Below are 54,940 nucleotides of genomic sequence, written 5' to 3'. Positions count from 1 at the left end.
GTAGGCCGAGCGGGCCGGTGCCGGGATGGCCGGCCCGGGTGGCCGCTCCGTCATTCGGGTGGCCCGTCCCAGGTGGCGGCGGTGTCGTACGCGGTCCCAGCATGGATCATGAGCGAGACACCGAGTGGTACTTCCTGGAGCCCGGAGTACGACGACCGCGGGGCCCACGCCCGGCGTCCGCCCGGCGAGCACGAACCCGAACCGCCCTTCGAGGGCCCCCTGCACGCCCTCTCGCGCGCCGCCTGGCAGGTCGTCCTGGTCACCGGGATCGCTTCGCTGATCCTGGGCGTCCTGGTGCTGGTGTGGCCCGGCGCCTCCCTGTTCGCCGCCGGGATCCTGTTCGGTCTCTACCTCGTGATCAGCGGCGTCTTCCAGCTGGTCTCCGCCTTCGGCACGCACCGGACGACCTCGCTGCGCGTGCTGGCCTTCATCAGCGGCGCCCTGTCGATTCTGCTGGGCCTGTTCTGCTTCCGCGGCCCGATGCAGTCGATCCTGCTGCTCGCCCTGTGGATCGGCATCGGCTGGCTCATCCGCGGGATCACCCAGACCCTGGCCGCGGCCTCGGACCGGAACATGCCGGCCCGCGGCTGGCAGATCTTCCTCGGGATCCTCACCTTCGTCGCCGGAATCGTGCTGATCGACTCGCCGTTCAGGTCGGTGGCGGTACTCACCCTGGTCGGCGGTATCTGGCTGGTCGCGGTCGGCGTCGTCGAGATCATCACCGCGATCCGGATCCGGGGGCGCGCACAGCAGGTACCGCGCACGGTCTGAACCCTGCCCGCGTCAACACCGCGCCGCTCACGTACGCCGAGCGGGCGGATCTCGTGGCCCGCGTGATGAACACCGGAAGCGCACAGGGGAGATGACCTCCGTGAGCACCGTACGAAGCCTTCCGCGCAGCCATGCCTGGCTGCGGGCCCTCGTGCTGCTGCTCGCCCTGACGGTGCCGGGCGCACACGCCGTGGGGGGTGTGGTGCACGCGGCGTCCACCGTGTCGGGTGCGGGCATCGGCACAGGAGCCGGCTCCGGTCCCGGCTCCGGCTCCGGCTCCGGCGAGATCGCGGAGTACGACGTCCTCGACACGGTCCTGCAGCCACCGGCCCGCAGCGCCCACCGCCGCCCCTGCGTACCTCTGCGCCGCGCACCCGCACCCGCCGCCCTCGGCCGGGCGCCCGGCGCCCCGCAGGTACGCCCTCGCCCCGCGCCGCCGCTGCCGTACTCCCTGCGCTCGGTGGTCCTGCGCTGCTGACGGACCCGGCTTCCGGGCCATCCGTCAGCCATCGCACGACCAGTACGACGCAAGGACATCACCATGCCCGTCGATCCCCACGCCGTCCTGCGCGCCCTGCTGCGCGCCGAGGCCGTACGCAGCACACCGAAACCGCAGGCGAAGGAGGAAGAGAAGCCGCAGCAGCCCCCGCAGGAACACGGCCGCTGACCGACCGGCGGAGGCGGCCCTACCGCCTCCCCCGCGCCGTCCCGAAGAGCGACCGACTGATCTCCCGACCAATCTGCGTACCGACCGAACGCCTTCGAGGTCTGCTTCCGCGCCGCGACCTCTCCGATGTCCCCGTCAGACGCCCCCAAGCTGCGCGGCCCCGCACTCCGGCTTGGCGTCGCCGCAGGGGGCACATCCGAGAGGTGACACGCCATGGCAGGCAAGTTCGAGGTCTACAGGGACAAGTCCGAGAAGTACCGGTTCCGGCTCAAGGCGGGCAACGGCGAGATAATCGCGGTCGGCGAGGCGTACGAGAGCAAGGCGTCCTGCATGAATGGGATCGAGTCCGTCAAGGCGAACGCCGCAAGTGCTCCGGTGGTCGAGAAAGAGCCGACGCCCTGACTGTATTGACCCGCGGGGTAAGGCCTCGCCGGTTCGTGTCCGGCGGGGCCGTCCGTTCACCGGTACCAGTACTTCACCCCGTGGTGATGGGAGCACGTGCCCGAGAAGTGCGCGCTGTAGGAGTACGTGCCGTCCTTGCACTCGGCTGTGGCCCCGTTCGGGTGGGGGGAGTTGGCACGGCAGGTGCCGACAGTGTGATGCGCGCAGTGCGCCATCGCGACCGACGGCGCCGCGTACCCAGAGGTCGCCGCCGCGACTGGCACGAACATGACGCCGGCCACGGCAAGCGACGCGAGTCCGGCCCGAGTTCTCGTGAACATGACGCCTCCCGCCGATCGCTGGTATATCAAGCATCGCAGCAGGTCAGGGACGGCGCGAGCGGGCGGCGCGGCTGTTCGCTTGCGGGATGCGGTCTCGGTGACGCCATCTGCGCTTCGGGCACGCATCGAGGCCCCGGAGGCGCCGCGCCCAGATCCATGGCAGGGCCGAGAAGGTGTACCCGGAAGCGATCTGGTGGCACCCCTCGGGGAGCGCGGGGAAACTCCCGGTCGTGTCGGGAGCGACACCGGTCGTACCCGGGATGGCGGCCGGAGGACCGGAGGAACGGCCGCATTGCCCCTCACATCAGACCCATGTTTCCGTTTTCGGAGGATTTACGGCGTCTTTTCCAGCGCTGCACTCCGGCGCCATGGCTGCGCCCGGAAGGTCTTGACCGGTAGGCTTTCCGTGTGATCTTCAAGCGCATCGGAAACGGCCGGCCATACCCCGACCACGGCCGGGAAAGCACCCGGCAGTGGGCGGACGTCGCGCCGCGCCCGGTCCGCCTCGATCAGCTCGTGACGACCAAGGGCCAGCTCGACCTGGAAACACTGCTCGCCGAGGACTCCACGTTCTACGGCGACCTCTTCGCGCACGTCGTGAAGTGGCAGGGCGACCTGTACCTGGAGGACGGCCTGCACCGCGCCGTCCGCGCCGCGCTCCAGCAGCGCCAGGTACTCCACGCCCGCGTGCTCGAACTGGGCTGAGCGGCCGGACCGACACGCTCCCGCAGCCGGGAAGCGGCCGTGGATCGCCTCTTGAGTCGACCGATTCGACCCCCGGGCCGGCCGCCCGGTTGACCCGTTCGGGTTGGACTGGGCACCCGGCAATGATCATTTAGTAGGCATCGCCGCCCCGGCGCACTACGCTGCGCCCATGAGCATGCTCACTCCCCCAGGCATGGGCGGCCAGTACCGGATCAAGGGGGACAAGTACCCGAGGATGCGCCGCCCACGGGGGCGCCGCAGGCTCGTGTTCGCCGTCATCGCGTCCGTGGCCGCACTCGGACTGGCCGGCTGGGGAACCCTGCAGCTCATCGACGTCTTCACGGGCGGCGGCGACAAGGCCTCGGCCGCAGGGCCGAAGGCGGACTGCGCGGCGAAGGCGAGCCCGTCGGCCACGGCCTCCACCGGCACCGCGGCCACCGGCGCGAAGGCCCTCCTCAAACCCGGCCGGATCACCGTCAACGTCTTCAACGCCACGCCCCGCAGCGGGCTCGCGAAGGAAACCGCGGACGAGCTGAAGAAGCGCGGGTTCCGCATCGGCGACGTGGGCAACGCGGCGGACGCCTACGACAAGAAGGTCAAGGGCCCCGGGATACTGCTCGGCGCGAAGACGGCCGCGGACACGGCGCTCCCGGTGCTCAGCACCCAGCTCTCGGGCGCCGAGCTGAAGACCGACGGCCGCAAGAAGGCCACCGAGGTCGACCTCGTCATCGGCACCGGCTTCACGGCGCTGACAAAGAAAGAGGACGCCGACAAGGCCCTGACCACTCTGGCCAGGCCTCAGCCGACGTCCTCCGCCACGCAGAAGAGCTGCTGACCGGCAGCTCTACTCGGCGGCTCCGTAGAGCCGGTCCCCCGCGTCGCCCAGGCCCGGCACGATGTAGCCGTGCTCGTTGAGGCGCTCGTCGACCGCGGCGGTCACGACGGTCACCGGTGTGCCCGCCAGCTCGCGCTCCATGACCTCGACGCCCTCCGGGGCGGCGAGGAGCACCACGGCGGTCACATCGTCCGCACCGCGCTTGATCAGCTCCTGGATCGCCGCGACGAGCGTGCCGCCGGTGGCCAGCATCGGGTCCAGGACATACACCTGGCGGCCCGAGAGATCGTCCGGCATACGGGTGGCGTACGTGGAGGCCTGCAGCGTCTCCTCGTCGCGCACCATGCCCAGGAAGCCCACCTCGGCGGTCGGCAGCAGCCGCACCATGCCGTCGAGCATGCCGAGGCCGGCCCGCAGGATCGGCACGACCAGCGGGCGCGGGTAGGAGAGCTTGACGCCCGTGGTCGGGCCGACCGGGGTCACGATGTCGACCTGCTCGGTGCGCACGTCGCGAGTGGCCTCGTACGCGAGCAGGGTGACCAGCTCGTCGGCGAGCCGGCGGAAGGTCGGGGAGTCGGTGCGCCGGTCGCGCAGGGTGGTGAGCTTATGGGCGACCAGGGGGTGGTCGACGACGTGGAGACGCATGCCCATAACAGTAACCGTGCCCCAGGGACCCTCGCGCTGGCATCAAACCGCCCATCGGAGGGAAAGTGGGAGGGACGGACCTGGGGTGGTGTGTCTATGCCGGAACGGAAGGCGAAGTCTCCGCGCCGAGACGCGCGACAGGATGCGCGACAAGCCGCGCGACGAAGTACGACACGCGATACGCCACGCGAGGCGATACGCGATATGCCACGAGACGCGCGACGGGAAGCGCCGCGCCCGGCACTGGACGCGAAGTGGCCGGAGCCCCTGGAGCAGCCGGCCCGGCCGGGACAACCCGCGTGGCGGGAGCAGCCCGTACAGCGGGAACAGCCCGCACGACGGGAGCAAACCGTCCGGCGCGAAGAGCCCGCACGGCGGGAGCAACCCGCACGACGCGAACAATCCGCACGAGGCGAACAACCCGTGCGAGGCGAACAACCCGTGCGACCCGATCGGCCCGCCCGGCCGGAACAGCTCACGGGACCCGATCAGCCCGTACGCCCGGAACAACCCGTTCGCTCGCAACAGCCCGAGCACCCGGAGACCGACGCCGAGCGCAGGAGGCGGCGGGCGCAGTTCCTGCGTGATCTGACCGAGGCGCGCGAGTTGCGTGACCGGGTTCAGCCGCGGCGCGCCAAGGCGGCCCGGCTGCGCCACGCCATGCGCATGCGCACCTTCCGCTGGTAGACGCGGGCCCCTTCTTTCGGTGTACTCGCAGGCCACCGCACCATCCCCGCCCGGGTGTCGCAGGGGCCCGGGTGCGCGCGTGCGGCGCCGACAGCCGCGTACGATCCGCTGACAGCGATCAAAAGAGGCAGACACAGCAGGCCGAAGACGTCCCCTGAACGCTCTGTTTCTGCCACGATTCCGAGTGGGCGGGCTCGGAGAAGCGCTCCCCGCCCACAGCCTCCGCCGGGGGGACCCCCAACCGGCACGCCTATGACCAGTGGGAGAGTCACGGTGTACTTCGCCGCACTGCTCGCGCGCACCGAAGACGGGTGGGAAGCGAGCGACACAGAGCTCGACGATGTGGAGAGCCTGTCGGATCTGACCGACCTGGCCCGTGAAGCCTCGGAGGCTGACACGGTCCTGGTACTCATCGAGCAGGAGGACGCGTGGTTCGGCGTCGTCCGCGTGGACGGCGAGGAGGACCCTCGCATCTACGTCTCGGACGCGGCGGCCGCCGCCCGCAGCTCGTACGGCGAGATCCTGCTCACGGACGAACTACTAGGACGGGAGCCGGGCGACGACGATGCCGACCTGGACTCCCTCGACCTGGACGGCACGGAGGACGGTGAGCCCGACGACGTCGCAGAGGACGAGGAGGACGAGCCGTCCGGCGAGGCCGTGTCGCACAGCCCCGTCGGGGACCGCGACATCCTCGCCGACCTCGGGGTGAGCGAGAAGGAACTGCTCGCCCTGGTGGAAGGCGACGCGCTCAACACGATCGCGGAGGCCCTGGGAGCCGCGGAGGTCCTGGAAACCGTCCGCTAGGAACCGTCCGCCAGAAACCGCCCGGCAGGGACCTTCCGCTAGGTTCCCCGGGTGAGCACCACTGACGACACGCCACCACCGGATCCGGCAGATCCGGTGGCTTCGGCGCATCACAAGGATCCGGTACGCGACCGCTGGCGGGCCGCGATGCGGCTCGCCCTGGACGAGGCCGAACTGGCGGTCCGGGGCGGGGATGTTCCCGTCGGCGCCGTCGTGCTGTCCGCGGACGGTACGACGGTGCTCGCGACCGGGCACAACGAGCGCGAGGCCACCGGCGATCCGACGGCGCACGCCGAGGTCCTCGCGATCCGGCGCGCCGCCGAACGGGTCGGCGAGTGGCGGCTGTCCGGCTGCACGCTCGTCGTCACGCTGGAGCCCTGCGTCATGTGCGCGGGCGCGCTGGTGCAGTCCCGGGTGGACCGGGTGGTGTACGGGGCGCGCGACGAGAAGGCGGGCGCGACCGGGTCCGTCTGGGATCTCGTACGCGACCGGCGGCTCAACCACCGGCCCGAGGTGATCGAGGGCGTGCTCGCCGACGAGTGCGCGCGCATGCTCACGGACTTCTTCCGCGAGCGCTGAACCCGGCGCCTCCGCGGGGCCTCGGGCGGGCCCCGAAACGGATTTCAGAGCACGGCCCGGCTTGGGGTAAGGTCTCTCTCGGTAGCGTGTCCGAGCGGCCGAAGGAGCTCGCCTCGAAAGCGAGTGTGGCGCAAGTCACCGAGGGTTCAAATCCCTCCGCTACCGCTTCTGAAGGGCCCCGTCGAAAGACGGGGCCCTTCGTGCGTCCACCTCGCAAAACCCTGCGCACACATGTCCGGGTTAGACTCGCCGCCGGCAACACGGGGCGTCATCGGCCACAGAGGGCCCACGGGGCGCAGCAGTCACAGGGGAGGCCGCGGTGGCGGTGAATGCAAAGAAGATCGCCGTCTTTGTCGTCGTGGTCTTCGCGCTCTACGTGATCATCACGGACCCGGCCAAGGCCGCCGACTATGTCCAGATAGGGTTCGAGGGCATTTCGAGTGCCGCGTCCTCCATCGGCGACTTCATGACGTGGGTGGCCAACGGGGCCAAGAACTAGAGGGTGCTTTGAAAGCCCCGCACAGCACCCACGGCGCCCGGCACGCACCCTCGCCGCACCGGCCGAAGACCCAAGTACGTCCAGTACGAGAGCCTTCGCCCGGCACACCGAGGGCACGCACCGGACACCGCGGGCACCGCACAGGACCTTCAAAACACCCCCTAGCCCGCACGTCTGGAGCCGCCGTGATCCGCCATCTGGTCCTCTTCAAGCTCAACGAAGGCGTCGAGCGCGACGACCCGCGCGTCGTCGAGGGCGTCGCCGCGTTCCGCGCGCTCGGCGGCACGATCCCCGAACTGAGGTTCTGGGAATGCGACTGGAACATCACCGACCGGCCCATCGCGTACGACTTCGCGATCAACTCGGCGGTCGACGACATCGACGCGCTCAAGCGGTACTTGGAGCATCCCGCGCACCAGGCGGGGGTCGCACTGTGGCGCGAGTTCGCCACCTGGGTGATCGCGGACTATCCCTTCTGATCCCTTCCGATCCCTTCTGAGCGACGAGTCGCGAGAGCCCCATGGAGTCCCCTGCCGGAACCGGCGGGGGCTCTTTTGCGTCGCATACCCCAACTCACCCCTCAACACGGTGTTATGCGGTGCTTGCACACAGTGCACATGTCTTGTGATGCTATGACCGCTTTTGACGGATGAGTTGACGGATACGTTGACGGATCGTTGACGAACTAAGAGGTGGCGTTGACCGTGTCGGCCAGTACTGCGCCACCCCAAGACGAGGCCCCGGCAGCCAACGCTCCCGCCCAGGTTCAGGTCCAGACTCCGGCCCAGACCCAGACCCAGACCCCGGCTCAGACCCAGACCCCGGCTCAGACCCAATCCCAAGCCCACATCCAGGTCCAAGCCCCCCTCCAGGCCCAGACTCCCGCCCAGGCCCCCGCCCCGGCGCCCGAGAAGCGGCGCGGCGCCGAGACCAGGGCCCTCACCCAGGTGCTCTTCGGCCAGCTCAAGGAGCTGACGCCGGGCACGCCGGAGCACCACCGCGTGCGGGGGGCGCTCATCGAGGCGAACCTCCCGCTCGTGCGCTACGCGGCCGCCCGCTTCCGCTCCCGCAACGAGCCGATGGAGGACGTGGTCCAGGTCGGGACAATCGGGCTGATCAACGCGATCGACCGCTTCGACCCCGACCGGGGCGTGCAGTTCCCGACCTTCGCGATGCCGACCGTCGTCGGCGAGATCAAGCGGTACTTCCGTGACAACGTCCGCACGGTCCACGTCCCGCGCCGGCTGCACGAGCTGTGGGTGCAGGTGAACAGCGCGACGGAGGACCTGACCACGGCCTTCGGGCGCTCGCCCACGACCGCCGAGATCGCCGAGCGGCTCCGGATCCCCGAGGAGGACGTCCTGTCCTGCATCGAGGCGGGGCGCTCGTACCACGCGACCTCGCTCGAAGCGGCCCAGGAGGGCGACGGGCTGCCGGGTCTCCTCGACCGGCTCGGCTACGAGGACCCGGCCCTCGACGGGGTCGAACACCGTGACCTCGTACGGCATCTGCTCGTACAACTGCCCGAGCGCGAACAGCGGATCCTCCTGCTGCGCTACTACAGCAATCTCACCCAGTCGCAGATCAGCGCCGAACTGGGAGTCTCCCAGATGCATGTGTCAAGGCTGCTCGCCCGAAGCTTCGCGCGTCTTCGATCCGCAAACAGGATCGAGGCGTAACCGGTGGGACTGAATCGCCCGCAGGGCTTCTTTCCGACATTTCTGGGCTGAAAAACCGCCAGACCCCCCTTTTCCAGGGCCTATTCACCCCCTACATGTCGACATGTCACTACAGCGTGTTGCCGACATGTGACATTCTGCGGGAAGCGCGTTTGCCGCGGCCTCGCCTCCGGTATTCAGGTGGAGGCTGCGTTCCTCCGACGGGAGCGTCCGCCGCTACCGTCCGCGACCCAAAGGGGGTGGCATGTCCGCAGACCAGGGCAGCTCGAAGGTGCTCACGCTCACGAAGAGCGAACCGGCGCCCGACGCGCTTCACGACGTCCCGGTCCCCGAGGCGGTGGAGGCCCCGACCCTCCCGGCCGCGGAAGTACCGGCTCTGAGGACCTCGGAAGCCATCGACACCCGCACCCTGTCCCGCTCCCTGTTCCTGCGGCTTGCCGCGCTGGACGAGAACAGCCCCGAGCGCAACTACGTCCGGGACACCCTCATCGAGCTGAACCTCCCGCTCGTGCGCTACGCGGCAGCCCGCTTCCGCAGCCGCAACGAGCCGATGGAGGACATCGTCCAGGTCGGCACGATCGGCCTGATCAAGGCGATCGACCGCTTCGACTGCGAACGCGGGGTGGAGTTCCCGACGTTCGCGATGCCGACCGTCGTGGGTGAGATCAAGCGCTTCTTCCGCGACACGTCGTGGTCGGTGCGGGTGCCGCGCAGGCTCCAGGAGCTGCGGCTCGCCCTCACCAAGGCCAGCGACGAGCTCTCGCAGAAGCTCGACCGCTCCCCGACCGTCGCCGAACTCGCCGTCGTACTGGGCGTGTCCGAGGAGGACGTGGTCGACGGCCTCGCGGTCGGCAACGCGTACACGGCCTCGTCCCTGGACTCGCCCGCCCCCGAGGACGACGGCGGCGAGGGCTCCCTCGCGGACCGCCTCGGCTACGAGGACACCGCCCTTGAGGGCGTCGAGTACCGCGAGTCCCTCAAGCCCCTGCTGGCCAAACTCCCGCCCCGCGAGCGCCGGATCATCATGCTTCGCTTCTTCGCGAACATGACCCAGTCGCAGATCGGCGAGGAGGTCGGCATCTCGCAGATGCACGTCTCCCGCCTGCTGACCCGGACGCTGTCCCAGCTGCGAGAGGGCCTGATCTCCGACTGACCGTCCCGACACCGCCCCGCATCTTCATAATTGACGGATCGTCAGACACACTGGCGCGATGCGTCGAGGGTCAATACGTGGTCGCCGAGGTGCCCTTGTGGCTGCCTCGGCGACCGTGGTCTGTGCGGGTGCCCTGCTGGCCGCGTGCGGAAGCGGCGGAGGTGGCGGCGGATACGTGGCAGTGGGCGCCGCGGGCGGTCCACCTCACGTTTCGGCGGCGGCCCCGACGGGCGATGTCTCACTGGCACCGCTTGAGGGGTCCGAGAATTCGGACAGCTCCAACAGCGCCAATGGGCCGGGGGGTTCGGGCAGTCCGGGCGGGGCGGCTTCGGACTCGGCGACGTCCGAGGCGCGGTCCACTGCCGGGGCCGGCTCCGGCTCCAGCGGCAGCGGTTCCGACAAAGGGGCCACGAGCGGCCGTACGTCCACGGCCTCGCCCTCGTCGTCGACGCCGGGCGGAGGCGGTGGCTCCGGGCGGACGAGCGGGAGTTCGGGCGGCTCCGGTACGTCCACCGCGCCGCCGAGCACCACTCCCGCGAACCCTCCGGCCGGGCCCGCCGTGCTCAACGTCGGCGAACCCCGGCGGGCGGCGACCGACCGGCGGTGGTGCGAGAAGGTGACCGTCGCCTTCCGCAACACCGGTGGCGCCGCGGTGCGTTCGGGCACGGTGACCTTCGGGACGCACATCATCGGCGCGCTCGGCATCGACTGGGCGACGATCGGGTCGACTGTGAGCCTTCCCGCGCCGATCGCCGCCGGCGCGAAGAAGGAGAAGACCTGGACGGTGTGCGTCGACGACTGGCGGGTGCCGCTGGGCATGCACATCGAGACGCGGGACGTGTCCGTCCGGTGGAAGTGACGTCTTCCGGCGGGGGCGCCTCTACGAAAGGGCGAGCCAGGCCACGGCGGCAATGATCGCCACGGCGACGACCACCCCGATGATCAGGCCGACACGGGGCCCGGCGGCAGCGGGCGCGGCCTGCTGCTGTCGGCCCTGGGGGCCCTCGTCGACGAAGGCACGGAACATCTGGGTGCTGCCCGCGGGGTCGTAGTTGCCCTCAGGGCCCTGGGTGTTAGCCATGGGGCAGGACCCTAGCGAATACGTGGGGGCTGCCCTAGTGCCGGGGTTGTTGTTCGGGTCGGTTTTTTGGGCGGCCGGGGTGTCCTGGCCCCTGGGGGCGCTGCCCCCGGACCCCCGTTTCGGCCTGGACGGCCTCGTCTCAAACGCCGGACGGGCCATGCACCCCCACCTCGCTTTACCAAGTTTTTAGGACCGGAGACCCGGATTCGTTTGCCTGCAGCAACCATCATTTCTTATGGTTGCCCTAAGCAACGATGCGGGAGGCGTGATGGCGGAGCAGGCGCAGTACGAGGAGCTGGCTCGTCAGCTCAGTGCCGTCGGTGCCGTGAAGAGGGACCTGGGGCGGATCCTGCCGCACGACTGTCCCGCCGGGTCCGCCGCCGTACTGACACTGCTCGGCCAGTACGGGGACATGCGGATGAGCCGGCTCGCCGAGCTGCTCGCCGTGGACATGTCCGTGACCAGCCGCCACGTCGCACACGTCGCCGACCGCGGCTGGATCGAACGGTCCCCCGACCCGGCCGACAAGCGCTCGCGGATCCTCCACCTCACCGCGGCGGGGCGCGCGCGGCTCGACGAGCTGTCCCGGCGCACCTCGCAACTGCTCGCCGACCGTCTGAGCGACTGGTCCGACGACGAGGTCGGGCTGCTCATCCAGCTGATGACCCGGCTGCGGGAGAGCTTCGGCGACTGCCGGGTCGCCCCGCAGCGGCCCCCGCACCCGTACGCATCGGCCGCAGAAGGCGTGACAGACGCACACGGCGTAACAGAACTGACCACCCGTACACCCGCATAAGTACGAAAGTACGTAAGAGAAGGAAGTCCATGGCAACGACCACACCAGCCGGTGTGCGGGGCTCTCACGCCAAGCACGGAGGCGCCGCCGACGGCACTCCGATGACGCACCGGCAGATCATGGAGGCCCTCTCCGGCCTGCTGCTCGGCATGTTCGTCGCGATCCTGTCGTCGACGATCGTCACCAACGCCCTGCCCGAGATCATCGGCGACCTGGGCGGCGGCCAGTCCGCCTACACCTGGGTCGTCACCGCCGCACTGCTGTCCATGACGGCCACCACGCCGCTGTGGGGCAAGCTCGCCGACCTGTACAGCAAGAAGGCGCTCGTCCAGATAGCGCTCGTCATCTACGTGCTGGGATCGGCCGCCGCCGGTCTGTCCCAGAACCCCGGCATGCTCATCGCCTGCCGTGTCGTGCAGGGCATCGGCGTCGGTGGTCTGTCCGCCCTCGCCCAGATCGTGATGGCGGCGATGATCTCGCCGCGTGAGCGCGGTCGCTACTCCGGCTACCTCGGCGCCGTGTTCGCGGTCGCGACCGTCGGCGGCCCGCTGCTCGGCGGTGTCATCACCGACACGTCGTGGCTCGGCTGGCGCTGGTGCTTCTACGTCGGTGTGCCGTTCGCGATCATCGCGCTGATCGTGCTGCAGAAGACCCTGCACCTGCCCGTGGTGAAGCGGGACGTGAAGGTCGACTGGGGCGGCGCGTTCTTCATCTCCGCCGCGGTCTCGCTGCTGCTGATCTGGGTCACCTTCGCCGACGACAAGTACGACTGGATCTCGTGGCAGTCGTACGCGATGGTCGGCGGCTCGATCGTGCTCGGCCTGCTGTTCGTGCTGGTCGAGTCCAGGGCGAGTGAGCCGATCATCCCGCTGCGGCTGTTCCGCAACCGCACGATCACCCTCTCCTCCATCGCCTCCCTCTTCGTGGGCGTCGCGATGTTCACCGGCACGGTCTTCTTCAGCCAGTACTTCCAGCTGGCCCGCGACAAGTCGCCGACCATGTCCGGCGTGATGACCATCCCGATGATCGGCGGGCTGTTCGTCTCCTCGACGGTCTCCGGGCAGATCATCACCAAGACCGGCAAGTGGAAGGCCTGGCTGGTCACCGGCGGCCTGCTGGTGACCGCCGGTCTGGGCCTGCTGGGCACCATCCGCTACGACACGGACTACTGGAAGATCGCGATCTTCATGGCGGTCATGGGTCTCGGCATCGGCATGATGATGCAGAACCTGGTGCTGTCCACGCAGAACCAGGTGGCCCCCTCCGACCTCGGCGCGGCCAGCTCCACGGTGACCTTCTTCCGCTCCCTCGGCGGTGCGGTGGGTGTCTCGGTCCTCGGCTCGATCATGGCCACCCGGATCGGCCACTACGTCAAGGACGGTCTGACCGACCTCGGCCCCAAGTACGCGGCCGCGGCGTCCGGTTCGAGCTCCAGCTCCGAGATCCCGGACATGGACAAGCTGCCCGCGCCGCTGCGCATGGTCATGGAGAGCGCGTACGGCCACGGCATCGCGGACGTCTTCCTGATCGCCGCGTGCATGGCCGCGCTCGCCTTCCTCGTCACCCTCTTCATCAAGGAGGTCCCGCTGCGCACCTCGGGCGGTCTGGCGCAGGCCGCGGCGGAGAAGTCCGAGGCCACGGTCCCGGTCCCGGCCGGCACCGAGGTCCCCGCCATCGTGACGGAGACGGCTCCGAGCCCGACCACCGCCGCTTCCGCCCCCGCCACGGACGTCGGCTCCGACGGCACGCAGCGGCTCGCGGCGGTCGCCACCCTCGCGCCCGACACCGCCCCACGGTCCGGCGGCATCCCGGTCCGCGGTCATGTCCGCGGCGCCGAGAGCGCGCCCGTGCCGCAGGCCGCGGTCACGCTGATCTCGCTCGCGGGACGGCAGCTGGGCCGGTCGGTCGCGCAGGCCGACGGCGCCTACGCGGTGGACGCGCCGGGCACGGGTTCGTACGTCCTGATCGCCTCCGCCGACGGCTTCCAGCCGCAGGCCTCGACGATCGTCGTGCACGACGAGCCGGTGTCGTACGACATCCTCCTCAGCGGTACGAGCGGCCTCAGCGGTCTCGTGCGGGCCGCCGGGAGCGGGACCCCCGTCAAGGACGCCATGGTCATCGTGACCGATGTGCGCGGTGACGTGCTGGCCACCGGAACCGCCGGTGAGCAGGGCGAGTTCACCTTCGCCGAGCTGGTCCCGGGTGCCGTGACCGTCGCGGTGAACGCCGCCGGGCACCGCCCGGTCGCCCTCCCCGTCGAGGTCGGCGGCACCGGGGTCACCCGGGTCGAGGTCGAACTCAGCGCGGGCTCCCAGCTCCTGGGTGTCGTACGGGCGCCCGGCGGGCCGCTCGGTGACGCGCGGGTCACGCTGGTGGACGCGGCCGGCAACGTGGTCGGCACGGCCAGGACGGGTGAGGACGGCGCGTACGCCTTCACCGACCTGGACAGCGGCGAGTACACCGTCATCGCGACGGGCTACCCGCCGGTGGCCACGGCCCTGACCGTCAACGGCGGCGGAGTCGACGGCCACGACATCGAACTCGCCCACCCCGGCGAGTAGTTCGGACCCCGGCCCGTGGGGCGCGCACTCCGAGCGGAGGTGCGTCCCCCACGGGCCGGTTTCTTTGTGCCCTTTCACGACCAGTTTTTGATGCTTTGCAGGGAGAAAACGGGATGGGACTGACCGCACGGATTCGTACGCGGGACGGATGGGCCGTGTCGCACGCGGTCGTCACGGTGACGGACGCGACGGGCGCACAGGTGGTGCGGGCCGAGGCGGACGCCGAGGGGACAGTGCACGACACGACCGCTCTGGCCCCCGGGGCGTACACCGTGATCGTCACCGCGGTCGGCTACGCGCCCGTCGCGGCCGGCGCGATCGTCACGGCGAGCGGTCGCGCCGAGGTCGGCACCGTGACACTGGCCCGGCAGGGCGGCACCGAGCTGCCGCCGCCGGGTACCTGGACCATCGACCCGGCGCACTCCTCCGTGGGCGCGGTCGCCCAGCACCTGGGCATCTCCAGCGTGCACGGCCGGTTCACCGACTTCTCGGGGCGGATCGAGATCGCCCCGGACGAGGTCGCCAAGTCGCGGGTGGAGGCGGTGATCTCCGCGGCGTCCATCGACACGGGCAACGGGATGCGCGACGGCCACCTGAAGTCGCCGGACTTCCTGGACGTGGAGACGTACCCGGAGATCACCTATCGCGCCGGCGGCCTGACGCCGGCCGGCCCGGACCGCTGGACCGTGCACGGCGAGCTGACCATGCACGGTGTCGTACGGCCGGTCGACCTGGACCTCGCCTGCCTCGGCACCGGATCCGACCCCTGGGGCGGCACCCGCGCCGCGTTCCGGGCCACCACGGAACTGCACCGCGAGGACTTCGCGATGAACTACAACCAGGTGGTGCAGGCGGGCATCGCCGCGATCGGCACCACGCTCAAGGTGGAGCTGGACATCCAGGCGGTGCAGGGGGATTCGCTACCCGCGGTGTGAACGGCCGTCCCGCCGCGCCCCGTTGACACCGCCGGCGCTGTTGCCCGAGGGGGCGCCGGTGCCCAACGGACCCGCGCCGCTCACCCGGGTCACCAGGTCCGAGCACAGGTCGCGGAGTTTGACGTTCGAGTTCTGGGAGGCGCGGCGCAGTGTGTCGAGTGCCGCCTGCGCGGTGCACCGCTCCCGGGCCATGAGGATGCCGACCGCCTGGTCGATGGTGCTGCGCGAGAGCAGCGCCGTCCGCACGTCGGCGCTGGAGGTCCGCTCGCGCTCGATGCTCAGGGCGGTGTTGATCGCCTCGGAGGCCGTCGCCGCGAAGGCCCGGACGGCCTCGCGCCGGTCATCGAAGGCGTTCTCGGTGACGGCGTAGAGGTTGATCGCGGCATCGGTCTCGCCGTCGACGGCGAGCGGCACGGCGAGCACCGAGCGGACGCCGCCGGCCAGCGCGTAGTCGGTGTACGAGGGCCAGCGGTCCTCCTCCGTCAGATCGGGCGCGTGCTTCTCCTCGTCGTCCCCGGCCGCGTCCACGCACGGGCCGTGGCCGTTCTCGTACTGGCGCTGGTCGAGCCCGCTGAGCAGTCCGGAGCTGCCGGCCAGGGTCAGCAGCCGGTCGTCGCGGCGCACGGTGATGCTGCACGCGGCCGCACCTCGCACAGCCAGCACCGCACGCTCGGTGAGGTCGCGCAGCAGGGTGTCGAGGCCACCGGTCTGCGCGAGCGCCTGGTGCAGCGCCTCGGGTTCCCGGGCGGTGGCCTGCGGGAGCTCCGGCGAATCGGCTGAGGTATGCATGGCCGTACGGGTATCCCGTCGCCGCCCGCTCACTCCCGGGCCGCAGGACGGAGTTGCTCACACACCCACGGTTACCGCGCGTCCCGGGCGTCGACGATGCGCCGGGCGATGTCGCGGAGCTTCACGTTCTCCTGCTGGGAGGCGCGGACGAGGCTGTCGAAGGCCTCGGCCGCGTCGATGTCCAGGCGCTCCATGAGGATGCCCGTGGCCTGTCCGATCAGGTCACGGGTGCGCATGGCCTCGGTGAGCTGCTCGCGTACCGTCACCGAGTTCAGCGCGATGCTGACGTGGGCGGTGAAGAGCCTGCCGATCCGGGTGGCGGACTCGTCGAAGGCGCCGGGCTCACGCGCGTACACCGTGAGCACGGTGAGCTTTCTGCGTTCGGCGCGCAAACGCATCGAGAGCACCGAGCGCAGCCCGAGGCCGGACAGCGAGGGCTCGCGCCCCTCGTCCCCGGCGGCACTGTCCTCGATCCGGGCGACGGGCGTGGTCCACAGGTCGCTCCAGTGCTCCCGCTGATCACTGTGCGAACTCAGGGCCGCGGCGGTGCGGACGAGCTCGTCGGTCCAGGCGACGGTACGGCGGTGGGCCTCGCGCTCGAGCACGGAGACATCGGCGTGCTGGGCTCCGGGCAGGATGTGCACGGCCAGCCGGACCGCGGTGCGCAGGGTGTGGTGGGAGGTCGACGTCTCGTGCAGTTGCTGAGCCGCGACGGACAGAGCTTCGGCCAGCTCGGTATCCACCGCATAACGGGGCAATTCAGAAAAGTCGAACACAGCCACCACGAACCTCTTCGGCATGCACGGCCAAACGACCATGCGCAGGAGAGCTCCGCAGCACATTCCTGACTGCGAGCACAGGACGAACAGCACTTTAGCTGCTCCGATGGGTCGCTCGTGGCGCTCGGTCGAACAGCGGGCGGGCTCCCGCCCGGGCATGGTGGGATGGGACCACGGGTCAGGAAGCGGCCTCACCGAAATCCGGATGAATGTCTGTCAGGTGAGCCGTGTGACCTTCCTCCCGAACCCCAAAGACCTGCCGGGCTGCACCCTGCTCCCGCTGCCCGCGGAGGTCGACCTCTGCAACGCCCTCGACCTCTTCTTCCACACCATCAACGTGGTGGAGGACCGGACGCCCCGGCTGCGTGTGCTCGTCCTGGATCTCACCCGCACCGACTTCATCGACTCCCAGGGCATCCGCCTCGTGGACGACGTACGCCGTCGGCTGCGGGACCGGGCCGAGCTGCGGGTGGTCGCGGACCCGGACGGAATGGTGCACCGGCTGCTGGAACTGACCGGGCTGCGGCGGGATGTTCCGGTCTACGACAACCTGGCGGCGGCCGTGCGGTCATAGGCTGCGGGTATGGCACCGAACATCGCGACGAACACTTCCGTCTCCCTCGACGAGCTCCTGGACTTCGTCCGGCCCCGGCACCGCGCGATCCTGCTCACCCGGCGGGCGGACGGCGGGCCGCAGGGCTCGCCGCTGACCTGCGGGGTCGACGACGCGGGCCGCGTCGTCGTCTCGACGTACCCCGAGCGGGCGAAGGTCCGCAACGCCAAGCGGGACGAGCGCGTCTCCCTGATCATCCTCAGCGACGAGTGGAACGGGCCCTGGGTCCAGGTCGACGGCACCGCCGAGGTCATCGACTCTCCCGACTCCGTCGAGCCCCTCGTCGAGTACTACCGCAACATCGCGGGCGAGCATCCCGACTGGGACGAGTACCGCGAGGCCATGCTGAAGCAAGGCAAGTCGATCATCCGCGTCACCCCCGACCGCTGGGGCCCCATCGCAACCGGCGGCTTCCCGGCCCGCCTGGCCTGACCACCTTCACTGCACCTCGGTTACCCGGCGTTCACGGGGCGCCGCTGCGCCCACCCGTGCCGCCCCTGGCGGCACGATTGCCCGCAGTAACGAGGCCTGCAGTCGCCGTACGCACGGAAGGGTCCGTGCCGGTACGTCTCTGCCCGTCGCGTAGCCGGCCCCCAGCCAAGCTTCGCCGATGTGCCCCCCGGGCAGTACGCCCACGCGGCGACGGGCAAGACGTACCGGCACGGACCCGACCCACAACACACCGCACCGCACCGCACCGCGTTACCCGCGCGCAACCATCGTCTCGATCCCCACCATCAACATCTCCAGCGCGAACGAGAAGTCCCGCTCCCGCATCTCCTCCACCGTGTCGCCCCCACGCGCCTCCATGAGATCCGCCGCGTTCTCGAAGTTCGCAGCGAACTGCGGCTCCTCGCGGATCGTGCTCATCGCCTGGTGGAAGTAGTCGTCCTGGCTCATCCCCGCCGACGCGCAGCGCTGCACGAAGTGGCCCTCGATCGTGCCGAAGCCGTACACGAACTGGAAGACCGCCGACATCGCGCCCATCTGCCCGTGCGGCGGCAGCCCTGTGCTGCGGATGACCTTCTGCACGCACAGCGAGAAGGCCATGGAGTGCGGCCCGATGTTGAGGAAGGTCCCGATGAGAGGCGACACCCACGGGTGGCGCACCAGCAGCGCCCGGTAGCCGACAGCCAACGCCCGCAACTGCTCACGCCACCCCCAGCCCCCGGCCCCGTTCCCGCCCCCGGCCCCCGCACCCGCGTCGCCCCCCGCATCCGGCAGCTCCAGCTCCCCGAACACCGAGTCGAGGGCCAGTTCCAGCAGATCGTCCTTCGTGTCGACGTACCAGTACACGGACATCGCGGTGACGCTCAGCTCGGCCGCCAGCCGCCGCATGGAGAACTTGGCCAGCCCCTCCGCGTCCAGCAGCCGCACCGTGACCTCGGTGATCCGGTCCCGGTCGAGCCCCGACGGCTGCCCGCCACTCCGGCCCGAGCCGCGCCGCTGGGCCTTGCCCTCCAGCCAGACACTGGTCCGCGCCGGACGCTTGGCCCGGTCGGCTGCCCTCACCATGGCGCACCTTCCTCGAACAGGGACTGCGGCGCTGCCGGAAGTCCCCGGTCCGCCCCCCTTGATGCTAAGCGGGCGTCACGCGGAAACCGCCACCGCGGAGTCTGCCCGCTCCGCCCGCCGCAGCAACTCGGCCGCGACCAGTCCGCCGAGAAGAACCGCCACCGCCCCGACCAACTGGCTGGTCTCGAGCCCCGACGAGAACGCGTCGGTGATCCGCCCGCGTTCGCCGGCCGTGCCGGCGGAGTCGAGCGCGGCCGGCAGCGACGTCGCGGCGACCGGAACGAGCGCGGCGAAGCGGGAGTTGAGGACGGCGCCGAGCACCGCGACGCCGAGGCCGTTGCCGAACTCGGCGAGGGTGCCGTTGAGACCCGCGCCGACGCCCGCCTTGGCGGGCGGAATGGCGCTCATGATGGCGTGCGCCATGGCGGGGTTGGCCAGCGCGCAGCCGGCGCCGATGAGCAGCAGCCCCAGCAGCGTGCCGCCGTATCCACTCCCCGAGAGCGTCGCGATCGACACCAGCCCGCCCGACATCAGCACCATGCCGAGCAGGATGGACACCGGCGTCCCGAGCCGCGCCGTCCACTTCGCGGACAGGCCGGAGAAGTTGAGGGCGACGACGGCGAGGGCGAGCGGCGCGGTCCGCAGCCCGGCTTCCAACGGCCCGTATCCCAGGACGAACTGGAGGTGCTGGGTGAGCAGGAACAGTGCTCCGCCCATCCCGAACGTGATCAGGACCGCACCGGCCACGGCGCCCGTGAACCGCCGGTCCCGGAAGAAGTGCAGGTCGAGCATCGGATACGGAATCCGGCTCTCCCAGTAGGCGAATCCGGCGAGTACCGCCACCGCGACCCCGGCCGTCCCCAGCACCCGTGCCGACATCCACCCGTGCTCGGGCCCGGAGATGATCGCGTACACGAGCGAGGTCATGCCGATGGTGGAGAGCAGCGCGCCGAGGAGATCGGGCCGGTCCCCGGTCGGGCTCTTCGACTCGGGCACGAGCACCGCGACCGCGACCAGTCCCAGCGCGGCAACCGGCAGGTTGACCAGGAAGATCGCGCCCCACCAGAAGTGTCCGAGCATGAAGCCGCCGAGCAGCGGTCCGACGGCGAATCCGAGCGCGTTGACCGCGCTCCAGATACCGATCGCCCTGGGGATCTCCTCGGCCGGGAAGATCTGCATGGCCACGGCGAGGGTCGTGGTGATCAGCAGTGCGCCGCCCACCCCCATCCCGGCCCGGGCCGCGATCAACTGCCCGGTGGAGTCGGCGAGTCCGGCGACCAGCGAGCCGACGCCGAACAGCACCAGCCCGGCGATCAGCATCTTCTTGCGGCCGTAGCGGTCGGCCGCGCTGCCGGCGGTGAGCAGCAGCCCGGACTGCACGAGCGAGTACGCGTTGATCATCCACTGGATGTCGGAGGTGGCGGCGCCCAGTTCGCGGGTGAGCGAGGGGATCGCGACGTTCAGGACGGTGTTGTCGAGCAGCACGGTGAGCTGCGCGAGACAGATGACACCGAGGATCAGCCACCGCTGGGGATGGCCTTGGGAGGAGGGCATGCCATACACCGTAGAACACTCCCCATACGGTGTACAACGAAATAGCGGTGGCCCGGGACGTTGCCGCCCCGGGCCACCGCTGTCGGACGCCGTACCGTCAGCCGGTACTGCTGCCGCTCGACTTCTGCGTCAGGTCATAGAAGGTGGCCGAACCGACCGTCACCTTCTTGAAGTTGGCCTCGACCCACGAGGTGATCTGCGAGGACGTACCGGAGCTGCTGCCGCCCATTCCGCCGCCGGAGCCGCTGGAGATGAAGTAGTGGATCCGGCCGTCCGTCACGTACTCCTTGAACTGGGCCAGCGTCGGCGACGGGTCGGTGCCGTTGAAGCCGCCGATGGACATCACCGGGTCGCCGGTGGAGAGCTGGTAGCTCGCCGCGTTCTGGGCGCCGATGGCCGCCGCGGCCCAGGTGTAGTCGCCGGCGTTCTTCTCCAGCAGCGCCTTGGCCTCGGAGCTGACGGTCGCGCCGTTGAGCAGGCCGCCGGCACCGCCGCCACCGCCCATGCCGCCGTCGCCGGTGCCGCCGCGCTGGTTCTGGCCCTGGGTGCTGCCGTTGCCGTTCTGCTGGTTCTGGCCACCGCCGGGGAAGCCGCCGGTACCACCCGTGCCACCGGTCGGGGGTTGACCCATCCCGCCACCCTGCTGACCCGTGCCACCGCCCTGCTGGTTCTGACCGCCACCAGGGAAGCCCCCGCCACCGCCGCCCCGGCCGCCCATCATGCTCGCGCCGGCCGGACCTGCCGTGACGATCGACCCGGTGTGCCCGGTGTTCACCGTGCTGAGGGTGTACGCCGTCGGACCCGCGACCGAGGCCACGAAGCTCAACCCGACTGCGGCGAGGGCAAGTTGCCGCCCGAGCTTGGCCGCGAAGATCAGCCCGAGGGCGCCGACCAGACCGCCGATGAGCACCAGCCACTTCAGCCAGGGCAGATAGTCGGAGGTGCGGTTGAGGAGGACGTACCCCCAGGCCGCGGCCGCGACGACCGAGCCCGCCAGCGTCAGCGATGCCCACACCTTGGACCGCTCTTCCCACAGTACGGTCGCGCCCATGCCGACGACGGCCGCGATGTACGGGGCCAGGGCCACCGTGTAGTACTGGTGGAAGATGCCGGCCATGTAGCTGAAGACGACCATGGTCATCAGCAGCGCGCCGCCCCAGGCGAGGAACGAACCGCGGGCCAGGTCGGTGCGCTTGGCCTTCCGGGTGAGGACGAGCCCCGCGATCAGCAGGATCAGCGCGGCGGGCAGCAGCCACGAGATCTGGCTGCCGATCTCGGAGTTGAACATCCGGTTCCAGCCGGTCTCGCCCCACTGGCCGGTGCCACCGCCCCCGCCGCCACCGCCGACGCTGCCGGTCTCGTCGCCGTTGATCCGGCCGAGCCCGTTGTAGCCGAAGGTCAGTTCAAGGAAGGAGTTGTTCTGCGAGCCGCCGATGTACGGGCGGGAGCCCGCGGGCCACAGCTCGACGATCGCCACCCACCAGCCGCCTGCGGCGACCATCGCCCCGGCGGACAGGGCGAGTTGACCGAACCGCTTCCTCAGCTTCACCGGCGCGCAGACCGCGTACACCACGGCGAGCGGCGGCAGGATCAGGAAGGCCTGCAGGGTCTTCGCGAGGAACGCGAAACCGACGGCGACGCCCGCCCAGACCAGCCACTTGGTGCGGCCGTCCTCCAGGGCGCGGATCACGCAGTACACCGTGACGGTCATCAGCAGCGCGAGCATCGCGTCCGGGTTGTTGAACCGGAACATCAGCGCGGCGACGGGAGTGAGCGCGAGCACCGCACCCGCGATCAGACCTGCCACCGGGCTGAACCGGCGTCGCACCGCCGCGTACACGACGGCGACCGTGGCCACGCCCATCAGCACCTCGGGGACGAGGATCGCCCACGAGTTGAGGCCGAAGACGCGCACCGACAGTTCCATCGGCCACAGCGAGGCCGGGGGTTTGTCGACGGTGATGGCGTTGCCCGCGTCGAGCGAGCCGAAGAAGAGGGCCTTCCAGCTCTTGCTGCCGGCCTGCACGGCCGCGGAGTAGAAGGAGTTGGCGTACCCGGAGGCGCTCAGGTTGTAGAGGTACAGGGCCGCGGTCGCGAGCAGCAGCCCCAGGAACGCGGGGCGCACCCAGCGCGGGTCCTCGGGACGGCCGCGCCAGAAGCGGTGCGGGAAGGGCTGCTTGGGCTCACCCGAGTCGGGTGCCCCGGCCGGCGGCGGCGGAACCACGGGCTCCTGCACGGCCGTTGAGGCGGGCGGCCCCCAGCCGGAGGGACTCGCGCCCCCCTGATAGCTCGTATCGGACTGAGTGGTCATCGCGCGTTCCTCGACTCGTGATCGTCGTGATTGTCGTGATCGTGCGGGCGCACGGCCTGCAGTTGCATGGTCGCGTCGCCCCAGGTGCGGTCCGCGGCTTCACCGGCACGGAACCGGGCTGTGTCGTACGGGGTTCGGGGCGCGGTGGGGCGCTGGGGGAGCGGCGGCTGCGGCGATGTGGCGGCAGCCGTCGCATAGGTGGGTGAGGAAGGGGTGTGGGAGGCGATGACGGTCGAGGGGGAGTCGTCGCGCTGGTCCGGGAACACCCAGGCCCTGAAGAGCAGGAAGCGCAGCACGGTCGCCGCGAGGTTGGCGGCGATCAGCACCGCCAGTTCCGTGGAGTGCGCGGGGTCGGAGGTCGCCGCGTTCAGCGCGGCCAGCGAGCCGCTGGTGAGGGCGAGCCCGATGCCGAAGACGACCAGGCCCTGCGCCTGATGCCGCATGGCCCCGCCCTTGCCGCGTACGCCGAAGGTCAGGCGCCGGTTGGCCGCGGTGTTGGCGACGGCCGACACGAGCAGGGCGAGCGCGTTGGCGATCTGCGAGCCCGAGAACGTACGGAAGCCGCTGTAGAGCAGCAGGTAGAAGAGGGTGGACAGGGCGCCGACGACACAGAAGCCGACCAGCTGGCGGGCCAGGCCCTTGGGTACGTCGGTCAGGTCGCCCTCGCGCGGGTCGTCGCCGAAGGGCCGGGCGATCCGGTCGAGCGGCAGCGAACCGGTGGCGAGGGCACGGCCCACCCGCCACACCCCCTTGAGGTCGTCGGTCGCGGTCTTCACGATGTGCACCGTCGAGTTCGGGTCGTCGACCCAGTCGACGGGCACCTCGTGGATGCGCAGCCCCGCGCGCTCGGCGAGCACCAGCATCTCGGTGTCGAAGAACCATCCGGTGTCCTCGACCAGCGGCAGCAGTACCTGGGCGACATCACGGCGGATCGCCTTGAAGCCGCACTGCGCGTCGGAGAAGCGGGCCTGCAGCGAGCCGCGCAGGATGAGGTTGTACGTCCGGCTGATGAACTCGCGCTTGGCGCCGCGCACCACCCGCGAGGAGCGGGCCAGCCGGGAGCCGATCGCGAGGTCCGAGTGGCCGGAGATCAGCGGCGCCACCAGCGGCAGCAGCGCGTTGAGGTCGGTGGACAGGTCCACGTCCATGTAGGCGAGGACCGGGGCGTCCGAGGCCGACCACACGGTGCGCAGCGCCCGGCCGCGGCCCTTCTGCTCCAGCCGGAAGGACCTCACCTCCGGGATCTGCGACTCCAACCGCGCGGCCACCTGCGGCGTGGTGTCCGTGGACGCGTTGTCCGCGATCGTGATGCGGAAGGCGTACGGGAACGTGCGCGCGAGATGCTCGAGCAGTCTCATGACACACGGTTGGAGGTCCTTCTCCTCGTTGTAGACGGGGATCACTACGTCCAGGACAGGCGTACCGGCATTTCCGGCCGGGAGGTGCTCCCGCGCCGGCAGGTTGCCGGGAGAAGAGTCGGTTCGCATGACAACGACTCTGGTCAGGCGCCCTGTTGCACCCATGTGGTGGCGCTGTGCTGTGCCTGTGAGTGCGGTTGCCAGTTCGTTTCGGGGGCCGGGCTGGGAGTCGCCGGGGAGAGAGCCGGCAGATGCACGGTGAACACCGTGTGCCCCGGAACGCTGTCGACGGTCACCGCGCCGCCGTGCGCGGCCGCGACGGCCTGCACGATGGCGAGCCCGAGCCCGGTCGAGCCGGAGGCCCGCGAACGCGAGGAGTCGCCGCGCGCGAACCGTTCGAAGACGCGTGGGAGCAGGTCGGCCGGGATGCCCTGGCCGTCGTCCTGCACATCCACGCACAGCCACGGCCCGCGCCGCTGCACACGCGCGGTCACGGTCGTACCCCTGGGTGTGTGCGTCCGTGCGTTCGCGAAGAGATTGACCAGCACCTGCTGGAGCCGTGCGGCGTCCGCCGACACGAGGGCGGGTTCGTCCGGCAGCTCCAGCCGCCAGTTGTGCTCGCGTCCGGCCGCCCGCGCGTCGCTCACCGCGTCGATGACGAGCGGTACGAGGTCGGTCTGCTCGTGCTGCAGGGGCCGCCCGGCGTCGAGGCGGGCGAGCAGGAGGAGGTCCTCGACGAGCCCGGTCATCCGTCCGGCCTCGGACTCGATCCGGCCGAGGGCGTGTCTGGTGTCCGGCCCGGTCTCCTCCCTGCCACGTCTGGTGAGCTCGGCGTATCCGCGGATGGACGCGAGCGGCGTGCGCAGCTCATGGCTGGCGTCGGCGACGAACTGCCGTACGCGCATCTCGCTCTGCTGGCGCGCATGCAGCGCCCCGTGGACGTGGTCGAGCATCCGGTTGAGCGCCGCCCCGACCTGCCCGACCTCGGTGTGCGGGTCGGTCTCGGACTCCGGAACCCGCTCGTTGAGCGTGACCTCGCCGGTGTGCAGGGGGAGTTCGGAGACGCGGGTGGCGGTGGCGGCGACCTTGCGGAGGGGGCGGAGGGCGACGCCGACGATGACGGTGCCCGCGAGGGAGGCCGCGACGAGGCCGGCCACGGTGACGCTGAGCTCGACGATGATCAGGGTGTTGACGGTGTTGGTGACGTCGCTCGTCGGGATCGCCACGTAGAACGAGCCGTTGGCGCCGCTCTGGTATTGCACGCGGTACTCGCCCAGGCCCGGGATGTCCACGGTGTGCGGCTTGCCGTCCGTCGGGACGGAGGCCAGGGCGGCCCGCTGGCTCTCCTTGAGGTCGACCTTTTTGGGATTGGGGATCCCGTTCGCGTCCTTCTTGGCCTTGTTGATGACGCCCTCGGTGACGGACCCGTTCTCGACGACCGCAGCGATGGTGTTGTACTGCGGGCCCCTGGTGACGAAGTCGAGGGGGTCCCGATTCCCTGCAAGACCGTTGTTCTGCGGTCCCTTTCCGGGGTCCAGCGGACCGGCGGCCCGCATCGCAGCCTCGTGCACCTTGTCGTCCAGCTCGTGGTACAGGTGCGAGCGCAGCGCGATGGTGGTCACCGTGCCGATGACCGCGCACACGACGGCGATCAGCGTCACGGACGCGACGACAAGCCGCGTCCGCAGCGTGCGCGGCTGTCGTGCCCGCCTGTCCCGCTTCTGCGTACGCGCCTGTCGTCGCCCGGTCATGACGCGGCGGGCTTGATCAGATAACCGGCACCGCGCCGGGTGTGGATCATCGGCTCGCGGCCCGCGTCGATCTTCCGGCGCAGATACGAGATGTACAGCTCGACCACGTTGGCCTGGCCACCGAAGTCGTAGGACCACACACGGTCGAGGATCTGCGCCTTGCTGAGCACGCGCCGCGGGTTGCGCATCAAAAAGCGCAGCAGCTCGAACTCGGTGGCGGTGAGGTGGATGTTCTCCCCGCCCCGCGACACCTCGTGGCTGTCCTCGTCGAGGGTGAGGTCACCGACGACGAGTACGGATTCGGAGCGCCGGTCGGCGGCGCCGGAGCGGCGGATCAGCCCGCGCAGCCGGGCCACGACCTCTTCGAGGCTGAACGGCTTGGTGACGTAGTCGTCGCCACCGGCGGTGAGCCCGGCGATGCGGTCCTCGACGGCGTCCTTGGCCGTCAGGAAGAGCACGGGAACATCCGGCAGGTCGCGCCGCAGACGGCCGAGCACCGCCAGTCCGTCCATGTCGGGCAGCATCATGTCGAGCACCACGGCGTCGGGCCGGAACTCGCGCGCGGTCTGCACCGCACCGGTCCCGTCACCCGCGCTGCGGATCTGCCAGCCTTCGTAGCGAAGGGCCATGGACAGCAGCTCGGTGATCGACAGCTCGTCGTCCACCACAAGCACTCGGACGGGGCTCCCGTCCGGCCTCAGCAGTTCGGTGCGCCCCTGGGGCGAGGTCGTGGTCATGGTCGAAACCATGTCGGGGTCCCCTGAGAGCACCCTTTCCACTGTCTGTGATTTTCCTGAGAAACACACAGGTGCCTCTCAGGGAACGCCTGGGAAGATCTCACTCCCCTCAGATCACCGGCGGACTCCCCGCTGCTCGCCCGGCGTCTGCGAAGAGGCGCGCCGCGTTGTCGTGGCAGACCGCTCGCAGCCAGTCGTCGCCGAGCCCGAGCCGCTCCAGGGCGTGCAACTGGTGGAGGTAGGGATACGGGATGTTCGGGAAGTCGGAGCCCAGCAGGACGCGGTCGCCGAGGTCGGCGAGCCGGGGCAGCGCCTCGCGTGGAAACGGCGCGAGGCGCTCGCTGAAGTCGGTGAACGCCATCGTCGTGTCGAGCCGCACTTCGCCGTACCGCTCGGCGAGTTCGAGGAAGTCGGCGTACTCGGGCATTCCCATGTGCGCGACGACGAGCCGCAGCCGGGGATGCCGGGCCAGCAGCCGGGCAATGGGCTCGGGGCCGGTGTGCTTGCCGGGCGCGGGCCCCGACCCGCAGTGGATCACGATCGGGATGCCGGCCTCGGCGAGCAGTCCCCAGGCGGGGTCGAGGAGTTGGTCGCCCGGGTCGTACGCGCCCACCTGCACGTGCGCCTTGAAGACCCGCGCGCCCGCCTCGACGGCCTCCCGCACATACGCCTCGACGCCCGGCTCGGGGAAGAGGGTCGCCGTGTGCAGACAGTCGGGGGTACGGCGGGCGAAGTCGACGGCCCAGGAGTTGAGCCACTGGGCCATGCCGGCCTTGTGCGGATAGAGCATCGCGGTGAAGGCGCGCACCCCGAACTCCCGCAGCAGCGCCGCCCGTTCGGCCTCCTCGCGGCGGTACGTGATCGGCCACTCGACGCCGCCCGTGAGCGGGCCGAGCCCGTCGAAGTACTCCCACACCTTGTGCAGCACGCGCTCGGGCATGAAGTGGGTGTGGACGTCGATGAGCCCGGGAAGCCCGAGCCGCGACCAGAACCGCCGGACTTCAGCCGGCTCGGTGCTGTCGTCCACGTCAGGCATGTCATCCATGCCGGCCATGTCATCCATGGGCGTCCCGCTCGAATCCATGACTGTGCTCGACCTTGGCGATGTGCAGGGAGTACCGCTCGTACCAGTGTGCGCGCCCGTGCTTCTTGGCCGCCATGTGGTCCATGTTCGTCCGCCACTCCTCGATGGCGGCGAGGTCCCGGAAGTAGGCGACGGTGATCCCCAGCCCGCCGGGCGTGCGCGCGGCGTCCTCGCCGAGGAACCCGGGAATCTCCTTGACCAGCTCCCCCATACGGTCGGCGGTCTCGCCGTATCCGTTGTCCCCCTCGGTTCGCACGGACGTGAACACGACGGCGTAGTAAGGGGGTTCATGGGCGCCGACAGGTGCAATGGGTTGATCGCTCATGTCACCCACGATCGGCCTCGGCGTCCTGCACAGTCCAGCCCCTTTCCGAAAGGGATCCATAAGGGATCCAACTCTTGACCATCACTGCCGACGTGGCCCACGGCCATCGGCGCTGACGGTACCGGCCCCGGTCCTGGTCCCGTAGCCGCCATTGCCGCCGCGGGGATCCGCCCCTCAGAACAACCCTTCCTGCGCGGCCGCGTCCCGAGCGTCCCTCAACTCCCGTACAGGGACGGTGAGTCCACCGCCTCCGGCGGTCAGCTCCCACCCGGTCATCAGCCGCGTGTCGAGGACGACGACACCGCGCTCGGTCGCCAGATGCAGATCGGGCCCGGCAGCGGCAAGCAACTCCCCGCTGACGGCGCCGCCCGCGACCAACTCACGCACGACCCCCTCGACGGGCGCCAGCCCCTCCAGCCCGAACACCCCGAAGTGATCGACGCCCCGGAACGGCACCCGCTCCAGCGACTCGGGCCATCCTTCGAGCCGCGAGGCCCGCCCGTGCAACTCCCCCACCTCACCCACCCGTTCCCCGATGTCCGGCAGCGCGGCCCGCACCGCCCGCTTGTCAGCGTACGGAATCCTGTCGGGCACCTTGAGCGCGGCGCGCAGCAGCTCCTCCGCCCGCCGCGCGGCCATCAGCGGGCCCCGCCCCAGCCAGCTGAAGCAGACGGCTCCCTGCTCCAGCAGCCGCGCGGACCCCCGCTCGACCGCGGTGATCCCCACCTTCACCATTCCGGGCCCGAACCAGGCGAGATACACGTGGTACGGCCGCGGGTCGTCGGCGATGGTGTCGGCGGCCACGGAGTGCGCCCGGTCCAGCCGCGCACACTCCTCGCACCGGGCGCCCGTGCTCCGGCCCGGCACGGCCGTGCTCAGGGGACACATATGCCGCCGGGCGCCCACACATGTCCGTACGCCGTCCTCCACCACCCCAAAGTCCACCCGCTTCCCCCGTGGCAGGGCACTGCTGCGCCCGCCGCCCCACACCAGCACGGGGCCGTCCGCCGACCACCGCAGCCCCGAGCATCTCCACACCTGTGCCATCACTCGCGAGCGTACGCGGGGCCTCTGACATCGCCGGGTTCGCCGGTGACAGGTTCACCGGGGACGGATCCACCAGGGCCGGATTCAACCGGGACGGGTTCCGTCGCTGCGGGCGCGGCATCCGTCGTGGGCCGCCGTCCGGCCAGCCGGCACCCGACGCACCCGGGATGGCCGTGCCGAGCGGACAGGTCCCGCGTCCGCCATGCCCACTGATCAGCGGGCCGCGGCCCCGGCGGCTTGCCCCACCCGGTGAGATGGAGCGTCCATGTGACCAGCACGCTGATCGCGACCAGCACCGGTCCGCCCCACACCCACAGGGCGTTCCCGGCACACACGCCCGCTCCCGCCACGGTGACCCCGACGGTGGCGAGTACGGTCCCGGTCCACCCGGCGACGGTATGTCCTTCATCATGCTGATGTGCGCTCACGTACCTGCCTCTCTCAGTTCGGGCAGCGGAGTTCACGCGAGGGACCGGACTTTGGACTGACAAAGTCCCTCACGACGTAAGAAATTTATCGCAGAAACCTCTCATGCGCTAAGGGAATCTTCATGGAGCAGGGCAAGCCGCGCCCGCCCGCGACACCGGCCCAGGCGCTCGCGGCGATGGACCACCTCATCGCGACGAGCATGATCGGCCAGCAGACGGTGGCCCAGCAGCTGAACCTGAACGTCACCGACCTCACGTGCTTCGCGTACATCCTGGAGGCGGGCGACACCCTGCTCACGGCCGGTGACCTCGCCCAACGCGCTCACGTCACGACCGGCGCGGTCACGGGCATCCTGAACCGCCTCGAACGCGCAGGCTTCGTCGCTCGCCGCTCCGACCCCACGGACCGCCGCCGCGTCCGCGTAGCCGCAGAGCCCGCCGCCGTCGCCCGGGTCCGAGCCGTCTACGAGCCCTTCTACGCCCTTCTCAACGAACTCTTCGCCGACTACACCCCGGCCGAGACCGCCGTCCTGAACGACTTCTTCGGCCGAGCGGGCACGTTGATGGCCACGTTCCTGGAGAGTTGCGCCGAACCGGGGGACATCCAGCCGCCTCCCGCCTGAGCCCGGCGTCGAAGGGCCCCCGGCGCACTGGAGAGGACCGGCGAACGTACCGGTGGGACCATGGACACGAGAACCCTGGAGAAGGGGGCGACATGTCCGCGATCAAGGAAACCATCGACATCGACCGAAGCCCCGAGGACGTCTACGCCTACGTCACCGACCCCTCCCACCTGCCGGAATGGCAGGAGAGCGCGATATCCGCGCACCAGGTGGGCGAGATCCCGATCGGTGTGGGCTCAAGGGTCGCAGTGACCCGGCGGGTCGGCCGGCGCGAGTTCCCGATGACCATGGAGGTCACGGAGTTCGACCCACCGAGGAGTTGGTCCATGCGGGGCGTCGACGGCCCTGTCAGGGGCAAGGTCCACGGCACGATCGAAGCGCTCGGCGACGGCAGCAGCTCACGTCTGACCCTCGACCTCGACTTCGAGTCCCACGGTATGGGCAAGGTCCTCGTACCGATGGTCATCCGCCCTCACGCCCGCAAGGAAATGCCGAGGAACGAGGCGGCCCTCAAGACCCTCCTGGAGCAGGGCACCACCTGACTGCGCCCTGCCGACGGCGGCGTCAACGGCCGGCGGGGCTCTGCCGACGGTTGCGTCAACGGCCGGCGGGGCTCTGCCGCCGGTTGCGTCAACGGCCGGCGGGGCTCTGCCGCCGGATGAAGACCTCGGTGCTCGGCTGCCGTTCGGAGAACCGGCCTGTCGGCGAGACCTCCCACAGCAGGCGACGCCGAACCAACCTGCACCTTGACCTCATGGCGCGGAATCCGAGGCCGCGGGTGGGAACACGATCACGCATCCACGCCCCTCACCAGGCCTGCCAGCTGGATCTGCAGATCCTTGAGGCGTCCGTAGGACTCGATCACCTCCGCCTCGAAGGAATTCGGCCAGTTCGCCTTGGAGCGCCAGGAATACGGCACCCCCTCTTCCTTCCACCTCAGGTGGGACACCCGCCAGGAGTTGTAGTGGTCGATGAAGGCCAGGTAGGAGTCGGGCATCCGGTCACCCACGATGAGGTGGGTCTTCGCGGACAGGAGGTTCTGGATCGCCTCATTGCGCGGCATGAACGCGTGGTCCACCCAGAACAGCCAGAGCTCCTGGTCCTCCGGGCTGAGCGGCCTGCCCGCGGCGAACACATAGTGGCGCCCGAGGGTGTCGCAGAAGTCCCGGAAGGCCGACCGCCCTTCCTCGACCAGGAAGAGGAGCGGGCCGTAGAGCTGCTCCAGCTGGTTCTCCACATGGGTGAGCCTCGCCTCGGCCTGCCTTCGCCTCAGATCGGCCCGGGCGGACAGCGCGTGGTTTGCCATCCATCCGCCGACGGTGACCGTCGCAGCGATCAGTGCTGCCAGGAAGGTCGAATCCATGCCGTCAGATTCTGGGACACATCCCCACCACAGGTCCACCCGCAGGGAGAAGCATCCGAATCCGCCGCCCGAAGCACGCACGACAGTTGCTCCGGCCCCTCCTGGCAACCACCACGGCTCCCGACGCAAGGTCCGGGGCCTCTCACCTGTGTGCACTCGGCAGGATTCGAACCTGCAACCTTCTGATCCGTAGCTCTACAGAGAACGGTCAATGAAGGTCATACACGCCGCCGTGAGGTCTACGACGACTGCTGTTGGGCGCTGTCGGTTGCCGGGGTTGCTGTACTTCGCTGCTGTACCGCATCTCGGGGAGATCGAAGACCGTGTCCCTGGGCGCACAATCTCATCGACCTACGACAACACGTCCGTGGAGAGCCTTCCGACGCGGCCGGCCCGGGCGGCTGACGACGTGCCTCTTCCCGCCGACGAACGACGCCCTTGATCGATGGGTGTCCCGTGCCACTGGATCTTGACCGTTTGCCATCGGACTTTGACGGACGCGAGTCCGTGTCATCGGAGTTTGATCACCGCAGGTCAGCGACTCAGCGCATTGAAGGTGCGCTGAGTCGCTGACCTGCACTTATGTGCAGTTCCTCGTAAACGTGCAGGTCATAGCCTTGCGATCGTCATGCAGGCTGCTCGATTTGTGGGGACGGGGGGTCAGGAAGGCTTGACCGCCGAGACCTGGGTGGCGGTCACCTTGTTGTCGCACTCGGCCCACCACCCGTCGTTCAGGGCGACCTGGTGCTTCCCGGAGTGCGGCAGACCGATGACCATCGTCGGATACGCCTTCGGGGTCGCGCCCGACTCGCAGTAGCCGTCGCCCTCGCCCTGGACCTGGACGAAGGTCAGCTTCACCCACGCCTTGCCGTGCGGCCGGACCGTCACGGTGGTCGCCCTGCCGGTGGGGGTGACCTTGAGTGGGGTGTTGTGGGAGGGGGAGCCGTTGCCGGCGCCCGCGACCGTCGGGTGGCCCTTCAGGACGCACGTCCTCCCGGAGACGTTGGTGAACTTCACGACCGCTGCCCCGGTCCCGGTCCCGACAGGCGGGTGGGCGGCCTGCCAGGCGCTGACCTGGAGGGCGGAGGCCGAGCAGGCGGGCGGCGGGGTGGAGGTGGTGGTGCTCGCCGCCATGGCGGTGCCGGGCAGGATGCCGGTCACCGCCGCCGCGACGGCCGTGACCGCCGTCGTCGCCAGAGCCGCCCTGCGAATGCCGTTGCTGTGACGCATGCTGTCTTCCCCCTGAGTCGTCTCGTCCGCGGGTTTGGTCGTCGGTTGTTGCCCCGCGGTACGCGTGGTACGTGAGTGCAGAAGGGCGGGAGAGCGGCAGGGTTCCGTGCGGCGACCGCTTGTGACGGAACGGTGACGACAGGCTGCACCCGTGCAGATGGCCGTCAGGACAAACGGTCAAGATCCAGTGGCACGGGGCAATGGGCGGCACAGGCGCCCGGCGTCTTCGATGGACGAGAAAATCGAACACATGCTTGAATTTGGTCATGCGACCGTTCCCCGCCGACCTCGCCCAGGCACAGCAGGAGTGGAGCGCCACCTATCAGCAGCTCGCCCAGCGCCCCAGCCTTACCGAGCTGCGCCGACGCCTGCACCGACTGTCGACGCACGTGTACTTCCACCCCTACTGGCAGCACCAGCGGCCAAGCCCCGCAGCGTGGCAGGAGCTGCGCGACCTGGGACGGCTGGACCGGGACCGGACTTGAGAGGCTTCATCGCCAGACTCATCTGCGGCTTCACAGCGACGAGTGCTGTCCGCCGGACACTGAGGGTCCTCGAATGACGCGCTGGAGTGCGGGACCGTACACCCCGGATGATCCTGAAGGCATGTCCGGACCCATACGCGTGATCGTCCATCCACCCTCACCTACCGGTGGCCGGCGCGTGCGCGTGGACGGCGAAATCCTCGGCCTGGCCCACAACCTTGTCGACCTGGCCGAGTTCCTCCGCCGAGCCGGCCTGGAGATCGACGCAGCCGACGTCGCGGGTGCGCCGTGGATCGACTGGCGCGGAGTGGGACCGGACCACTGGGACCCTGAGACAACCAGCTGACGCCCGGCCTGCCTGGCCACTCCGAGACCGCTTCGGGCCAACACGCTTTCCAACTGTGTTGCTGACGCGCGAGGTCGCGCACAGGCCCGTTCACCTGCGTTCATGAGCGTCTAGTCCTTCACTCACCGTTGGCCCCCGTCTCCCCTTGAACGACGGTGAACCGTGCTGAACGAGACGGAAATTGAGACGGGCGTCCGGTCCGCTGCTGCACCTTGCAAGCACAGGAGCATGATCACCTTGGCGGTGCTTCACCGCAGGAAATCACTGTTTGTCCTACACCGGCTGGCTGCGGGTACCACGATGCACGCACCACCGTGCGAGGGCACCTATGACCACCACCCTTGCCAAAGGCGGCAACGCTGTTTTGCCCGCGGCGGTCTGCCGCGTCACCCTCACCTCGCTCACTACAGGCATCGAGGTATCTGCCGTCTTGCTCGCGCAGGACGGCAAGGTGCGGAGTGATGACGATCTGGTCTTCTACAACCACTCGTCGCAGGACCGGATCGTATTGAACGGGCAGACGATCGTTGCGGATCTGACCGTGGTCCCTGCGACAGAGGAGGTGCGCGCGGCGCTGGGCAAGCTGTCCGAAGCGATGGGTGGTGTCAGCTGAAGCGGGGGCGCCGCTGCCGGATGTGCTCTGCGACAGCCCGCCGCGCCATATATCTGTCGCTCCATGGGATGGAACCCAGCGCCTTACAGGCAGGAGGCCGTAACCCCCCGAGAGTCGCCTCGTTGTACATGAACGACCTCCCCTCTCCCTTTTTAGGGACCGGTAGGTCGAAGCAGCTGCTGCGGAAGGCCTCTGGTCCCACAAGAAGGGACCAGAGGCCTTCCGCATGTCGTGGCGGGCTCAGGAACGGGACCCGCCCGCAGCTTCCAGGCGTCCGGGCGGGTCCCGCGTCGAAAGGCACGTGAGTGACTACCGACCGGCTCATCATCACCCTGCTCTGCGCGGCCTTCGTGGCGTACGTCGCCAAGGAGCACCCGACCGTGGTACCGGCATTGACCCTCGCGGCCGCCGTGGCTGCCGTCATCGTGGCGGTGATGCTCACGTAGCGGGGTCGTAGGAGGGCAACACGATCCTCAGACCGACCAGCAGCGGGCTCCACCCTGGGGCCCGTTGCTGTACTTCGCTGCTGCACGCCGCGAAAACGCAAGAGGCCCCGCATCTCTGCGGGGCCTCTCACCTGTGTGCACTCGGCAGGATTCGAACCTGCAACCTTCTGATCCGTAGGATCGGGCAAGCAGTCCGAGGGAAGCTTGGTCTTCGCCGGAACTGATTGCCGACCGTTGTGATCAACAGCCCACGTGTGCCGTGGTTGCCGTCAGCGTTGGCGTCCGCAGCCACCGGTCACCGGACACTGGCCGTCCGCGGGCCGGGGGTGGATCAGCGGCGGCCGCCATGGTGGTCGCCACGGTGCTCGCCACCGCGGTGGTCGCCGCCACGGTGGTCGCCACCGCGGTGGTGGTGGTCGCCCCAGGAGAAGTCGTCGACGAAGCGGCCGTGGTCGTTGCGCAGGGTCACCGTGTCGGAGTCGTTGTCCAAGAACTCGTGGCGACGGTCCTGGAACAGGTTGCTACCCCTGTCACGGCCCTCGCCGGTACGGACGCGGACAGTGGCCCCTCCGTCCAGACGGTAGTGGTGGAAGGTGTAGGTGTGGCCGTCCTCGTCGGCCAGCGTCCACCCGTCCAGATTCACGCCGTGGCGGCTGTTGTTGGTGACCTCCGCCCACTCCTTGTTCAGGGAGCGGGCCGAGTCGTCGTAGCGGCCCGGGGCGTTGTACTGGACGCCGCTGATCTCCACGTTCGCCCGGTGCGGACGGCCGTCGGCCGCGGACGCCGGCAGCGTCACCGCCCCGGCCAGAGCGCCGGCTGCGAGCGCGACGACGGCCAGACTGCGGACGGTTACGATCTTGGAAACAGGCACAGGTTCTCCCTGCTCGGTGCGCGCACAACCCCGCCTGCGGCCAGTCGACCAACGGGATGTGCGGTGTGCGGGTGGCGGCCGGTCGGCCACACATCCACAGCGTGGCCCCGATGTGCCGGTATCGCGGATGAGACGTGAACTACGTTAAGAATCGCCCACATCACCGTTACTCTCCCCTGTATCACCCATTTATCAACCGTATGCACCAGATTGACGCCCCGGCACGACGGCAGCCCGTACGCCCATTGGCCCTGGACATTCGCCACCCCCACCACGCCACCCCACCAACGCGCGTGACGCCACCCGAAAGTGAGTAACAAGGGCCCCCGCATGCCGACGCCTCAAGACAGGCCGACACAGCGGGCCGGAGGGCGGGGGCACGGCTCAGCTCCGGGGCCCCTGTTGGTTGATCGCACGGCGTCGCGGCACACCCGCCCGCCCCTTCACGCCGCGCCGACAACGCCGAACGCATCCATGCACACCCTGCGACCCACCTCGCACACACCGGCGGCCTTCGCCCACCCCTCACCCCGGGGCACTACCGTCAGGACAAAAGCCAGAGGCCCCGCGGATTCCTCCACAGGGCCTCTGATCTGCTGTGCACTCGGCAGGATTCGAACCTGCAACCTACTGATCCGTAGGGTCGGGCAACACTCGGTGCGGAGTGCCAACCGCCTCCTGCCCCGATCGCTCAGGTTTAGCGAGCATGCGCGTCTGTGTGCCGTCGTGCCGTCAGAGCTGCCGTCAAATCCCAACGGCGAGGCCAACATGATGACCTTCGGGCCCAGCTACCGCAGAAGTCACGCGAAGGCACACGCGCTCCGCGTGACCAACTGAGTTACAACCCTCTTCACAGGTTCAAGCCGGCTGCGCTCCGCTCCGCCGGGCGCGCTTCCCGGCTCCGCGCCGGGCGCCGCTCCTGCCTTCGGCCCGCTCCGCCCGCGCTGCGCCGACGCGCGCCCACGCGACGAGAGCCGGGACGTGAGTCGATCACCGTAGAGAGCGACCACCAGTCAGAACAGCCTCCGGCGGGGGCGCTCAGGCTCCGAGATGGCGGGGGCGCCGTTCGCGAGTGCCGGCGGCCAGTGGCGTGCGTGGGGTGCTCCCATCCCGTCTGCCATCGACCCAGGCAGAGCCGAGCAGACGCGGCCCCTGGCGTCCAGGTCGTTCGTACAGTGGCGCGCTCCACCTGGACGCCAGGAACCACGCCCGCTCCACGGTGTGTGGGCCGACGGCAGACGGGATGGGAGCTGGGGTGGATGGTGGGCTGAGGAGGGACGTGGGTGCGACTTGGCACGGGCTGTACCAGTGCTTTACGGCACGACCAGGCCGCAGGTCACGCCCGTGCAGTAGCCTCCGTGCGGAGGGGTGCCATGTCTGCATGGATCATGTTGGGCTCCGGCTGCTTTGTCGTAGTCTTGGGCGTGTTGACCTTGACCGGCAGCCGAGGAATCGCAGAGTACGCGCCGTGCCTAGGGCTGGTTGGGGTCGGATAGCGATGGGTGGCGGTTTCGTCCTGGACGGCGGAGCTAAACTTCTCGGTTTCTATTCCGGAGCGGGGATGGTTGTTTCCACCATTGCCCTCGGGGTCATCGTGCTTGGTGCGGTGCTTCAGCTCCGGGCTGGAATGTTCGCCAAGGCTCGTCATGCTGGCGACGTAGATTGAGCAGTGCCCTTACTCACCGGCCAGGCGACCGTCAGGTGAGCCACTGATGTCTGACACCGGCGGCTGACACCAACATCCGCGAACACGGTCGGATTCCGGCGTACTCCAGCGGCCGGCGTCGAGCCGCTTTCCCAGCGAAGTGCAGGGTGCGGAAAGCGCCGTGACCGACCTGATAAGGATGAGGGCAGACCTCAAAGCCCTGGCCCAGTACGGACGCCGTCCTCACTGTCGGCCAGTGCCCGTCGCCTTGACTCGGCCATTGAGACTCCGCCGACCTAGTGGTGCTGAGCACTCAAATCCTGCGGCGTTCGTTCAGGTCCCGAAGAAGATCAGGTGAATCGGCTACAGCAGCTCGGGCGTCGGCCACGGCCCTTTTGAGACGTGCCCTCCAGAAAAGTCGCGAGCGCCGTGGATGCCAAAGTGCGAGATAGACGACCTCAGTCGCCGCGTCCAAGCCACGGACATACCGGGTTGCAAAACCTCCGCCATACTCCGGATCTGGGTCCTGCTCATAGCTGCGACGACTCGCCAAGTAGAAGGCCACCCGCGTCTGCGCGTACCACTCGGACACATGGTGTGGTACCCCGGCGATCATGGCGGCTGACTCAAAAGTATGAACCGCCCCGCGTAGTCGGCGCCATTCTTCCGGGCCTCCCGAGGACCAAACCGCTTCTTCTAGAGCCGTCATTGCAATGCGAGCAGCGGCACGGGCCTTACGGCGCTCCGGTGCAGCGCTGACGTACTGGGTAACGACTGCACCCACGCTGCCCGCCCCGAGGAGCTGAAGCAACCCCACAAGATCCGCCATGGAAGGACCGTACAGCGGCCCGTCACCCACCTGTGGCGCTTCGACACACCAAGCCTGACACGGAAATGCGCGAGGCCTCGTCGCGGAGCAGCCTGGTAGTGGGGACAGCCGTAAGGAGGCTCCGATGGCGTATCACGAGGAACGCCCCTGGCGCGAGACGCACCGAACCCATCGAGCACGGCCCAGAGCTGCGCTCGGTGGGGTATTGGCGTTGGGAATCGTGATCGCGTTGGCCCTGATCGAGCTTCGGGCAGCAGTGATCTTCGTAGGTCTGACCGTAGTCACGATCTTGGTCTTGCTGATCGGCAAGTGGGTCGGAAATCACGACCGAGAGGGGTGACAGGGCCTGGTCCGTGCCAGACGCGTGCCAGATCGTGCGGGGAACCACAGGGAACACCAGGGAGTCAACGAACTGCCCACCAAGCGTCGACTCGCTCCCGCCGCAGCTCAGCTGCACTGGCACGCTCAGAGAACCCAAGCTTCCCAAGCTGAGCGTTCTTCGAACCGTCCCGGCCACCACGTTCGAGACTTCTCCCATGGGCGCTCGGACGCTCCCAGAGGGTAAGTCTTCCGCAGGGTATCTCGTCAGTGTGACGCAAAAAGAGCTGAACTTACGCCATCCTCTGGGACGGTCTGAGATCCTGGAGACCGATCGAGAGGGGCCGCAGGTATGGAGTGGAAGACCCACGGTGAGCGACAGATCTACACCAACCCTTGGGTGAATCTGTGTCTGGTCGACGTCCAGCAGCCTGACGGGCGCAGGTGGGAGTACCACGTGGTGCGCCTCCGGCACCTGGCCGTGGCCGCCGTGGTGAACGACCGCCAAGAGGTCCTGATGATGTGGCGCCACCGCTTCATCACGGAGTCGTGGGCCTGGGAGTTGCCCATGGGCCTGGTCGAGGAGGGCGAGACCCCGGAAGAGGCGGCGGCCCGCGAGGTTCTGGAGGAGACGGGCTGGCGTCCTGGCCCCATCAAGCCTCTGATCTACGCCGAGCCGGCCAACGGAATCACGGACTCACAGCACCACGTCTTCCGTGCAGACGGGGCGACTTACGAAGGTCCGCCCACGGAGAAGAACGAGTCCGATCGCATCGAGTGGATTCCGCTCTCGGAGGTGCGCGGCATGATCGACCGCCGGGAGATCGTGAGCAGTGGATCGCTCGTCGGCCTCCTGTACCTGCTCATGGATGAAGCGATCCGCTGACCGGTGGAAGAAGGGCCCGTAGCCTCGCCTCGAAGGCCAGCGCTACGGGCTCTTGCCTGTGCGGGCCAACTGGTCGTAGAACTCCCTGAGATGGCCGGACACTCGCTCGGAGGCCACTGTTGATGCGGACTCCAGAGCTTGCGTGGCGGTGTGGCACGACTGATCAAGCTTGCCGTGGTCCAACTGCGTGCGAGCCAGCCAGAACGTGTGAAACGCACGACCGCGCTGGTTGGTACGGTCCTCTCGCCGCAGAGCATCCGCGATCAATGGTTCGGCGGTCGCTGCCTCTCCCAGTCACCCGTGGGCGATGCCGGTGTCCACGATGAGCTTCGGCTCGTCGAAATCGAGGAGCCCGACTGATGGCCAAGCGTCGCGCCAACGGCGAAGGAACGATCACCAAGCGTGCAGACGGCCGCTACCAGGCCGCCGCCTACGTCTACCGCCCCGACGGGACCAGAACCCGCAAGTTCGTCTACGGCAAGACCCGGGAGGAAGTGGCCGACAAACTCACGGAGTTGCAGGAGAAGACCAGGCAAGGCATCCCCGCCGCGTCGTCCACGATGGCGTTCGGTGACTTCCTGACCTACTGGCTGGCCGCCATCGCACCGGAACGGCTCAAGCCCGCGACGCTGAACAGCTATGAGGGTTTGACCCGCCTGTACATCCGGCCGGCACTCGGCACAAAGAAGCTGAATCGGCTGTCCCCGGCAGACATCCGCCGGTTCCTCACGGAGTTCAAGGCTGCCTGCCTGTGCTGCCTGCGCGGCGCGGACAAGGAGCGGCCCGAGGAGAAGCGCTCTTGCTGCGCCGTCGGTCGCTGCTGCAAGCGCAGGCCTTCGGCACGCACCGTCCAGTACATCCACGCCGTGCTCCGGTCCGCCCTACAGCAGGCGATACGAGAGGAACTGATCGCTCGAAACGTCGCGCGGATCGTCGAAACGCCCACCGTCACGCGCAAGGAAGTGCGTCCGCTGAACGCCGCCGAAGCCCGCCTGTTGCTCAAGACCGCCCGGCCCCACCGCCTCTACGCCCTGTGGCTGCTGCTTGTGTCGACCGGCCTGCGCCGGGGTGAGGCTCTCGCGCTCACCTGGTCGGACATCGACCTCGCGAACGGCCAGCTCCGTGTCCGCCGGAACGTGCAGCGCATCCGGCGAGAGCTGATCTTCGGCACTCCCAAGACCACACGATCTATGCGCACGATCCCCCTCCCGAAGCACTGCGTACGGGCGCTCACGCAGCATCGTGAGCAGCAAGAGCGGGAACGTCTGGTCGCGGGCGAGAAGTAGCAACCCACATCAGGTCAGCCGGACGGCCTGATCTTCACCACGGTGACCGGTGGCGTCACAGACCCCCGGGGCTTGAACCGGATGCTGACCATCTTGTGCAGGGACGCGCACGTGCACCGCGTTCGGGTGCACGACCTCCGGCACACCTGCGCCTCGGTCCTGCTCGCCCAAGGTGTCGACGCTCGCACGATCATGGAGACGCTGGGGCACAGCACGATCACGATGACGCTGGACACCTACGCGCACGTGATGGACACGACGCTGAGGGCAGCCGCTGAGCGGATGGACGACGCGCTCAACCTCGATGAGCCCGACGAGGAATCGGAGGGCGAGGCGAAGCCGGACAACGAGGGCTGAGCACCGTTTCCGACCGCGTTGATGTCACCCGCTGATGTCAAAGGCCCCGTCCGGCGAACCGGCGGGGCCTCTCACCTGTGTGCACTCGGCAGGATTCGAACCTGCAACCTTCTGATCCGTAGTCAGATGCTCTATCCGTTAAGCTACGAGTGCTTGTTTTGTTTTTGTCTTGCTTGTCTCGGTCCCGGTTCTTTCGACCCGCTCGCGGCGACAGGAAGAACATTACATGACTGCCGCCGCCATGTGAAATCCGTTTGCCGCACCCCTTGTGAGCTGCGAAAACGAGCCCTGGGAGGGTCTTGGCGGGCGAGGGGTCCCGTACGCGCCGAAGCCCCGGTCCAGGGGGACCGGGGCTTCGGATCTTGGTGCGGAGGCGGAGGGATTTGAACCCTCGATGGGATTGAAGTCCCAAACCGCATTAGCAGTGCGGCGCCATAGACCGGACTAGGCGACGCCTCCAGCACAACCCCCCGCGCGAGCGCGAGTGGTGCGTGCAGATGATGACACAGCCGAGCGGCCTGTCACCAATCGCCTCCCACGGTACTAGGCGGGCGGGCCGCAGAGCAAAGCCCATTCCGTCGGGCGCGGGCGCGCAACCGCGAGAAGCGTGTGGCGTTAGTCAGGTCATGTTGCCTCGTCACGCGATGCCGCGCCCCGCCCTCTCCCGCTTCCCCCGTCTCCCCGGTCTCCTCCTCGCCGCCGGAGCCGCCACCGCCGCGTCCCTCGCCGCGCTGGCCGCCGTACCGGCCACCGCGTACGCCGAGCCGCTCCCGCTGAACCTGCCGTCCCTGATGCCTCCGCCTCCCCCTGGCGAGGACACCGGCGGTCTCGGTGAGCACGGGGCCCCCGGACGTGGCGCGGACCACCTGACCGTGACCGTGCACGACGCGGGCGCGGGCGCGGACGGCACGTACGAGGTGCTGTGCCATCCCGGCGCAGGCAGTCACCCCGACCCGGGAGCGGCCTGCAGCACGCTCGACCGGAGAACCACCTGGGGCAAGGACCCCTTCGCGCCCGTGGCGGAGGGGACGATGTGCACGATGCAGTACGGCGGACCGGCCACCGCGCATGTGACGGGGACCTGGGCCGGCCGCCCGGTCGACGCCAGGTTCGACCGTGGCAACGGATGCGAGATCGGTCGGTGGAACGCTCTCGTGCCTCTGCTCCCCGACATTCGCTGACCTTCTTCCCCTCCATGAGGACCCCGAGGGGAGTCGAGGGGAGTCGAGGGGAGTCAAGGAAAGCTGAGGAGAGTCCGCGTGGAGGCCGAGTGGAGTCCCAGGAGAACTCGAAGGGAGTCACCTCGGGAGTCCCGTACGGAGTCACCTGGGGGTTTCTTCCGGGGGTTTCCTCAGGTGGGATGCGCGGGCACAGGTTCTTCGTGTCTTCTGCGTGTCATCTGCGTGCGACCTCCCTCTCATCCGGGGCCGCCGACGCAACCTCTGCCCGTAGACTCCCTCGCGTGACACGCTGCGGGCCGGTTGGCAAGATGGCATCCGCGGTCGGCAAGGTGCGGTAACAGGGAGGAAGCGTCTCGTGAGCAGCAGGCCATCCCGAGGCGCTGCTCGCCTCGCAGCCATACTGGACGCGCTGCCCGATGCGTTGGTGCTGGTCAACGCCAATGGGACCGTCGTCAACGCGAACACCATCGCCCTGGAGGCCTTCGAGGCCCCGGGGACGGCTCTGGTGGGGCGCGGACTGCTCGATCTGCTGCCCGAGTTCGACTCGCGGCTCATCCCCGGCTCCATGCGGCGCCCCGAGACGATCGACCAGAGCGGGCGGACCAAGCCGACCCGGATGATCGCGCGGCGGACCGACGGCGTCGAGTTCCCCGTCGAGGTCACCAGCGCCAATCTGGAGAACGGCCAGCAGGCCTACGACAGCTACGGCCCCACCCCTGACGAGCTGCTCATGCTCGTCGTACGCGACCTGTCGGGCACCGTCGACACCGAGGCCGAACTCGCGCGCTCGCAGCGGCAGACCGAGATGATCCTGCGCGCGGCGGCCGAGGGCGTCGTGGGCACGGACACTGAAGGCCGGGTCGTCCTCGTCAATCCCGCCGCCGCGCAGATACTGGGCTACCGGGCCAGCGACCTCGGCGGCCAGGACCTCCACTCGCTCATCCTGCACTCGCGGTCCGACGGCGAACCCTTCTCGTACGAGGAGTCGCCGCTCGCCGACACCCTGCGCTCCGGGCGCAAGCACCGGGTGCGCGGGCAGGTGTTGTGGTCCAAGTCCGGAGCGACGGTGGCGGTCGATCTGACCACGGCGCCGGTGCGCGACGGGGACCAGCTCGTCGGCGCGGTCATGACGTTCACCGACCGGCGGCCGTACGACACCCTCGCCGAGGAGAAGGACGCCGAGGCCAAGCGGCACACGGAGGAACTCACCCGGGTCGCCGCCGAGCACGAGGAGCAGCTCAAGGAGCTCCGCGAGCGGCACGCGGCCGAGCTCGCCGAGCTGCGCGAGCAGCACGAGGAGGAACTCGCGGCGGGCGACGAGCGGTACGCGGCGCTCGGCGAGCGCGAGAAGGACCGCTACGAAGCACTGACCGCCCGGCACGACCAGCTGCTCGCCGTGCTCGGCCAGTCCCTGCGCGGCCCGCTCGACCAGCTGCGCGGCGAACTGTCGAAGCTCGCCGCAGACGACGCCGGACAGCTGTGGCCCGAGGCCAACCAGGTGCTCCACCACCTCGCCGCCGGCTACTCCCGCATCACCACGCTCGTCGACAACGTCCTGGGCTACCAGCTCCTCGACTCCGGCGACGTCGACGTCGTCCGTACGGCGGTGATGCTCGACGCGGTCGTCGCTGCCGGTGTCGACGGAGCCGTGGAACTGATCGGGCCCGGGCGGGTCCAGTTCGCCGTGCACGCGCCGCCCATAGAGGCCGAGGTCGACCCCGCGCTGCTCGCGAGGGCGCTCGCGCACCTCATCGCCGATGTCGCCGGTGTCGATGCGACGGGCAACGCGCCCGTCTCGGCGGGCGGTTACATGGACAACACGGTCGTGGTCGCCGCCGCACAGCGCGGTGAGGTCGTACGGATCGAGGTGCGCGGGCCGTACGCCGGGGGAGACCCGGTGCACGAGCCGATCGTGCGCGGGATCGTGCGGGCCCACGGCGGTGTGCTGCAGACGCACGAGGTGCCGGGGATGAGCGGCAGCGCGTTCGTGCTCGAAGTGCCGCTCGGCGGCGGCGCCGGGGCCATGACTCCGCCGCAGGCGCCCGTCGCGTTGTCCGAGGCGACCGGCGCGGGAGACGGCGCGGTGGCTACCGGTGCCGAGATCGCCGTTCCCGAGCAGGCCTCGCACCAGGGGGGCGGGCGGCGGCGTGCGCGGCGGTCCTCCGTGGACGCGTTCCTGGAGAGCGAGGTCGGCTCCGCCGCTCCTGCGCCCGGTGACGCGGCTGTCGAGACCGGTGCCGCCGCACCCACGGGGCGTCGTCGGCGGCGGGCTGCGAACGCGGCCGCGACCGGCGAAGTGTCGGTTCCGGCACAGGCGTCGGGGATCGAAGACGCCGAGGACACCGAGGACGGCGACGCCTCGGGCGGGGCCGGTCCTTCCGGTGGTTCCGGTGGTTCCGGTCCGTCCGGTGGTTTCGGGGGGCCCGGCGGTGCCGGGGGTCCTGGTTCCGGTGGTCATGGGCGTCGGCGTGGGCAGCCCAACCCTGCCGAGATCGCTGCCACTGCCGCTGCCATTGCTGTCGTCGACGGTGTGAGCGAGGGCGCGGTCGTGACCGCGGCCGAGTCTGCCGCGGGGACCGCCGCCGTGGGTACGGGGCTGGGCGGGACAGTTCCTCCGCAGGGGGTGCCCGCCCCCTCCGGGCGACGCGCGCGCCGCGACACCGAGCAGCACGCCCTGCCGCCCGCGCTGCCCGCGGCGCCGGTTTCGAGCCCCGGGGCCCAGGGTGGGGCGGAGGTAGCCGTTGCAGGCGGCGGAACGGAGCCCACCGGGCGGCGTCGACGTGCGCTGGCCGCAGCGGCGGAGCGTGCCGCCACACAGGAGGCGGGCGCCCGCACGGTGTTCGCGCTCCCGCCGGCCGACGCGGACCGCTCACCCGAGTACGTCCAGGCCCAGGCGCTCGCCCAGGCACAGGCGCAGGCCCAGAGCCAGCGGCAGGAGCAGGCCTCGGCTCAGGCTTCCGACCACGACCCGTCCGGTCACGGTCACGGTCACGGTCACGTCCAGAGCTACGGCCAGGTCGACGACGGCCGTCACGACGCGATGCTGCACGACCCCGCCGACGACCACACTCCGCCCCAGTCGCATCCCGTTCCCACACCGACAGGACGCCGCCGCGCCCACCAGGCTCCGGTTCAGCCCGCTATGACGGGAACCCCGCCGCAGGGGATCCCGTCGCAAGGAATCCCTTCGCAGGGAATCCCGACAGCAGGCGCTCCGGGTGCAGCCGTTCCGGTGGCAGGCGTTCCCGCTCAGGGAACCCCGGCGGGCGGGACCGCCATGCCCTGGCCGCACCCGGTCGCCGAGGACACGTCCGGCACCGGCGTCGCCCCGCAGGCTGCGGCTCCCGTACCGCCCACGGCACCCGTACCGCCCGCGGCACCTGCGCAGCCGGCCACCCCGGCCTCCGGCACTCCGCTCCCGCCCGAGAGCGCCGCGCCTGCGCGGACCGCCCAACCGCTGCCCGCCGAGGCCGCCGCCCCGGTCGACCCCAACTCGACCCAGGGGCGCGCGATCAGTGTGCGGACGCTCGGCCAGGGCGTACCGTTCGGCCGCCAGTCCGCGTCACCCCAACTCCCCTCCCCACAGCCGCAACCGCAACCGCAGCCGTCAGCGCCGGCGCCGGCGCAGGGCCAGGCTCCGAGACAGGCGCAGCCGCAGACTCCGGCGCAGCCGGTCTCCACGTCCGCGACCCCCACGCCTCCCCCGCACCAGACCAACGGCTCCGGTCGCCGCCGCAAGCTCGGCACGCCCCCCGAGCCCGCCGTCGAGCGCCCCGAGACGGCGCCCCGCCCGCATCCGCAGGCCGGGCAGCCTGCCGGCGCTTCCGCGGCCGCGCCCCAGCCGCTGCTGGCCGGACCCACCGACGGCGCCGGACGGTCGTACGCCATAGGAGCACCGGACGAGAACGCCGACGAGGGGCCCGAGCCGCTCGACGGGCCCGGCGGTGCCGTCGAGGTCGCCGACCGGCCGCTGCCCCAGCCGATGGACGACGAGCTGCCCCCGGAGCCGCTGGACAACCCGAGGCGGCTGCTCGTGTGGCCGGCGCCTGATGTCACCACCCAGCAGGCGCTGAGCGACCGCGGCTACCGGCCCGTCATCGTGCATTCGCGCGAGGAAGTCGACGCGCAGATCGCCGCGTTCCCGGCCGCGCTGTTCGTGGACCCGCTGACCGGTCCGATCACGCGTACGGCGCTCCAGTCGCTGCGTCAGGCCGCGGTCGCCGCCGAGGTGCCCGTGCTCGTGACGGCAGGACTCGGTCAGGCGACGCGCGAGGCGGCGTACGGCGCCGATCCCGCTGTACTCCTGAAGGCCCTGGCTCCTCGGGACTCCGAGCAGCATCCGCCGCGCGTCCTGCTCATCGAGGAACACGCGGAGATCGCGCTTGCGCTCACCTCGACGCTGGAGCGGCGCGGTATGCAGGTCGCGCGGGCCGCTTCGGATGCGGACGCGGTCACGCTGGCCGCGCAGATGCGGCCGAACCTGGTGGTGATGGACCTGATGCAGGTACGCCGTCGCCGTGCCGGAATCGTCGACTGGCTGCGCGCGAACGGGCAGTTGAACCGCACCCCGCTCGTCGTCTACACCGCCGCCGTCGACCAGGCCGAACTCCCGCGGCTCGCCTCGGGGGAGACCGTCCTCTTCCTCGCGGAACGCTCCACGAGCAACGAGGTGCAGGAGCGGATCGTGGACCTCCTGGCGAGGATCGGCACGAACTGACGCCGCTGATACGACGGTTGGGGCACTGTTTCACGTGAAACAGTGCCCCAACCTTCGTACTGGCCCAAAGGCCTCTCAGATCTGCGTGACGTCCAGCTCGCCCTCGGCATACCGCCTGCGCAGCACCTTCTTGTCGAACTTGCCGACGCTCGTCTTCGGCACCGCCTCGATGATCGTCCAGCGCTCGGGCAGCTGCCACTTGGCGATGCCGCCCTCGCTAGCGAGGAAGCCGCGCAGGGACTCGAAGTCGGCGGTGGAGCCTTCCCTCAACACAACGGTGGCGAGCGGGCGTTCGCCCCACTTGTCGTCGGGAACGGCCACGACGGCCGCCTCGGTGACGTCGGGGTGGGACATGAGGGCGTTCTCCAGGTCGACTGAGGAGATCCACTCACCACCCGACTTGATGACGTCCTTGGCACGGTCGGTGAGGGTCAGGAAGCCGTAGGCGCTGATGGTGCCGACGTCGCCGGTCTTGAGCCAGCCGTCCTCGCTGAACTTGTCGGCGGGGCGCAGCGGTTCGGCGTCCGGGCCGTTGTAGTACGCGCCCGCGATCCAGGGGCCGCGCACCTCCAGCTCGCCCGCGGACTCGCCGTCCCAGGGGATCCGTTCGCCGCCGGGGCCGGAGAGACGGGCCTCGACGCCGGCCGGGAAGCGGCCCTGTGTGAGGCGGAACGCCAACTCCTCGTCCGTACCGACCGCGTGGGCCGGCGGACGCGCCACCGTGCCGAGCGGGGAGGTCTCCGTCATGCCCCAGGCGTGACAGACGCGCATGCCCAGCTCGTCGAAGGCCTCCATGAGGGACGGCGGGCAGGCCGAGCCGCCGATGGTGACCTGCGTGAGGGAGGCGACGTCACGCGGCTTGGCGTGCAGTTCGGCGAGCAGGCCCTGCCAGATGGTGGGGACGGCGGCAGCGTGCGTCGGGCGCTCGCTCTCGATCATCTCGGCGAGCGGGGCGGGCTGCAGGAAGCGGTCCGGCATCAGGAGGTTGACGCCCGTCATGAACGTGGCGTGCGGCAGACCCCAGGCGTTGACGTGGAACTGGGGGACCACTACGAGCGAGGTGTCCTGGTCGGTCAGGCCCATCGACTGCGTCATGTTGACCTGCATGGAGTGCAGGTAGATGGAGCGGTGGGAGTAGACGACGCCCTTGGGGTCGCCGGTGGTGCCGGAGGTGTAACACATGGACGCGGCGGTGCGCTCGTCCAGCTCCGGCCAGTCGTACGTCGTCGGTTTGCCAGCGATCAGCTCGTCGTACTCGTGCACCTGCGCGCTCGCCGCAGCGAGCGGCGACCGGTCGCCGGGGCCCGAGACGACGATGTGCTCGACCGTCGGCAGCTGGGGGAGGAGCGGCGCGAGCAACGGAATCAGCGAACCGTTGACGATGATCACGCGGTCGGCTGCATGGTTCACGATGAAGACGAGCTGCTCTGCGGGCAGACGCAGGTTGAGCGTGTGCAGCACCGCACCCATGGAGGGGATCGCGAAGTAGGCCTCGACGTGCTCGGCGTTGTTCCACATCAGGGTTGCGGCGCGGTCGGCGTCACGGATGCCGAGGTCGTCGCGCAGGGCGTGGGCGAGCTGAGCCGCCCGGGTACCGATCGCGGCATACGAGCGCCGCTGCGGGGCGCCCTCACCGGTCCAGGTGATCACCTGCGAAGTGCCGTGGACGGTCGACCCGTGGGTCAGGATCCTCGAGACCAGCAGCGGTACGTCCTGCATCGTGCTCAGCACGGCGTCCTCCCGGGGCGACATTGCCTACGCGGTAGTAAGGGTTGCGCTGATTCTGCTCACATACCGCGCGGTATGTCACTAGTTCCGGGCGATCGATCACGTCACGTGTTGGCTTCGTAACGCCTCTACCAGCAGTAACACCGGCAACAGGCAGCGATCCCGGAGGCTGCGGGTGCCGCGGCTCCTAGCGGACCGGGCTCAGCTCGGGGTCCTCGCGCAGCTTGCCGAGTGCTCGCGACACCGCGGACTTGACCGTGCCGACGGAGACGCCGAGCACTTCGGCCGTCTGTACCTCGCTCAGGTCCTCGTAGTACCGCAGCACCACCATCGCCCGCTGCCGCGCGGGCAGTTTCATGATCGCGCGCCACATCGCATCGTGCAGCGCCTGCTGCTCGGCGGGGTCGCCGGCGGGCAGCCCCTCGGGCTCCGGCAGCTCCTCGCACGCGAACTCGTCGACCTTGCGCTTGCGCCACTGCGACGTCCGCGTGTTCAGCAGGGCCCGCCGGACATAGCCGTCGAGCGCCCGGTGGTCCTCGATCCGGTCCCAGGCAACATAGGTCTTGGTGAGCGCCGTCTGCAGCAGGTCCTCCGCGTCGCACGGGTTCGCGGTCAGCGACCTGGCGGTACGCAGCAGCACCGGCTGCCGTGCCTTCACGTACGACGCGAACGACGGGTACGCCGGGTGAGACGCCATCGCATGGGTCCCCGCCCTTCGTGTGGCGGCGTTCGAAGCGCTGGTGCAGACGGGTGTGGTCATGGCTCCACGCTAGAAGTGACCCCCGTTCCTGCGGATCGGCCGCAGGTCCCGAAGCGGTGTCCGCCTCAGGTTGTACGAGGGGGGCTGACCCCACCTCCTGAAGGTGGATGAGCAGCCCCGGCCCTCTGAGGGTTCACCCCTGAGAGACGACTTCCGCCGCAGTACCCCGGTCCCCTGTCCGCACGCCCCTGGCATGCACCACTCAGCCGTCCGCCCCCAGGACCAGCCCTGAGGTGGGGACCCCGGTCCCGGCGGTGACCAGGGTGCGGTGGGCTCCCGGTATCTGGTTCACCGACGTGCCACGCAGTTGCCGTACCGCCTCCGCGATCCCGTTCATCCCGTGCAGATAGGCCTCCCCGAGCTGTCCGCCGTGGGTGTTGAGCGGCAGCCGCTCCTCGGCGACGAAGTCCGCGGCCTCCCCCGGCTTGCAGAACCCGAACTCCTCCAGCTGCATCAGCACGAACGGCGTGAAGTGGTCGTAGAGGATCGCCACGTCGATGTCCGCCGGGGTCAGCCCGGCTGTCCGCCACAGTTGGCGGGCCACCACACCCATCTCCGGGAGCCCGGTCAGGTCGTCCCGGTAGTAGCTCGTCATCTGCTCCTGGGCGCGGCCCGCACCCTGCGCGGCCGCGGCGATCACCGCGGGCGGACGCGGCAGCTCTCGGGCCCGCTCCACGGACGTCACGACCAGCGCCTGCCCGCCGTCGGTCTCCTGGCAGCAGTCCAGCAGCCGCAACGGCTCGACGATCCACCGCGAGGCGGCGTGCTCGGCGAGCGTGATCGGTCTGCCGTGGAAGTACGCCGCGGGGTTCGTCGCCGCGTACTTCCGGTCCACCACGGCGACGTGCCCGAACGCCTCGGGCGTCAGACCGTATGTGTGCAGATACCGCTGGGCCGCCATCGCCACCCAGGACGCGGGTGTCAGCAGCCCGAACGGCAGCGACCAGCCGAGCGCCGCGCCCTCGGCCGACGGCTCGCGCTGCTGCATCCCGGAGCCGAACCTGCGTCCCGACCGCTCGTTGAACGCCCGATAGCAGACCACCACCTCGGCCACCCCGCTCGCCACCGCAAGCGCCGCCTGCTGCACGGTCGCGCAGGCCGCCCCGCCGCCGTAGTGGACCCGCGAGAAGAAGGACAGCTCCCCGATTCCGGCCGCCTGGGCGACGGTGATCTCCGGGCTGGTGTCCATCGTGAATGTCACCATGCCGTCCACATCGGCCGGCGTCAGCCCGGCGTCGTCGAGCGCGGCCCGCACCGCCTCCACGGCGAGCCGCAGCTCACTGCGCCCCGAGTCCTTGGAGAACTCGGTGGCCCCGATCCCGACGATCGCCGCACGCCCGCCGAGGCTGTCCCGCGTCCGTACGCTCACAGCCCGCCTCCCGAAGCGCCGGGGGTCGCACCCGCACCCGGGTCGGAGGCGCGCACCGCGCCCGCACCCGGATGGGCCTCAGGGACAGTGACCGTCACCGTGCCCGTGACATGTCTGCCGATGCCGTTCGCTCCGACCACCCTGACCGTCGCCGTGTCGCCCTTGACCTCCTCGACCGTGCCCTTCAACACCATCGTGTCTCCCGGATAGTTGGGCGCCCCGAGCCGGATGGCCACCTTCCGCAGTACGGCGGCCGACCCGAAGTGATCGGTGATGTACCGCCCGACCAGGCCGTTCGTGGTCAGGATGTTCATGAAGATGTCCGGTGCTCCCTTCTGACGTGCCAGCTCCGCGTCGTGGTGCACGTCCTGGTAGTCGCGGGACGCGATCGCCCCGGCGACGATCAGCGTGCGTGTGATCTCGATCTCCAGCGGCGGCAGCTCCTCACCGGCCCTCATGCCTCTCCCTCCCCATGCGCGATCAACTCCCCCAGTTCCTGGAGCACTTCGCTCCCACATCCCAGATACGCGTCCAGTTGCCGCCCCCACAGGAAGTGCCGGTGCACGGGGTGCTCCAGGTCGGCCCCCGTCCCACCGTGCAGATGCTGGCCCGCGTGCACGACGCGCTGCCCCGCCTCGGACGCCCACCAGGCAGCGGTCAGCGCGTGCGTGGCGTACGGCAGCCCCTCGTCGCGCCTCCAGGCCGCCTCGTACGCCGTCACCCGTATCGCCTCGGTGTCCATGTACGCGTCGGCTGCCCGGAGTTGAACGCCCTGCTTGGCCGCCAGAGGACGCCCGAACTGCTCGCGCGTGTTGGTGTGCTCCACCGCTCTCGCCAGCGATCCCGCGCACACCCCGGCCTGCAGCCCCGCGAAGGCGGTCCGGGCGGTGGCCAGCACGTCGTCGTAGACCGCGGACGGCCCGCTGCCACGGAGGCTCGCCCGGCCGGCCCGCTCGGCGGATGCCCCGTCGAGCCGCTCGGTTGACGCCCCGCCAAGCGGCTCGGCCGAGGTCCCGTCGAGCTTCAGCCGCCCCGCCGACCAGGGCGCCGTCGTCTCGACCGGTTCGCACGCCGCGTCGGCGGCTCCGACCAGCCACAACCTCTTCCGCTCATCGGCCACGAGGACGTGCGTGGCGTCCCGCAACCAGGGCACCACCGCAGCCGTACCGGTCAACTCGCTCTCCCCGTGCGCCCGTACGCCCCCGTGGTCGGGCAACGCCCCGCTCACCACGACCGTCCCGTCCCCGATCCCAGGCAGCAGCCGCTCCCGCTGCTCCGGCGAACCATGGGCCGACACGGCCAGCAACCCGTACACACAACTCACCGCGAACGGCACTTGCGCCGTGGTGCGCCCCTGCTCCTCCAGGAGGAGCACCAGTCCGAGGAGTCCCGTCTCCTCCACGGCCGTCACGAGCCCGGCCGCACAGAGCGCCTTCCACAGCTCGGCGTCGCTCCCGGTTCCTGCGGCGGCGAGCCGTTCGTGCGTGGAGAGGTCGCCGAAGATCCGCGCGGCCAGCTCACGGGCGGCCGCCTGCTCCTCCGTGGGCGTGAAGTCCATGTCAGCCTCCGTCCCCCTCCACGGCGTGGAAGACCGGAAGCTCCAACTCCTCGTCGTACCGACGGAATTCGAGCCGCACCGACATCCCGATCCGCACCTTGTCGTACGGCACACCCACCACGTTGCTCACGATCCGCACACTCTCGGCCAGCTCGACCAGGACGACCGCGTAGGGGCCGCCCGGCGAGTCAGCGGCATGGTCAGGCGCGGTGAAGTCCGACGCGGTGAAGGCGGGGAAGGGCGGATGGTGCATGACGACGTACGAGTACACTGTGCCGTCCCCGCTCGCCTCGACCGTGTCCCACTCCAGGCAGCCACATGCCTGGCACCCCGGCAGCCAGGGAAACCGCAGCGTGCCGCAGCCGTCGCACCGCTGGATCAGCAACTGGTGCCGCCCCACGCCCTCCCAGAACCCGGCGTTGTCCCGGTTGACCACCGGTCGGGGCCGCCGGCTCTTGAGGTCCTTCCGATCTTCGGTTGCTCTCCGGCCTTCGGCTTCTCTCCGATCTTCGGTTCCTCTTCGGCCCTCGGTTTCTCTCCGATCTTCGGTTCCTCTTCGGCCCTCGGTTTCTCTCCGGCCCTCGGTTTCTCTCCGGCCCTCGGTTTCTCTCCGGCCTTGGGGTACTTCCCGGCCTCGGGGTTCTCGCCGAGCCGGCTCGTACTTGAGGATCCGGAAGCGGTGGGTGCCCGCGAGCACGCCGTCGGCCCGGACGTCCATGCGCGTCGTGACGAAGTGCCCCGTCCCCAGTTTCGTCCTCTTGCGCTCGGAGACCGACTCGATGACCGCGTCGAAGGTGATCTCGTCGCCGGGCCGCAGCGGTCGCAGATACTCCTGCTCGCAGTCGGTGGCGACCACCGAGGTGTACCCGGCGGCGTCAAGGAGCCCGAGCAACTCCTCGTAGGCGTCCGTGCGGCTCCCGTGCCCCGCGAGCCCGCCCATCGTCCATGCCTGGAGCATGGTGGGCGGCGCTATGGCGTCCGGCCCCTCGTACGCCGGACTGGTGTCACCCATCGCCTCGCACCAGTGCCGGATCATCGGCTCGTTGACCGGGTCCTTGCCCACGCCCCCGACGGCGGCGGCCCGCCCTTCGAACGCCTTCAGCCGTACGACGAACCCGTCGTTCACCGCCGCCCCCTCGTCATCCCGAGCCGCATCGTCGCCACGATCTCCCGCTGCACCTCGCTCACCCCGCCCCCGAACGTGTTGATCTGCGCCGCCCTGTTCATCCGCTCCAGCTCGCCGTCCCCGAACACCCCCGGTGAACCGGAGCGGATCAATCCCGCCTCTCCGACAATTTCCCGACACATGCGATACGTCGCGACAGCCGATTCCGTTCCCGCGAATTTCACGCCGCTCGCGTCGCCGGGAGCCAGTCGGCCGGCGCCCACGTCTCCCACCAAACGCCAGCTGAGCAGGCGTGATGCCGCCAGCCGGGCATGCACCTCGGCCAGTCGGAACCGCACCCAAGGCTCATCGATCCGACGTCGGCCATTCACCGGATCGGGTGATCGCGACTCCTCCAGGGCTGACGCGTAGAACTCCTCGGCCTGCATGCCGATCGCGGCGAGAGCGACCCGTTCGTGGTTGAGCTGGTTGGTGATGAGCCCCCAGCCGCCGTTCTCCTCGCCGACGAGGTTCGAGGCCGGGACGCGGATCCCGTCGTAGTACGTCGCCGTCGTCGTCAGCCCGCCGACCGTCTCGATCGGTGTCCACGAGAAGCCGGGTGCGTCGGTGGGCACGAGGAGGATCGAGATGCCCCGGTGTTTGGGCGCGTCGGGGGCGGTGCGGCAGGCGAGCCAGATCCAGTCGGCGTTCTGGGCGTTGGAGGTGAAGATCTTCTGCCCGTCGATCAGCCAGTCCGCGCCGACCCGGGCGCCTTCGACCTGGCCGCCCTCGCCCCGGCCGCCCGTCACCCGGCCGCCGCCCTCCGCCCCTTCTCCGTCCCGCACGGCGCGTGTGCGCAGGGAGGCGAGGTCGGTGCCGGCCGAGGGCTCCGAGTACCCGATCGCGAAGACGAGGTCGCCGCTCAGGATGCGCGGCAGAAAGAAGTCCTTCTGTTCCTCGCTCCCGTACTTCATGAGCGTCGGCCCCACGGTGTTCAGCGTGACCATGGACACCGGCGCCCCGGCCCGGTACGCCTCGTCGAAGAAGACGAACTGCTCGTCCGTACCACGCCCTTGACCGCCGTACGCAACGGGCCAGCCGAGTCCGAGCAGCCCGTCGGCGCCGATCCGGCGCAGCAACGCGCGGCGGCGCCCGGAGTCGTCCGCGGCCGGGGGCCCGTCGGGCATCAACTCCCGGAAGTACGTACGAAGCTCGGCGCGCAGCCGCTGCTGGCGTTCGGTGGGGGCGAGGTACACGGCGGCGGCCCTCCCGGACCTCGTACCGACAAAGGTTCCTGACTGTCCGAGGTTTCTGACTGTCCGTCAGATTCTGTTGCCTGTCAAGGTCGGCGAACGGCCGCGCAGTCCACGCCCCGGACATGAGAAAACGCCTGCGCGACGGCACCGAAGTACCGCCGCGCAGGCGCGTCACACCCCCCGGAGAACCTCCCGGAGTACCCCCCGCACGGGAGCGTCAGGGCCGATGGGAGCGCATCGGCCCATGACTCACCAGAGGTTGGTGAAGTTCACGGCGATGTTCTCGTTCGCCTGGTTGATGGCCGTGAACGCGGAGCCGTTCACCTGAGCCGTGTTGCTCTGGTTCGAGGCTCCCGAGCCGACCGCCTGCTGCTGCGTGGTGGACGAGTTGCCGTTGTTGTCGTGCCCGACCCCGCTGCCGCTGATGGTGGCCACGCCCGCATTCGATCCGTCGTCCGCGAAGGCGCCGTTGTCTGCCGCCGCGACGCCCGTGAAGAGGGCGGCCGCGAGGGGCAGGGCCGCGACGGCGGCGAGGACGCGGGCGGTACGGATGCT

General features: G+C 69.7%; 57 protein-coding genes, 3 tRNA genes and 2 pseudogenes (2 of these 62 cut by a window edge). 32 read left to right on the top strand and 30 right to left on the bottom strand.

The genetic code is table 11. The annotated features are described in order from the left end of the window. The 5 genes from ACN6LB_RS02250 to ACN6LB_RS02230 all read left to right on the top strand — a co-directional run. On the top strand, positions 1 to 4 hold the 3' portion of the coding sequence (locus ACN6LB_RS02250; RefSeq protein ID WP_445024297.1) for an HhH-GPD-type base excision DNA repair protein. It extends 602 nt beyond the left edge of the window; 4 of the gene's 606 nt are visible here — the last part of the coding sequence; its start codon lies off the left edge, out of view; its stop codon occupies positions 2 to 4. Positions 5 to 108: 104 nt separating this feature from the next. After that, a complete protein-coding gene (locus ACN6LB_RS02245; RefSeq protein WP_356132377.1) occupies positions 109 to 771 on the top strand; it encodes an HdeD family acid-resistance protein in 663 nt (220 codons plus the stop codon). Between the two features lie 100 nt (positions 772 to 871). Further along, a complete protein-coding gene (locus ACN6LB_RS02240; protein WP_445024296.1) occupies positions 872 to 1,249 on the top strand; it encodes a hypothetical protein in 378 nt (125 codons plus the stop codon). A 63-nt stretch (positions 1,250 to 1,312) separates the two neighbouring features. Next, positions 1,313 to 1,438: a hypothetical protein gene (locus ACN6LB_RS02235; protein ID WP_445024295.1), complete on the top strand. Its 126-nt coding sequence runs from the start codon at positions 1,313 to 1,315 to the stop codon at positions 1,436 to 1,438. Positions 1,439 to 1,651: 213 nt separating this feature from the next. Beyond that, the gene (locus ACN6LB_RS02230) at positions 1,652 to 1,840 is read left to right on the top strand and encodes a YegP family protein (protein WP_445024294.1); all 189 of its coding nucleotides are present in this window, start codon (positions 1,652 to 1,654) and stop codon (positions 1,838 to 1,840) included. 56 nt (positions 1,841 to 1,896) lie between these two features. On the opposite strand, the gene ACN6LB_RS02225 is transcribed toward ACN6LB_RS02230, so the two are convergent. Then, complete coding sequence (locus ACN6LB_RS02225; protein ID WP_356132365.1) at positions 1,897 to 2,160, bottom strand: DUF3761 domain-containing protein; 264 nt, start codon at positions 2,158 to 2,160, stop codon at positions 1,897 to 1,899. A gap of 408 nt (positions 2,161 to 2,568) precedes the next feature. Here ACN6LB_RS02225 and ACN6LB_RS02220 point away from each other — a divergent pair, with 408 nt between their 5' ends. Next, positions 2,569 to 2,865: a type II toxin-antitoxin system VapB family antitoxin gene (locus tag ACN6LB_RS02220; RefSeq protein WP_003955420.1), complete on the top strand. Its 297-nt coding sequence runs from the start codon at positions 2,569 to 2,571 to the stop codon at positions 2,863 to 2,865. Between the two features lie 193 nt (positions 2,866 to 3,058). Continuing rightward, on the top strand, positions 3,059 to 3,700 hold the full coding sequence (locus ACN6LB_RS02215) for a LytR C-terminal domain-containing protein (protein WP_356132468.1): 642 nt from the start codon (positions 3,059 to 3,061) through the stop codon (positions 3,698 to 3,700). Between the two features lie 9 nt (positions 3,701 to 3,709). On the opposite strand, the gene upp is transcribed toward ACN6LB_RS02215, so the two are convergent. After that, entirely contained in the window at positions 3,710 to 4,345 is a 636-nt protein-coding gene (gene upp, locus ACN6LB_RS02210) for a uracil phosphoribosyltransferase (RefSeq protein WP_356132362.1), read from the bottom strand. A 441-nt stretch (positions 4,346 to 4,786) separates the two neighbouring features. Between upp and ACN6LB_RS02205 the strand changes: the two genes are divergently transcribed. The 8 genes from ACN6LB_RS02205 (at position 4,787) to ACN6LB_RS02170 (ending at position 9,749) form a co-directional block, all read left to right on the top strand. Next, the gene (locus ACN6LB_RS02205) at positions 4,787 to 5,032 is read left to right on the top strand and encodes a hypothetical protein (RefSeq protein WP_356132466.1); all 246 of its coding nucleotides are present in this window, start codon (positions 4,787 to 4,789) and stop codon (positions 5,030 to 5,032) included. Between the two features lie 273 nt (positions 5,033 to 5,305). Then, the gene (locus tag ACN6LB_RS02200) at positions 5,306 to 5,839 is read left to right on the top strand and encodes a tRNA adenosine deaminase-associated protein (protein WP_356132464.1); all 534 of its coding nucleotides are present in this window, start codon (positions 5,306 to 5,308) and stop codon (positions 5,837 to 5,839) included. Positions 5,840 to 5,986: 147 nt separating this feature from the next. After that, entirely contained in the window at positions 5,987 to 6,418 is a 432-nt protein-coding gene (gene tadA / locus ACN6LB_RS02195) for a tRNA adenosine(34) deaminase TadA (RefSeq protein WP_356132462.1), read from the top strand. Positions 6,419 to 6,498: 80 nt separating this feature from the next. Beyond that, a tRNA-Ser gene (locus tag ACN6LB_RS02190) sits at positions 6,499 to 6,583 on the top strand. Positions 6,584 to 6,737: 154 nt separating this feature from the next. Then, the gene (locus ACN6LB_RS02185; protein WP_356132359.1) at positions 6,738 to 6,917 is read left to right on the top strand and encodes a hypothetical protein; all 180 of its coding nucleotides are present in this window, start codon (positions 6,738 to 6,740) and stop codon (positions 6,915 to 6,917) included. A 185-nt stretch (positions 6,918 to 7,102) separates the two neighbouring features. Beyond that, the gene (locus ACN6LB_RS02180; protein WP_356132356.1) at positions 7,103 to 7,396 is read left to right on the top strand and encodes a Dabb family protein; all 294 of its coding nucleotides are present in this window, start codon (positions 7,103 to 7,105) and stop codon (positions 7,394 to 7,396) included. 225 nt (positions 7,397 to 7,621) lie between these two features. Next, positions 7,622 to 8,596: an RNA polymerase sigma factor SigF gene (locus ACN6LB_RS02175; RefSeq protein WP_356132353.1), complete on the top strand. Its 975-nt coding sequence runs from the start codon at positions 7,622 to 7,624 to the stop codon at positions 8,594 to 8,596. A 244-nt stretch (positions 8,597 to 8,840) separates the two neighbouring features. Further along, entirely contained in the window at positions 8,841 to 9,749 is a 909-nt protein-coding gene (locus ACN6LB_RS02170; protein ID WP_356132350.1) for an RNA polymerase sigma factor SigF, read from the top strand. A 204-nt stretch (positions 9,750 to 9,953) separates the two neighbouring features. On the opposite strand, the gene ACN6LB_RS02165 is transcribed toward ACN6LB_RS02170, so the two are convergent. Continuing rightward, a complete protein-coding gene (locus tag ACN6LB_RS02165) occupies positions 9,954 to 10,316 on the bottom strand; it encodes a hypothetical protein (RefSeq protein ID WP_445024293.1) in 363 nt (120 codons plus the stop codon). A gap of 49 nt (positions 10,317 to 10,365) precedes the next feature. Between ACN6LB_RS02165 and ACN6LB_RS02160 the strand changes: the two genes are divergently transcribed. Then, positions 10,366 to 10,608 carry a hypothetical protein gene (locus ACN6LB_RS02160; protein WP_356132345.1) on the top strand — a complete coding sequence of 81 codons (243 nt, stop codon included), beginning with the start codon at positions 10,366 to 10,368 and terminating at the stop codon, positions 10,606 to 10,608. 21 nt (positions 10,609 to 10,629) lie between these two features. On the opposite strand, the gene ACN6LB_RS02155 is transcribed toward ACN6LB_RS02160, so the two are convergent. Further along, the gene (locus tag ACN6LB_RS02155; protein ID WP_356132342.1) at positions 10,630 to 10,830 is read right to left on the bottom strand and encodes a hypothetical protein; all 201 of its coding nucleotides are present in this window, start codon (positions 10,828 to 10,830) and stop codon (positions 10,630 to 10,632) included. A gap of 268 nt (positions 10,831 to 11,098) precedes the next feature. Between ACN6LB_RS02155 and ACN6LB_RS02150 the strand changes: the two genes are divergently transcribed. The 3 genes from ACN6LB_RS02150 to ACN6LB_RS02140 all read left to right on the top strand — a co-directional run bounded on the left by ACN6LB_RS02150 (position 11,099) and on the right by ACN6LB_RS02140 (position 15,122). Further along, positions 11,099 to 11,626: a MarR family winged helix-turn-helix transcriptional regulator gene (locus ACN6LB_RS02150; RefSeq protein ID WP_445024292.1), complete on the top strand. Its 528-nt coding sequence runs from the start codon at positions 11,099 to 11,101 to the stop codon at positions 11,624 to 11,626. Between the two features lie 101 nt (positions 11,627 to 11,727). After that, positions 11,728 to 14,187, top strand: coding sequence for an MFS transporter (locus ACN6LB_RS02145; RefSeq protein ID WP_458576038.1), 2,460 nt, complete (start codon positions 11,728 to 11,730; stop codon positions 14,185 to 14,187). A 113-nt stretch (positions 14,188 to 14,300) separates the two neighbouring features. Then, positions 14,301 to 15,122: a YceI family protein gene (locus ACN6LB_RS02140; protein ID WP_445024289.1), complete on the top strand. Its 822-nt coding sequence runs from the start codon at positions 14,301 to 14,303 to the stop codon at positions 15,120 to 15,122. On the opposite strand, the gene ACN6LB_RS02135 is transcribed toward ACN6LB_RS02140, so the two are convergent. Together ACN6LB_RS02135 and ACN6LB_RS02130 are read right to left on the bottom strand one after the other, a co-directional pair. After that, a complete protein-coding gene (locus ACN6LB_RS02135; protein WP_445024288.1) occupies positions 15,108 to 15,911 on the bottom strand; it encodes an ANTAR domain-containing protein in 804 nt (267 codons plus the stop codon). The genes ACN6LB_RS02140 and ACN6LB_RS02135 overlap by 15 nt on opposite strands. Before the next feature lie 71 nt (positions 15,912 to 15,982). Continuing rightward, positions 15,983 to 16,711, bottom strand: coding sequence for a GAF and ANTAR domain-containing protein (locus tag ACN6LB_RS02130; protein WP_356132326.1), 729 nt, complete (start codon positions 16,709 to 16,711; stop codon positions 15,983 to 15,985). Positions 16,712 to 16,919: 208 nt separating this feature from the next. Here ACN6LB_RS02130 and ACN6LB_RS02125 point away from each other — a divergent pair, with 208 nt between their 5' ends. Both ACN6LB_RS02125 and ACN6LB_RS02120 read left to right on the top strand, forming a co-directional pair. Continuing rightward, entirely contained in the window at positions 16,920 to 17,264 is a 345-nt protein-coding gene (locus tag ACN6LB_RS02125; protein ID WP_356132323.1) for an STAS domain-containing protein, read from the top strand. A 9-nt stretch (positions 17,265 to 17,273) separates the two neighbouring features. Continuing rightward, entirely contained in the window at positions 17,274 to 17,735 is a 462-nt protein-coding gene (locus ACN6LB_RS02120) for a PPOX class F420-dependent oxidoreductase (protein WP_356132320.1), read from the top strand. Between the two features lie 270 nt (positions 17,736 to 18,005). Here the strand turns inward: ACN6LB_RS02120 and ACN6LB_RS02115 are convergent, their stop codons facing one another. The 10 genes from ACN6LB_RS02115 to ACN6LB_RS02070 all read right to left on the bottom strand — a co-directional run bounded on the left by ACN6LB_RS02115 (position 18,006) and on the right by ACN6LB_RS02070 (position 29,413). Continuing rightward, complete coding sequence (locus tag ACN6LB_RS02115) at positions 18,006 to 18,818, bottom strand: TetR/AcrR family transcriptional regulator (protein WP_445024287.1); 813 nt, start codon at positions 18,816 to 18,818, stop codon at positions 18,006 to 18,008. A gap of 75 nt (positions 18,819 to 18,893) precedes the next feature. Beyond that, positions 18,894 to 20,372 carry an MFS transporter gene (locus tag ACN6LB_RS02110; protein WP_445024286.1) on the bottom strand — a complete coding sequence of 493 codons (1,479 nt, stop codon included), beginning with the start codon at positions 20,370 to 20,372 and terminating at the stop codon, positions 18,894 to 18,896. A 97-nt stretch (positions 20,373 to 20,469) separates the two neighbouring features. Continuing rightward, complete coding sequence (locus ACN6LB_RS02105; RefSeq protein ID WP_445024285.1) at positions 20,470 to 22,683, bottom strand: ArnT family glycosyltransferase; 2,214 nt, start codon at positions 22,681 to 22,683, stop codon at positions 20,470 to 20,472. Next, positions 22,680 to 24,170, bottom strand: coding sequence for a glycosyltransferase (locus ACN6LB_RS02100; RefSeq protein WP_445024284.1), 1,491 nt, complete (start codon positions 24,168 to 24,170; stop codon positions 22,680 to 22,682). The genes ACN6LB_RS02105 and ACN6LB_RS02100 overlap by 4 nt, the downstream gene beginning before the upstream one ends. A 14-nt stretch (positions 24,171 to 24,184) precedes the next feature. Beyond that, positions 24,185 to 25,792 (bottom strand): HAMP domain-containing sensor histidine kinase, encoded by a 1,608-nt coding sequence (locus ACN6LB_RS02095; protein ID WP_445024283.1) that lies wholly within the window; start codon positions 25,790 to 25,792, stop codon positions 24,185 to 24,187. Continuing rightward, positions 25,789 to 26,529, bottom strand: coding sequence for a response regulator transcription factor (locus ACN6LB_RS02090; protein WP_356132302.1), 741 nt, complete (start codon positions 26,527 to 26,529; stop codon positions 25,789 to 25,791). Before ACN6LB_RS02090 ends, ACN6LB_RS02095 begins: the two co-directional genes overlap by 4 nt. Positions 26,530 to 26,638: 109 nt before the next feature. Further along, the gene (locus ACN6LB_RS02085) at positions 26,639 to 27,574 is read right to left on the bottom strand and encodes an amidohydrolase family protein (RefSeq protein WP_445024282.1); all 936 of its coding nucleotides are present in this window, start codon (positions 27,572 to 27,574) and stop codon (positions 26,639 to 26,641) included. A 10-nt stretch (positions 27,575 to 27,584) separates the two neighbouring features. Next, positions 27,585 to 27,938, bottom strand: coding sequence for an antibiotic biosynthesis monooxygenase family protein (locus ACN6LB_RS02080; protein WP_445024281.1), 354 nt, complete (start codon positions 27,936 to 27,938; stop codon positions 27,585 to 27,587). A 174-nt stretch (positions 27,939 to 28,112) separates the two neighbouring features. Further along, positions 28,113 to 28,985, bottom strand: a complete 873-nt coding sequence (locus ACN6LB_RS02075) for a DUF2797 domain-containing protein (RefSeq protein WP_445024280.1) — start codon at positions 28,983 to 28,985, stop codon at positions 28,113 to 28,115. Then, positions 28,985 to 29,413, bottom strand: coding sequence for an HGxxPAAW family protein (locus tag ACN6LB_RS02070; RefSeq protein WP_445024279.1), 429 nt, complete (start codon positions 29,411 to 29,413; stop codon positions 28,985 to 28,987). The genes ACN6LB_RS02075 and ACN6LB_RS02070 overlap by 1 nt, the downstream gene beginning before the upstream one ends. Positions 29,414 to 29,535: 122 nt before the next feature. Here ACN6LB_RS02070 and ACN6LB_RS02065 point away from each other — a divergent pair, with 122 nt between their 5' ends. Both ACN6LB_RS02065 and ACN6LB_RS02060 read left to right on the top strand, forming a co-directional pair. Beyond that, positions 29,536 to 30,036: a MarR family winged helix-turn-helix transcriptional regulator gene (locus ACN6LB_RS02065; protein WP_445024278.1), complete on the top strand. Its 501-nt coding sequence runs from the start codon at positions 29,536 to 29,538 to the stop codon at positions 30,034 to 30,036. A 92-nt stretch (positions 30,037 to 30,128) separates the two neighbouring features. Further along, positions 30,129 to 30,578, top strand: coding sequence for an SRPBCC family protein (locus ACN6LB_RS02060; RefSeq protein WP_445024277.1), 450 nt, complete (start codon positions 30,129 to 30,131; stop codon positions 30,576 to 30,578). Between the two features lie 248 nt (positions 30,579 to 30,826). Here ACN6LB_RS02060 and ACN6LB_RS02055 read toward each other — a convergent pair whose 3' ends face one another. Further along, a complete protein-coding gene (locus ACN6LB_RS02055; protein WP_445024276.1) occupies positions 30,827 to 31,399 on the bottom strand; it encodes a hypothetical protein in 573 nt (190 codons plus the stop codon). Between the two features lie 660 nt (positions 31,400 to 32,059). Further along, a complete protein-coding gene (locus tag ACN6LB_RS02050; protein ID WP_445024275.1) occupies positions 32,060 to 32,629 on the bottom strand; it encodes a DUF4232 domain-containing protein in 570 nt (189 codons plus the stop codon). A 266-nt stretch (positions 32,630 to 32,895) separates the two neighbouring features. Between ACN6LB_RS02050 and ACN6LB_RS02045 the strand changes: the two genes are divergently transcribed. The 4 genes from ACN6LB_RS02045 to ACN6LB_RS02030 all read left to right on the top strand — a co-directional run bounded on the left by ACN6LB_RS02045 (position 32,896) and on the right by ACN6LB_RS02030 (position 34,519). After that, the gene (locus ACN6LB_RS02045) at positions 32,896 to 33,114 is read left to right on the top strand and encodes a hypothetical protein (protein ID WP_445024274.1); all 219 of its coding nucleotides are present in this window, start codon (positions 32,896 to 32,898) and stop codon (positions 33,112 to 33,114) included. Positions 33,115 to 33,235: 121 nt separating this feature from the next. Next, positions 33,236 to 33,460, top strand: coding sequence for a hypothetical protein (locus tag ACN6LB_RS02040; protein WP_445024273.1), 225 nt, complete (start codon positions 33,236 to 33,238; stop codon positions 33,458 to 33,460). 328 nt (positions 33,461 to 33,788) lie between these two features. Beyond that, positions 33,789 to 34,073, top strand: coding sequence for a TerD family protein (locus ACN6LB_RS02035; protein ID WP_445024272.1), 285 nt, complete (start codon positions 33,789 to 33,791; stop codon positions 34,071 to 34,073). Between the two features lie 305 nt (positions 34,074 to 34,378). Then, positions 34,379 to 34,519 carry a hypothetical protein gene (locus ACN6LB_RS02030; protein WP_445024271.1) on the top strand — a complete coding sequence of 47 codons (141 nt, stop codon included), beginning with the start codon at positions 34,379 to 34,381 and terminating at the stop codon, positions 34,517 to 34,519. Positions 34,520 to 34,850: 331 nt separating this feature from the next. On the opposite strand, the gene ACN6LB_RS02025 is transcribed toward ACN6LB_RS02030, so the two are convergent. Beyond that, positions 34,851 to 35,390 (bottom strand): lamin tail domain-containing protein, encoded by a 540-nt coding sequence (locus ACN6LB_RS02025; protein WP_445024270.1) that lies wholly within the window; start codon positions 35,388 to 35,390, stop codon positions 34,851 to 34,853. A 2,598-nt stretch (positions 35,391 to 37,988) separates the two neighbouring features. On the opposite strand from ACN6LB_RS02025, the gene ACN6LB_RS02020 reads away from it, so the two are divergent. Together ACN6LB_RS02020 and ACN6LB_RS02015 are read left to right on the top strand one after the other, a co-directional pair. After that, positions 37,989 to 38,204, top strand: a complete 216-nt coding sequence (locus tag ACN6LB_RS02020) for a hypothetical protein (RefSeq protein ID WP_445024269.1) — start codon at positions 37,989 to 37,991, stop codon at positions 38,202 to 38,204. 330 nt (positions 38,205 to 38,534) lie between these two features. After that, positions 38,535 to 39,068 (top strand): NUDIX hydrolase, encoded by a 534-nt coding sequence (locus ACN6LB_RS02015; protein WP_445024268.1) that lies wholly within the window; start codon positions 38,535 to 38,537, stop codon positions 39,066 to 39,068. Here ACN6LB_RS02015 and ACN6LB_RS02010 read toward each other — a convergent pair. Next, positions 39,046 to 39,410 (bottom strand): annotated as a pseudogene (locus ACN6LB_RS02010) (hypothetical protein); the annotation flags it as partial. The gene ACN6LB_RS02015 and the pseudogene ACN6LB_RS02010 overlap by 23 nt on opposite strands. Positions 39,411 to 39,427: 17 nt before the next feature. Between ACN6LB_RS02010 and ACN6LB_RS02005 the strand changes: the two are divergent. Beyond that, positions 39,428 to 40,711, top strand: a pseudogene (locus ACN6LB_RS02005) (tyrosine-type recombinase/integrase). Positions 40,712 to 40,791: 80 nt separating this feature from the next. Here ACN6LB_RS02005 and ACN6LB_RS02000 read toward each other — a convergent pair. Continuing rightward, a tRNA-Arg gene (locus ACN6LB_RS02000) sits at positions 40,792 to 40,864 on the bottom strand. 215 nt (positions 40,865 to 41,079) lie between these two features. Beyond that, positions 41,080 to 41,170 (bottom strand) — tRNA-Ser (locus ACN6LB_RS01995). A 167-nt stretch (positions 41,171 to 41,337) separates the two neighbouring features. Here ACN6LB_RS01995 and ACN6LB_RS01990 point away from each other — a divergent pair. Next, positions 41,338 to 41,892 carry an SSI family serine proteinase inhibitor gene (locus ACN6LB_RS01990; protein WP_445024267.1) on the top strand — a complete coding sequence of 185 codons (555 nt, stop codon included), beginning with the start codon at positions 41,338 to 41,340 and terminating at the stop codon, positions 41,890 to 41,892. 355 nt (positions 41,893 to 42,247) lie between these two features. Beyond that, positions 42,248 to 46,609, top strand: a complete 4,362-nt coding sequence (locus ACN6LB_RS01985) for a PAS domain-containing protein (RefSeq protein WP_445024266.1) — start codon at positions 42,248 to 42,250, stop codon at positions 46,607 to 46,609. A 75-nt stretch (positions 46,610 to 46,684) separates the two neighbouring features. Here ACN6LB_RS01985 and ACN6LB_RS01980 read toward each other — a convergent pair whose 3' ends face one another. The 8 genes from ACN6LB_RS01980 to ACN6LB_RS01945 all read right to left on the bottom strand — a co-directional run. Then, positions 46,685 to 48,361, bottom strand: coding sequence for a long-chain fatty acid--CoA ligase (locus tag ACN6LB_RS01980; RefSeq protein ID WP_445024265.1), 1,677 nt, complete (start codon positions 48,359 to 48,361; stop codon positions 46,685 to 46,687). A gap of 163 nt (positions 48,362 to 48,524) precedes the next feature. Beyond that, complete coding sequence (locus ACN6LB_RS01975) at positions 48,525 to 49,097, bottom strand: SigE family RNA polymerase sigma factor (protein WP_356132230.1); 573 nt, start codon at positions 49,095 to 49,097, stop codon at positions 48,525 to 48,527. A gap of 202 nt (positions 49,098 to 49,299) precedes the next feature. Further along, positions 49,300 to 50,466 carry a lipid-transfer protein gene (locus ACN6LB_RS01970; RefSeq protein ID WP_445024264.1) on the bottom strand — a complete coding sequence of 389 codons (1,167 nt, stop codon included), beginning with the start codon at positions 50,464 to 50,466 and terminating at the stop codon, positions 49,300 to 49,302. After that, positions 50,463 to 50,924 (bottom strand): MaoC family dehydratase, encoded by a 462-nt coding sequence (locus tag ACN6LB_RS01965; protein ID WP_445024263.1) that lies wholly within the window; start codon positions 50,922 to 50,924, stop codon positions 50,463 to 50,465. The genes ACN6LB_RS01970 and ACN6LB_RS01965 overlap by 4 nt, the downstream gene beginning before the upstream one ends. After that, entirely contained in the window at positions 50,921 to 52,024 is a 1,104-nt protein-coding gene (locus ACN6LB_RS01960) for an acyl-CoA dehydrogenase family protein (RefSeq protein WP_445024262.1), read from the bottom strand. Before ACN6LB_RS01960 ends, ACN6LB_RS01965 begins: the two co-directional genes overlap by 4 nt. A 1-nt stretch (position 52,025) precedes the next feature. After that, positions 52,026 to 53,150: an OB-fold domain-containing protein gene (locus ACN6LB_RS01955; protein WP_445024261.1), complete on the bottom strand. Its 1,125-nt coding sequence runs from the start codon at positions 53,148 to 53,150 to the stop codon at positions 52,026 to 52,028. Then, positions 53,147 to 54,385 (bottom strand): acyl-CoA dehydrogenase family protein, encoded by a 1,239-nt coding sequence (locus ACN6LB_RS01950; RefSeq protein WP_445024260.1) that lies wholly within the window; start codon positions 54,383 to 54,385, stop codon positions 53,147 to 53,149. Before ACN6LB_RS01950 ends, ACN6LB_RS01955 begins: the two co-directional genes overlap by 4 nt. 249 nt (positions 54,386 to 54,634) lie before the next feature. After that, positions 54,635 to 54,940: the 3' portion of a hypothetical protein gene (locus ACN6LB_RS01945; protein ID WP_356132215.1), read on the bottom strand. 6 nt of this gene lie beyond the right edge of the window; the window shows 306 of its 312 coding nt (coding positions 7-312); the start codon falls outside the window, past its right edge; the stop codon is at positions 54,635 to 54,637.

It is taken from the genome of Streptomyces sp. SAS_270, from assembly GCF_052543295.1.
The sequence above is the reverse complement of the archived record's forward strand: the minus strand, read 5'-3'. Positions and strand labels throughout refer to the sequence as shown.

Bases quoted from the DNA above. Each gene is read 5' to 3' on its own strand.
- ACN6LB_RS02245 (WP_356132377.1), top strand. From the start codon at position 109: ATGAGCGAGACACCGAGTGGTACTTCCTGGAGCCCGGAGTACGACGAC.
- ACN6LB_RS02235 (WP_445024295.1), top strand. From the start codon at position 1,313: ATGCCCGTCGATCCCCACGCCGTCCTGCGCGCCCTGCTGCGCGCCGAG.
- ACN6LB_RS02230 (WP_445024294.1), top strand. From the start codon at position 1,652: ATGGCAGGCAAGTTCGAGGTCTACAGGGACAAGTCCGAGAAGTACCGG.
- ACN6LB_RS02225 (WP_356132365.1), bottom strand. From the start codon at position 2,160: ATGTTCACGAGAACTCGGGCCGGACTCGCGTCGCTTGCCGTGGCCGGC.
- ACN6LB_RS02215 (WP_356132468.1), top strand. From the start codon at position 3,059: ATGGGCGGCCAGTACCGGATCAAGGGGGACAAGTACCCGAGGATGCGC.
- upp (WP_356132362.1), bottom strand. From the start codon at position 4,345: ATGCGTCTCCACGTCGTCGACCACCCCCTGGTCGCCCATAAGCTCACC.
- tadA (WP_356132462.1), top strand. From the start codon at position 5,987: ATGCGGCTCGCCCTGGACGAGGCCGAACTGGCGGTCCGGGGCGGGGAT.
- ACN6LB_RS02170 (WP_356132350.1), top strand. From the start codon at position 8,841: ATGTCCGCAGACCAGGGCAGCTCGAAGGTGCTCACGCTCACGAAGAGC.
- ACN6LB_RS02155 (WP_356132342.1), bottom strand. From the start codon at position 10,830: ATGGCTAACACCCAGGGCCCTGAGGGCAACTACGACCCCGCGGGCAGC.
- ACN6LB_RS02150 (WP_445024292.1), top strand. From the start codon at position 11,099: ATGGCGGAGCAGGCGCAGTACGAGGAGCTGGCTCGTCAGCTCAGTGCC.
- ACN6LB_RS02145 (WP_458576038.1), top strand. From the start codon at position 11,728: ATGACGCACCGGCAGATCATGGAGGCCCTCTCCGGCCTGCTGCTCGGC.
- ACN6LB_RS02140 (WP_445024289.1), top strand. From the start codon at position 14,301: ATGGGACTGACCGCACGGATTCGTACGCGGGACGGATGGGCCGTGTCG.
- ACN6LB_RS02135 (WP_445024288.1), bottom strand. From the start codon at position 15,911: ATGCATACCTCAGCCGATTCGCCGGAGCTCCCGCAGGCCACCGCCCGG.
- ACN6LB_RS02130 (WP_356132326.1), bottom strand. From the start codon at position 16,711: ATGCCGAAGAGGTTCGTGGTGGCTGTGTTCGACTTTTCTGAATTGCCC.
- ACN6LB_RS02120 (WP_356132320.1), top strand. From the start codon at position 17,274: ATGGCACCGAACATCGCGACGAACACTTCCGTCTCCCTCGACGAGCTC.
- ACN6LB_RS02115 (WP_445024287.1), bottom strand. From the start codon at position 18,818: ATGGTGAGGGCAGCCGACCGGGCCAAGCGTCCGGCGCGGACCAGTGTC.
- ACN6LB_RS02110 (WP_445024286.1), bottom strand. From the start codon at position 20,372: ATGCCCTCCTCCCAAGGCCATCCCCAGCGGTGGCTGATCCTCGGTGTC.
- ACN6LB_RS02105 (WP_445024285.1), bottom strand. From the start codon at position 22,683: ATGACCACTCAGTCCGATACGAGCTATCAGGGGGGCGCGAGTCCCTCC.
- ACN6LB_RS02100 (WP_445024284.1), bottom strand. From the start codon at position 24,170: ATGCGAACCGACTCTTCTCCCGGCAACCTGCCGGCGCGGGAGCACCTC.
- ACN6LB_RS02095 (WP_445024283.1), bottom strand. From the start codon at position 25,792: ATGACCGGGCGACGACAGGCGCGTACGCAGAAGCGGGACAGGCGGGCA.
- ACN6LB_RS02090 (WP_356132302.1), bottom strand. From the start codon at position 26,529: ATGACCACGACCTCGCCCCAGGGGCGCACCGAACTGCTGAGGCCGGAC.
- ACN6LB_RS02085 (WP_445024282.1), bottom strand. From the start codon at position 27,574: ATGGATGACATGCCTGACGTGGACGACAGCACCGAGCCGGCTGAAGTC.
- ACN6LB_RS02080 (WP_445024281.1), bottom strand. From the start codon at position 27,938: ATGAGCGATCAACCCATTGCACCTGTCGGCGCCCATGAACCCCCTTAC.
- ACN6LB_RS02075 (WP_445024280.1), bottom strand. From the start codon at position 28,985: ATGGCACAGGTGTGGAGATGCTCGGGGCTGCGGTGGTCGGCGGACGGC.
- ACN6LB_RS02065 (WP_445024278.1), top strand. From the start codon at position 29,536: ATGGAGCAGGGCAAGCCGCGCCCGCCCGCGACACCGGCCCAGGCGCTC.
- ACN6LB_RS02060 (WP_445024277.1), top strand. From the start codon at position 30,129: ATGTCCGCGATCAAGGAAACCATCGACATCGACCGAAGCCCCGAGGAC.
- ACN6LB_RS02055 (WP_445024276.1), bottom strand. From the start codon at position 31,399: ATGGATTCGACCTTCCTGGCAGCACTGATCGCTGCGACGGTCACCGTC.
- ACN6LB_RS02050 (WP_445024275.1), bottom strand. From the start codon at position 32,629: ATGCGTCACAGCAACGGCATTCGCAGGGCGGCTCTGGCGACGACGGCG.
- ACN6LB_RS02045 (WP_445024274.1), top strand. From the start codon at position 32,896: ATGCGACCGTTCCCCGCCGACCTCGCCCAGGCACAGCAGGAGTGGAGC.
- ACN6LB_RS02040 (WP_445024273.1), top strand. From the start codon at position 33,236: ATGTCCGGACCCATACGCGTGATCGTCCATCCACCCTCACCTACCGGT.
- ACN6LB_RS02035 (WP_445024272.1), top strand. From the start codon at position 33,789: ATGACCACCACCCTTGCCAAAGGCGGCAACGCTGTTTTGCCCGCGGCG.
- ACN6LB_RS02020 (WP_445024269.1), top strand. From the start codon at position 37,989: ATGGCGTATCACGAGGAACGCCCCTGGCGCGAGACGCACCGAACCCAT.
- ACN6LB_RS02015 (WP_445024268.1), top strand. From the start codon at position 38,535: ATGGAGTGGAAGACCCACGGTGAGCGACAGATCTACACCAACCCTTGG.
- ACN6LB_RS01990 (WP_445024267.1), top strand. From the start codon at position 41,338: ATGTTGCCTCGTCACGCGATGCCGCGCCCCGCCCTCTCCCGCTTCCCC.
- ACN6LB_RS01980 (WP_445024265.1), bottom strand. From the start codon at position 48,361: ATGTCGCCCCGGGAGGACGCCGTGCTGAGCACGATGCAGGACGTACCG.
- ACN6LB_RS01975 (WP_356132230.1), bottom strand. From the start codon at position 49,097: ATGACCACACCCGTCTGCACCAGCGCTTCGAACGCCGCCACACGAAGG.
- ACN6LB_RS01965 (WP_445024263.1), bottom strand. From the start codon at position 50,924: ATGAGGGCCGGTGAGGAGCTGCCGCCGCTGGAGATCGAGATCACACGC.
- ACN6LB_RS01960 (WP_445024262.1), bottom strand. From the start codon at position 52,024: ATGGACTTCACGCCCACGGAGGAGCAGGCGGCCGCCCGTGAGCTGGCC.